The 56511-nt window shown below is 74.1% G+C and carries 49 protein-coding genes (2 of these 49 only partly in view); 31 read left to right on the top strand and 18 right to left on the bottom strand.

Going from position 1 to position 56511, the window contains the following annotated elements; genetic code table 11:
• Positions 1–198, top strand: partial view of a hypothetical protein gene (locus ACGF1Z_RS17085; protein WP_393004662.1) — the 3' portion only. It extends 156 nt beyond the left edge of the window; the window shows 198 of its 354 coding nt (coding positions 157–354); the start codon falls outside the window, past its left edge; it ends in the stop codon at positions 196–198.
• Positions 199–257: 59 nt separating this feature from the next.
• Here the strand turns inward: ACGF1Z_RS17085 and ACGF1Z_RS17080 are convergent, their stop codons facing one another.
• On the bottom strand, positions 258–1394 hold the full coding sequence (locus tag ACGF1Z_RS17080) for an NlpC/P60 family protein (RefSeq protein ID WP_393004660.1): 1137 nt from the start codon (positions 1392–1394) through the stop codon (positions 258–260).
• A gap of 312 nt (positions 1395–1706) precedes the next feature.
• On the opposite strand from ACGF1Z_RS17080, the gene pcrA reads away from it, so the two are divergent.
• A complete protein-coding gene (gene pcrA, locus ACGF1Z_RS17075) occupies positions 1707–4154 on the top strand; it encodes a DNA helicase PcrA (RefSeq protein ID WP_393004658.1) in 2448 nt (815 codons plus the stop codon).
• Between the two features lie 70 nt (positions 4155–4224).
• Here pcrA and ACGF1Z_RS17070 read toward each other — a convergent pair whose 3' ends face one another.
• Positions 4225–5766 carry a M23 family metallopeptidase gene (locus tag ACGF1Z_RS17070; RefSeq protein ID WP_393004656.1) on the bottom strand — a complete coding sequence of 514 codons (1542 nt, stop codon included), beginning with the start codon at positions 5764–5766 and terminating at the stop codon, positions 4225–4227.
• A 197-nt stretch (positions 5767–5963) separates the two neighbouring features.
• Positions 5964–6779 carry an esterase/lipase family protein gene (locus tag ACGF1Z_RS17065; protein ID WP_393004654.1) on the bottom strand — a complete coding sequence of 272 codons (816 nt, stop codon included), beginning with the start codon at positions 6777–6779 and terminating at the stop codon, positions 5964–5966.
• 221 nt (positions 6780–7000) lie between these two features.
• Between ACGF1Z_RS17065 and ACGF1Z_RS17060 the strand changes: the two genes are divergently transcribed.
• Positions 7001–7408, top strand: a complete 408-nt coding sequence (locus ACGF1Z_RS17060; RefSeq protein WP_376635540.1) for a cobalamin B12-binding domain-containing protein — start codon at positions 7001–7003, stop codon at positions 7406–7408.
• 228 nt (positions 7409–7636) lie between these two features.
• Here the strand turns inward: ACGF1Z_RS17060 and ACGF1Z_RS17055 are convergent, their stop codons facing one another.
• Complete coding sequence (locus ACGF1Z_RS17055; protein WP_393004651.1) at positions 7637–9232, bottom strand: DUF5691 domain-containing protein; 1596 nt, start codon at positions 9230–9232, stop codon at positions 7637–7639.
• Positions 9233–9273: 41 nt separating this feature from the next.
• Positions 9274–10668: an SWIM zinc finger family protein gene (locus ACGF1Z_RS17050; protein ID WP_393004649.1), complete on the bottom strand. Its 1395-nt coding sequence runs from the start codon at positions 10666–10668 to the stop codon at positions 9274–9276.
• Positions 10669–10806: 138 nt separating this feature from the next.
• On the opposite strand from ACGF1Z_RS17050, the gene ACGF1Z_RS17045 reads away from it, so the two are divergent.
• From ACGF1Z_RS17045 to sucD, 5 genes are all read left to right on the top strand, one after another.
• A complete protein-coding gene (locus ACGF1Z_RS17045) occupies positions 10807–11970 on the top strand; it encodes an AAA family ATPase (protein ID WP_393004647.1) in 1164 nt (387 codons plus the stop codon).
• The gene (locus ACGF1Z_RS17040; RefSeq protein WP_393004645.1) at positions 11967–14372 is read left to right on the top strand and encodes a DUF5682 family protein; all 2406 of its coding nucleotides are present in this window, start codon (positions 11967–11969) and stop codon (positions 14370–14372) included. Before ACGF1Z_RS17045 ends, ACGF1Z_RS17040 begins: the two co-directional genes overlap by 4 nt.
• 11 nt (positions 14373–14383) lie before the next feature.
• The gene (locus tag ACGF1Z_RS17035; RefSeq protein ID WP_393004643.1) at positions 14384–15544 is read left to right on the top strand and encodes a VWA domain-containing protein; all 1161 of its coding nucleotides are present in this window, start codon (positions 14384–14386) and stop codon (positions 15542–15544) included.
• 395 nt (positions 15545–15939) lie between these two features.
• The gene (gene sucC / locus ACGF1Z_RS17030) at positions 15940–17118 is read left to right on the top strand and encodes an ADP-forming succinate--CoA ligase subunit beta (RefSeq protein ID WP_393004641.1); all 1179 of its coding nucleotides are present in this window, start codon (positions 15940–15942) and stop codon (positions 17116–17118) included.
• Between the two features lie 21 nt (positions 17119–17139).
• Positions 17140–18024, top strand: a complete 885-nt coding sequence (gene sucD / locus ACGF1Z_RS17025) for a succinate--CoA ligase subunit alpha (RefSeq protein ID WP_365754731.1) — start codon at positions 17140–17142, stop codon at positions 18022–18024.
• Positions 18025–18145: 121 nt separating this feature from the next.
• Here sucD and ACGF1Z_RS17020 read toward each other — a convergent pair whose 3' ends face one another.
• Positions 18146–19807 carry a helix-turn-helix domain-containing protein gene (locus tag ACGF1Z_RS17020; RefSeq protein WP_393004639.1) on the bottom strand — a complete coding sequence of 554 codons (1662 nt, stop codon included), beginning with the start codon at positions 19805–19807 and terminating at the stop codon, positions 18146–18148.
• Between the two features lie 120 nt (positions 19808–19927).
• Between ACGF1Z_RS17020 and ACGF1Z_RS17015 the strand changes: the two genes are divergently transcribed.
• On the top strand, positions 19928–21496 hold the full coding sequence (locus ACGF1Z_RS17015; RefSeq protein ID WP_393004637.1) for a DUF6350 family protein: 1569 nt from the start codon (positions 19928–19930) through the stop codon (positions 21494–21496).
• Positions 21497–21499: 3 nt separating this feature from the next.
• Here ACGF1Z_RS17015 and ACGF1Z_RS17010 read toward each other — a convergent pair whose 3' ends face one another.
• Positions 21500–22204, bottom strand: a complete 705-nt coding sequence (locus tag ACGF1Z_RS17010; RefSeq protein WP_393004635.1) for a hypothetical protein — start codon at positions 22202–22204, stop codon at positions 21500–21502.
• Between the two features lie 229 nt (positions 22205–22433).
• On the opposite strand from ACGF1Z_RS17010, the gene purN reads away from it, so the two are divergent.
• The 3 genes from purN to ACGF1Z_RS16995 all read left to right on the top strand — a co-directional run bounded on the left by purN (position 22434) and on the right by ACGF1Z_RS16995 (position 26235).
• Positions 22434–23063 (top strand): phosphoribosylglycinamide formyltransferase, encoded by a 630-nt coding sequence (purN, locus tag ACGF1Z_RS17005; RefSeq protein WP_393004633.1) that lies wholly within the window; start codon positions 22434–22436, stop codon positions 23061–23063.
• Positions 23038–24603 carry a bifunctional phosphoribosylaminoimidazolecarboxamide formyltransferase/IMP cyclohydrolase gene (gene purH, locus ACGF1Z_RS17000; RefSeq protein WP_393004631.1) on the top strand — a complete coding sequence of 522 codons (1566 nt, stop codon included), beginning with the start codon at positions 23038–23040 and terminating at the stop codon, positions 24601–24603. Before purN ends, purH begins: the two co-directional genes overlap by 26 nt.
• Before the next feature lie 168 nt (positions 24604–24771).
• Entirely contained in the window at positions 24772–26235 is a 1464-nt protein-coding gene (locus ACGF1Z_RS16995) for a DUF2079 domain-containing protein (protein WP_393004629.1), read from the top strand.
• 84 nt (positions 26236–26319) lie between these two features.
• Here the strand turns inward: ACGF1Z_RS16995 and ACGF1Z_RS16990 are convergent, their stop codons facing one another.
• Positions 26320–26922 carry a hypothetical protein gene (locus ACGF1Z_RS16990; protein WP_393004627.1) on the bottom strand — a complete coding sequence of 201 codons (603 nt, stop codon included), beginning with the start codon at positions 26920–26922 and terminating at the stop codon, positions 26320–26322.
• Between the two features lie 235 nt (positions 26923–27157).
• Here ACGF1Z_RS16990 and ACGF1Z_RS16985 point away from each other — a divergent pair, with 235 nt between their 5' ends.
• From ACGF1Z_RS16985 to ACGF1Z_RS16960, 6 genes are all read left to right on the top strand, one after another.
• The gene (locus ACGF1Z_RS16985; RefSeq protein ID WP_393004625.1) at positions 27158–28018 is read left to right on the top strand and encodes a bifunctional methylenetetrahydrofolate dehydrogenase/methenyltetrahydrofolate cyclohydrolase; all 861 of its coding nucleotides are present in this window, start codon (positions 27158–27160) and stop codon (positions 28016–28018) included.
• On the top strand, positions 28015–28575 hold the full coding sequence (locus tag ACGF1Z_RS16980; RefSeq protein WP_393005634.1) for a DUF3017 domain-containing protein: 561 nt from the start codon (positions 28015–28017) through the stop codon (positions 28573–28575). Before ACGF1Z_RS16985 ends, ACGF1Z_RS16980 begins: the two co-directional genes overlap by 4 nt.
• Before the next feature lie 338 nt (positions 28576–28913).
• Positions 28914–29903, top strand: a complete 990-nt coding sequence (locus ACGF1Z_RS16975) for a malate dehydrogenase (protein WP_393004623.1) — start codon at positions 28914–28916, stop codon at positions 29901–29903.
• Between the two features lie 167 nt (positions 29904–30070).
• On the top strand, positions 30071–31849 hold the full coding sequence (locus tag ACGF1Z_RS16970; protein WP_393004621.1) for a hypothetical protein: 1779 nt from the start codon (positions 30071–30073) through the stop codon (positions 31847–31849).
• Entirely contained in the window at positions 31842–32228 is a 387-nt protein-coding gene (locus tag ACGF1Z_RS16965; RefSeq protein ID WP_393004619.1) for a hypothetical protein, read from the top strand. The genes ACGF1Z_RS16970 and ACGF1Z_RS16965 overlap by 8 nt, the downstream gene beginning before the upstream one ends.
• A gap of 379 nt (positions 32229–32607) precedes the next feature.
• Positions 32608–33237: a hypothetical protein gene (locus tag ACGF1Z_RS16960; RefSeq protein ID WP_393004617.1), complete on the top strand. Its 630-nt coding sequence runs from the start codon at positions 32608–32610 to the stop codon at positions 33235–33237.
• 171 nt (positions 33238–33408) lie between these two features.
• On the opposite strand, the gene ACGF1Z_RS16955 is transcribed toward ACGF1Z_RS16960, so the two are convergent.
• Together ACGF1Z_RS16955 and ACGF1Z_RS16950 are read right to left on the bottom strand one after the other, a co-directional pair.
• Positions 33409–34143, bottom strand: a complete 735-nt coding sequence (locus ACGF1Z_RS16955; RefSeq protein WP_393004615.1) for an isocitrate lyase/phosphoenolpyruvate mutase family protein — start codon at positions 34141–34143, stop codon at positions 33409–33411.
• Positions 34140–34655, bottom strand: a complete 516-nt coding sequence (locus tag ACGF1Z_RS16950) for a carboxymuconolactone decarboxylase family protein (protein ID WP_393004613.1) — start codon at positions 34653–34655, stop codon at positions 34140–34142. Before ACGF1Z_RS16950 ends, ACGF1Z_RS16955 begins: the two co-directional genes overlap by 4 nt.
• Positions 34656–34702: 47 nt before the next feature.
• On the opposite strand from ACGF1Z_RS16950, the gene ACGF1Z_RS16945 reads away from it, so the two are divergent.
• Positions 34703–36112 (top strand): PLP-dependent aminotransferase family protein, encoded by a 1410-nt coding sequence (locus ACGF1Z_RS16945; protein WP_393004611.1) that lies wholly within the window; start codon positions 34703–34705, stop codon positions 36110–36112.
• 286 nt (positions 36113–36398) lie between these two features.
• On the opposite strand, the gene ACGF1Z_RS16940 is transcribed toward ACGF1Z_RS16945, so the two are convergent.
• Positions 36399–37229: a hypothetical protein gene (locus ACGF1Z_RS16940; RefSeq protein ID WP_393005632.1), complete on the bottom strand. Its 831-nt coding sequence runs from the start codon at positions 37227–37229 to the stop codon at positions 36399–36401.
• Between the two features lie 123 nt (positions 37230–37352).
• Here ACGF1Z_RS16940 and ACGF1Z_RS16935 point away from each other — a divergent pair, with 123 nt between their 5' ends.
• Together ACGF1Z_RS16935 and ACGF1Z_RS16930 are read left to right on the top strand one after the other, a co-directional pair.
• A complete protein-coding gene (locus ACGF1Z_RS16935) occupies positions 37353–37646 on the top strand; it encodes a hypothetical protein (protein WP_393004609.1) in 294 nt (97 codons plus the stop codon).
• Positions 37647–37651: 5 nt separating this feature from the next.
• Positions 37652–38845 (top strand): glutathionylspermidine synthase family protein, encoded by a 1194-nt coding sequence (locus ACGF1Z_RS16930; RefSeq protein ID WP_393004607.1) that lies wholly within the window; start codon positions 37652–37654, stop codon positions 38843–38845.
• Between the two features lie 144 nt (positions 38846–38989).
• On the opposite strand, the gene rocD is transcribed toward ACGF1Z_RS16930, so the two are convergent.
• Positions 38990–40195, bottom strand: coding sequence for an ornithine--oxo-acid transaminase (gene rocD / locus ACGF1Z_RS16925; protein ID WP_393004605.1), 1206 nt, complete (start codon positions 40193–40195; stop codon positions 38990–38992).
• A 710-nt stretch (positions 40196–40905) separates the two neighbouring features.
• Between rocD and trpS the strand changes: the two genes are divergently transcribed.
• Positions 40906–41919 (top strand): tryptophan--tRNA ligase, encoded by a 1014-nt coding sequence (trpS, locus tag ACGF1Z_RS16920; protein WP_393004603.1) that lies wholly within the window; start codon positions 40906–40908, stop codon positions 41917–41919.
• A gap of 103 nt (positions 41920–42022) precedes the next feature.
• Positions 42023–42619 (top strand): 2'-5' RNA ligase family protein, encoded by a 597-nt coding sequence (locus ACGF1Z_RS16915; protein WP_393004601.1) that lies wholly within the window; start codon positions 42023–42025, stop codon positions 42617–42619.
• Positions 42620–42664: 45 nt separating this feature from the next.
• Here ACGF1Z_RS16915 and ACGF1Z_RS16910 read toward each other — a convergent pair whose 3' ends face one another.
• Together ACGF1Z_RS16910 and ACGF1Z_RS16905 are read right to left on the bottom strand one after the other, a co-directional pair.
• Positions 42665–43420 carry a decaprenylphospho-beta-D-erythro-pentofuranosid-2-ulose 2-reductase gene (locus ACGF1Z_RS16910; protein WP_393005630.1) on the bottom strand — a complete coding sequence of 252 codons (756 nt, stop codon included), beginning with the start codon at positions 43418–43420 and terminating at the stop codon, positions 42665–42667.
• 77 nt (positions 43421–43497) lie between these two features.
• The gene (locus tag ACGF1Z_RS16905; RefSeq protein ID WP_393004599.1) at positions 43498–45099 is read right to left on the bottom strand and encodes an FAD-binding protein; all 1602 of its coding nucleotides are present in this window, start codon (positions 45097–45099) and stop codon (positions 43498–43500) included.
• Between the two features lie 168 nt (positions 45100–45267).
• On the opposite strand from ACGF1Z_RS16905, the gene ACGF1Z_RS16900 reads away from it, so the two are divergent.
• The 4 genes from ACGF1Z_RS16900 to ACGF1Z_RS16885 all read left to right on the top strand — a co-directional run bounded on the left by ACGF1Z_RS16900 (position 45268) and on the right by ACGF1Z_RS16885 (position 48239).
• A complete protein-coding gene (locus tag ACGF1Z_RS16900) occupies positions 45268–45798 on the top strand; it encodes a phosphatase PAP2 family protein (protein WP_393004597.1) in 531 nt (176 codons plus the stop codon).
• On the top strand, positions 45791–46759 hold the full coding sequence (locus tag ACGF1Z_RS16895; protein ID WP_393004595.1) for a decaprenyl-phosphate phosphoribosyltransferase: 969 nt from the start codon (positions 45791–45793) through the stop codon (positions 46757–46759). The genes ACGF1Z_RS16900 and ACGF1Z_RS16895 overlap by 8 nt, the downstream gene beginning before the upstream one ends.
• Positions 46760–46872: 113 nt before the next feature.
• Positions 46873–47340: a GtrA family protein gene (locus tag ACGF1Z_RS16890; RefSeq protein WP_393005628.1), complete on the top strand. Its 468-nt coding sequence runs from the start codon at positions 46873–46875 to the stop codon at positions 47338–47340.
• Positions 47328–48239: a YihY/virulence factor BrkB family protein gene (locus ACGF1Z_RS16885; protein ID WP_393004593.1), complete on the top strand. Its 912-nt coding sequence runs from the start codon at positions 47328–47330 to the stop codon at positions 48237–48239. The genes ACGF1Z_RS16890 and ACGF1Z_RS16885 overlap by 13 nt, the downstream gene beginning before the upstream one ends.
• Here the strand turns inward: ACGF1Z_RS16885 and ACGF1Z_RS16880 are convergent.
• Complete coding sequence (locus ACGF1Z_RS16880; RefSeq protein ID WP_393005626.1) at positions 48172–49581, bottom strand: D-alanyl-D-alanine carboxypeptidase family protein; 1410 nt, start codon at positions 49579–49581, stop codon at positions 48172–48174. The genes ACGF1Z_RS16885 and ACGF1Z_RS16880 overlap by 68 nt on opposite strands.
• A 124-nt stretch (positions 49582–49705) precedes the next feature.
• On the opposite strand from ACGF1Z_RS16880, the gene ACGF1Z_RS16875 reads away from it, so the two are divergent.
• The 3 genes from ACGF1Z_RS16875 (at position 49706) to ACGF1Z_RS16865 (ending at position 53108) form a co-directional block, all read left to right on the top strand.
• Positions 49706–49951: an SCO4848 family membrane protein gene (locus ACGF1Z_RS16875; protein WP_393004591.1), complete on the top strand. Its 246-nt coding sequence runs from the start codon at positions 49706–49708 to the stop codon at positions 49949–49951.
• A 13-nt stretch (positions 49952–49964) separates the two neighbouring features.
• Complete coding sequence (locus ACGF1Z_RS16870) at positions 49965–51299, top strand: metallophosphoesterase (protein ID WP_393004589.1); 1335 nt, start codon at positions 49965–49967, stop codon at positions 51297–51299.
• 249 nt (positions 51300–51548) lie between these two features.
• The gene (locus tag ACGF1Z_RS16865; protein ID WP_393004587.1) at positions 51549–53108 is read left to right on the top strand and encodes an ABC transporter substrate-binding protein; all 1560 of its coding nucleotides are present in this window, start codon (positions 51549–51551) and stop codon (positions 53106–53108) included.
• An 86-nt stretch (positions 53109–53194) separates the two neighbouring features.
• On the opposite strand, the gene ACGF1Z_RS16860 is transcribed toward ACGF1Z_RS16865, so the two are convergent.
• Together ACGF1Z_RS16860 and ACGF1Z_RS16855 are read right to left on the bottom strand one after the other, a co-directional pair.
• Complete coding sequence (locus tag ACGF1Z_RS16860; RefSeq protein WP_393004585.1) at positions 53195–53965, bottom strand: TetR/AcrR family transcriptional regulator; 771 nt, start codon at positions 53963–53965, stop codon at positions 53195–53197.
• Between the two features lie 205 nt (positions 53966–54170).
• Positions 54171–54623, bottom strand: a complete 453-nt coding sequence (locus tag ACGF1Z_RS16855; RefSeq protein ID WP_393004583.1) for a hypothetical protein — start codon at positions 54621–54623, stop codon at positions 54171–54173.
• A 136-nt stretch (positions 54624–54759) separates the two neighbouring features.
• Here ACGF1Z_RS16855 and ACGF1Z_RS16850 point away from each other — a divergent pair, with 136 nt between their 5' ends.
• Complete coding sequence (locus ACGF1Z_RS16850; RefSeq protein ID WP_393004581.1) at positions 54760–55521, top strand: alpha/beta fold hydrolase; 762 nt, start codon at positions 54760–54762, stop codon at positions 55519–55521.
• Here the strand turns inward: ACGF1Z_RS16850 and ACGF1Z_RS16845 are convergent.
• Positions 55508–56511 carry the 3' portion of an MFS transporter gene (locus ACGF1Z_RS16845; RefSeq protein ID WP_393004579.1) on the bottom strand. The gene runs 208 nt beyond the window's last position, so the window shows 1004 of its 1212 coding nt (coding positions 209–1212); its start codon lies beyond the right edge, outside the window; it ends in the stop codon at positions 55508–55510. The genes ACGF1Z_RS16850 and ACGF1Z_RS16845 overlap by 14 nt on opposite strands.

Here is a 56511-nt window from a genome sequence, read left to right as displayed (position 1 = left end):
GTCGCCCTCGTCGGCCTCAACCAGGCCGACGACCAGACCGTGAACAACATCAAGATCGGCGTGAAGCTCGCCGTCCTCGTCGTGATCCTCGGCCTCGTCTACGTCAAGCGCGACGAGGAGCGGATCGACAAGGGGCTGTTCGGTGCGGTCGGCGGCCTGACCACGGCGAACATCTTCATCGCCACGCTCTGGGTCTGACCACCGCCCGACGGGGCAGCGGTGGCCGGGACCCGTCCCGGCCCCGAGCCGGCGCGACGTCAGACCGGGCGCACGCTCCCGTAGATCGGCATGTAGTAGATCGACTCCTCGCGCACGTAAGCCCCCGGCTTCGGGGCGTGGATCATCTTGCCGTCGCCGATGTAGATGCCGACGTGGCTGATGTCGTCGTAGAAGAAGACCAGGTCGCCCGGGAGCAGGTCGCCGGTGGCGATCCGGTCGCCGACCTCGACCTGGTCCCAGGTGGTCCGCGGCAGGTCGACACCGGCCGCGCGCCAGGCGGCCTGGGTGAGCCCGGAGCAGTCGTACGAGCTGGGGCCGGTGGCCCCCCACACGTACGGCTTGCCGATCTGGGCGCGCGCGAAGGCCAGCGCCTCGGCCGCCTTCGCCGCGTACGAGGAGCCCGAACCGGACGGCGGCGGCGTGCCCGGATCCGGCGTGGGCCGGGTCTGCTCCTGCCGCTTGCGCTCGGCCTCGGCCGCCGCCTCCGCCTTGGCCCGGGCCTCCGCCTTCCGGCGCGCCTCGGCCTGCCGCTCGCGCTCCAGCTCCGCGAGCCGCGCCTTCTCCTCCGCCGTCAGCCTCGCGAGCAGCGTGCGCGCCTCGGCGAGCTTGGCCTGCACGGTCTCCTTGCTGCCGCGCAGCCTCTTCTGCGCGGCGGTCAGCTCCGTCAGGCTCCGGGCGGCCCCCGCCCGCTGCTTCGCCGCAGCCGCGCGCTTCGACTCGTAGTCGGCGACCGCGGTGCGCTGCTTCTCCGAGAGGCGGTCCATGAGGTGCGTCTGGTCGAAGTAGTCCTGCGGGCTGTCGGCGAAGATCAGGGTGGCGGTCGGTCCGACCGCGCCGGCCCGGTACTGCGCCGCCGCGTAGGCGCCGAGGGCCCGGCGCGACTCGTTGATCTCCTCCGTGCGGCGGGCCGCCTCGTCGAGCATCCGGGCGACGGTGCGCCGCTGCCGGTCGGTGGCCTCCTTGGCGCGGTCGTACTCCTGCGTCGCGACGCCGGCCTCCCGGTACAGCCGGTCGACCTTCTTCTGCACCTCCTCGACCGAGGGCTTCGCCGGCTGCGCGGGAACGGCGTGGGCGCTCTGTCCGGACAGCAGCGTCACGGAGGCGAGGGCGGCCGTCGTGACACCGACGGCGGGGGCGTGGGGGCGGGTCGTGCGCGGCTTGCGATGGGACGCCAAGGCCGGCAGCTCCTTCCTGGACACCGAGGGGCACCGGACCGCGCGGGGGTCGGCCGTGGGGGAGGCGGGCCTGGTTCGGCGTGGGCTTCCCGCTCGGCGCGGTTCGCCGACGGTGGGGAGGGGTAGGGGACGGGCCGCTTGGGCGAGCACGCTAGCGAGCCGTGGGACGGGTGGGAAGGCCGGTGCGCCTTATGTCCGATACATTTTCGTGACCTGATGCGGATCGGCACCCTCCGCGTCGCGGCGTATCCCTTCGGTCACTTTCGGACGCGGCAACCGACTGTCGGTCCGGCCGCCTAGACTCGGGAGGCGATGAGCAGCCTCTTTGACGACAGCTTCCTGGCGAGCCTCCAGAACCACTCCCCGGAGCCTCCGCCCCTGCCCGAGGACCACGAGCACGGCGCCCCGGCCGCGGAGGAGGTCCCGCACGACCTCTTCGGGGAGCACTTCGACGTGCCCCCGGCCGACCGGGACTCCTACTACCGCGACGGCGCCCACCGCCCCGTCGTGGACCCGGCCGCGCTCCTGGACGGGCTGAACGAGCAGCAGCGCGCCGCCGTCGTCCACACCGGCTCCCCGCTGCTCATCGTCGCGGGCGCCGGCTCCGGCAAGACCCGGGTGCTCACCCACCGCATCGCGCACCTCCTGGGCACCCGGCACGTCCACCCCGGCCAGATACTGGCGATCACCTTCACCAACAAGGCCGCCGGCGAGATGAAGGAGCGCGTCGAGCAGCTCGTCGGCCCGCGCGCGAACGCCATGTGGGTCATGACCTTCCACAGCGCGTGCGTGCGCATCCTGCGCCGCGAGTCGAAGCGCCTCGGCTTCACGTCCTCGTTCTCGATCTACGACGCCGCCGACTCCAAGCGCCTGATGTCCCTGGTCTGCCGCGACCTGGACCTCGACCCCAAGCGCTTCCCGCCGAAGTCCTTCAGCGCCAAGATCTCCAACCTCAAGAACGAGCTCGTCGACGAGGAGACCTTCGCCGACCAGGCCGTCGACGGTTTCGAGAAGACCCTCGCCGAGGCCTACCGGATGTACCAGGCGCGGCTGCGCGAGGCCAACGCGCTGGACTTCGACGACATCATCATGACGACGGTCCATCTGCTCCAGGCCTTCCCGGACGTCGCCGAGCACTACCGCCGCCGCTTCCGGCACGTCCTCGTCGACGAGTACCAGGACACCAACCACGCCCAGTACACGCTCGTACGGGAGCTGGTCGGCACCGGATACGAGGACCTCGGCCCGGCCGAGCTGTGCGTCGTCGGCGACGCCGACCAGTCGATCTACGCCTTCCGCGGCGCGACCATCCGCAACATCCTCCAGTTCGAGGAGGACTACCCGGACGCCACGACGATCCTGCTGGAGCAGAACTACCGCTCCACGCAGACGATCCTGTCCGCCGCCAACGCCGTCATCGAGCGCAACGAGTCCCGCCGCCCCAAGAACCTGTGGACCAACGCGGGCGCCGGCGCGCAGATCACCGGCTACGTCGCCGACACCGAGCACGACGAGGCCCAGTTCGTCGCCGACGAGATCGACCGCCTCACCGACGCGGGCGACGCCAAGGCCGGCGACGTCGCCGTCTTCTACCGCACCAACGCCCAGTCCCGCGTCTTCGAAGAGATCTTCATCCGCGTCGGCCTCCCGTACAAGGTCGTCGGCGGCGTGCGCTTCTACGAGCGCAAGGAGGTCCGGGACGTCCTCGCCTACCTGCGGGTCCTCGCCAACCCCGAGGACAACGTGCCGCTGCGCCGCATCCTCAACGTCCCCAAGCGGGGCATCGGCGAGCGCGCCGAGGCGATGATCGACGCCCTCGCGCTGCGCGAGAAGATCACCTTCCCGCAGGCGCTCAAGCGCGTCGACGAGGCGTACGGCATGGCGGCCCGCTCCTCCAACGCCGTCAAGCGCTTCAACACGCTCATGGAGGAACTACGCACCGTCGTCGACTCGGGCGCCGGACCGGCCGTGGTCCTGGAGGCCGTGCTCGAACGCACCGGTTATCTGGCCGAGTTGCAGGCCTCCACCGACCCGCAGGACGAGACGCGCATCGAGAACCTTCAGGAACTCGCCGCCGTGGCGCTGGAGTTCGAGCAGGAGCGCGGCGAGGAGGGCGGTTCGCTCTCCGAGTTCCTGGAGCAGGTCGCGCTCGTCGCCGACTCCGACCAGATCCCCGACGAGGACGAGGAGGGCTCCGGCGTCATCACCCTGATGACCCTCCACACCGCCAAGGGCCTGGAGTTCCCGGTCGTCTTCCTCACCGGCATGGAGGACGGCGTCTTCCCGCACATGCGCGCGCTGGGCCAGACCAAGGAGCTGGAGGAGGAGCGCCGCCTCGCGTACGTGGGCATCACCCGCGCCCGCGAGCGCCTCTACCTGACCCGCTCCGCGATGCGCAGCGCCTGGGGGCAGCCCTCGTACAACCCGGCCTCCCGCTTCCTGGAGGAGATCCCGGCCGCGTATCTGGAGTGGAAGCGGACCGGCCCGATGGCCAAGCCCGCCGGGCCGACCTCCGGCATCACGTCCTCGCTGTCCTCCTCGCGCTCCCGCTCCGGCCCCTCGGGCTTCGCCACGCGCCGTACGAGCGACAAGCCGGTGATCTCGCTCCAGGTCGGCGACCGCGTCACGCACGACCAGTTCGGCCTCGGCACGGTCATGGGCGTGCAGGGCGCGGGCGCGGACGCCCAGGCGACGATCGACTTCGGAGGCGAGAAGCCGAAGCGGCTGCTGCTGCGGTACGCACCGGTCGAGAAGCTGTAGACGCCCGGCCGATACGAGGAAGGGCCCCGGCCGGATGCGGCGGGGCCCTTCCTCGTCGGCGGGTGCGGGGTCAGCTCAGCGGGTTGAGACCGTGGCTGAGCAGCCAGGGCAGCGGGTCGATGGCCGCGCCGCCGTTCGGCCGGACCTCGAAGTGGAGGTGCGGGCCGGTGGAGTTGCCGGAGTTGCCGGAGTACGCGATGACCTCGCCGGCCTTGACCTTGCCGGAGCGGATCTTGGTGCTGCTGAGGTGGCAGTACCAGGTCTCCGTGCCGTCCGGGGCGGTCACGATCGCCATGTTGCCGTAGGCGCTGTTCCACTGGGTGCGGACGGTGCCGTCGGTCGCGGACATGACCTTGGTGCCGTACTGCACGGGGAAGTCGATACCGGTGTGCGTCGACATCCAGTTGACGCCGGCCTGGCCGAAGCGGGCGCTGAGCTGGTGCAGCTTCACCGGGAGCATGAACTTGGGGCGGAGGGCCTCCTTGCGGGCGGCCTCCTCCTCGCGCTTCTTCCGCTCCGCGTCCTGGCGGATCTTCAGGTCGATGCGCTCCTGGGTGCGGCTGGCGCGCTCGCCGAAGTCGCGGGCGTCGGCGCTGAGCGCGGCGAGCTGGGTGTCCAGCTTGCTGTTCGCGGCGACCTGCTTGACCGAGGCCGGGTCGGTGGCGGCCATGGTCGTGGTGTCGTCCTTGGCGTCGGCGCTGTCGGTGAGACCGCTGACGGAGGCGGCGGCGATGCCGGCGACCCCCATGACGCACGCGGAGGGAACGGCGACCGTCAGGAGCGCGGAGCGCTTGGCGGGCGTACGGCGCCGGCCGCGGCTGCCGCCACCGGAGCGGCGCACGGGCCGCGCGGGGAGGCCGGCGTCCGGGACCGCTCCGCCCAGGTCCGGGACGAGACCGGGGTCGATCTCCAGAGCGATCATGGTCTCGGCGTCGTGGAAGGCGTCGGGCTCCTGGTCGAGGTCCTCGGCGTACTCGGCGAGCTCCGGCTCGAAAGCCGCCGGCTGCTCGTCGTAGCCGGCCGTCTCGTAGGAGGCCGTGTCGTACGGAGCCGTCTCGTACGCGGACGTGTCGTACGCGGACGGCTCGTAGGTCTCGTACGTCGCGGTCTCGGGGGCCGCGTACGCGTCGTACGACCCGTAGGAAGCGCCGTTCTCGGAGGAGAAGTCGTACGAGGGCTCTGCGCTGTGCCCGGCCGGGTACTCCGCGGAGTGCTCCGGGGTGTACTGGTGCGGGACGACCGCCTCGGGGGCCGCCTGGTTCCAGGCGGTGGCGTCGTACGAGCCGGTCTCGAAGCCGGGCGTCGTCCACTGGGCCGTGGCGTCGTAGGCGGCGAAGGCGGCGGCCTCGTACGGGCCCGTCTGCTGCGCCTCGGTCCAGGCGGTGGCGTCCCACTGGCCGGTGGCGGTGTAGGAGCCGTGGGAGCCGGTGTCCCACTGGCCGCTCTGATCGGCGTAACCGCTGTAGGCGCTCTGGTCGGCGTACCCGGTGTGGCTGGTCTGACCTGCGTCGTAGCCCGTGTCGTAGGTGCCGAACAGAGGGTCGACGGCGTAGCTGCCCGTGGTCTGGGTGGCGTCCGTGACGTACCCGGCGTGGGGGTGCTGGTCGTTCACCAACTTCTCTCTCGCCTCGGCAGCAGGGGGTCAAGCAGTGGCGTGACTGTACCCGGCGGTACGCGCGCCCGACAATCTTCGTGGGGTTTCGAGCCGTTAGGAAACGGGCAATCGGCCGTCTTTCGGCGGCTTGTGGAGAGAGCTTTGGCTCTGTGTTCGAAGGATGTTCGACGGGGTGGCGGCGTTCCGGCGGCCCGTCAGGCCACCGAGGCGGCCCCCGCCGACCCGTCACGCGCCCCGGCGGCCGGCGCGCCGTCGCCGAGCGCCTCGAGGATGCCCGCCGCGACCGTCGGATGCACCGGCAGTGCCAGGTGCCCGACGCCGCTGACCCGCACGTTGTGGACGACGAGGTCCGGGTGGTCGAGCCGGGCCGTCTCGACCGGGACCATCACCTGGTCCAGATCGCTCCAGAAGCTCACGAAGCGGGTGCGGCAGCGTGCCGTGGGCCCCGCGAGTTCGAGCAGCACCTCCGAGCCGGGCCGCATCTGGCGCACCAGGGGATGGGCGTCGGCCAGCGGCACGAAGGTCGTGCCCGAGTGCGGGGTGCCCAGCATGATCAGGGTGCGCACCCGGGCGTCACCGCCCAGGCGCTGTACGTAATAACGGGCGATGAGCCCGCCCAGGCTGTGCCCGACCAGGTCGACCTCGCGGTGCCCGGTCCGTGCGAGCACCTCCTCCACATGGCGTCCGAGCAGCTCGGCGGCGGTCCGCAGGTCGCAGGTGAGCGGGGAGTAGTTGAGCGACTCGACGCGGTCTCGGCCGTGCCGGGCGAGCGCGCGGCGCAGCAGGACGAACACGGAGCGGTTGTCGACGAAGCCGTGCAGCAGCACCACCGGGCGCGGCCCGCTCCCGGCGGCTTCGGACGGAGTCGTCCGGCGACGTTCGGTGATCAGACCGGAGGGGTAGAGGACCAGATGGCCGGCGAGGACCGCCAGCTCCAGGACGCCGGCCTTCATCCGGTCGGCCATCCGGGCGGCGATCCGGTCGGTGAGAGCGGTGGGGGTGAGATCCATCGCCGGCCTCCGTCCCGTAACGGCGGTCCGCCGCACCTTCGTGCCGGCGGGCGGCACGGAGGTGCGGCGACCCCGTGGCGGCTCCTTCGCGGAGCGAACAATGTCCCACGTGTGATTTCCCCCTCGCCGTCCACCGCGAAACGGCCCGGTGCGGGATGCTGGCGATAACGTTCGTTCACCTCCCCGGCAATGAGGCTCGGGGGTCGCATGTGGAGGCAGTGATGGGTGTGACCGGTCCGATCCGCGTGGTGGTCGCCAAGCCGGGTCTCGACGGCCACGATCGCGGGGCCAAGGTGATCGCACGGGCCCTCCGCGACGCGGGCATGGAGGTGATCTACACGGGGCTGCACCAGACCCCGGAGCAGATCGTCGACACCGCGATCCAGGAGGACGCCGACGCGATCGGCCTCTCGATCCTCTCGGGCGCCCACAACACGCTGTTCGTGAAGGTGCTGGAGCTCCTGAAGGAGCGCGACGCGGAGGACATCAAGGTCTTCGGCGGCGGCATCATCCCGGAGGCGGACATCCCGCCGCTGAAGGAGAAGGGCGTGGCGGAGATCTTCACGCCGGGGGCGACGACGACCTCGATCGTGGACTGGGTGAACGCGAACGTCCGCGTGGCGGCCTGAGCCGCCGACCGCACGCACGAGGCGATCGAACGGGGCGACCCCGGGCCCACGGCCCGGGGTCGCCCCGTTCTCCCGCAGACGGGGCCTCGCCCTGCGGGCCCGCCGCCGGCCCCCTCCGCCCGCCCGGCCCGACCACGGCGCGGCCCCCGCCCGCCCACGGCCCGGCCCCCGCCCGGCCCCGCGCGTCTCGCGCCGCCCGCGCGTCTCGCGGGCCACCGGAGCGCCCTCTCAGTCCGTCTCCGCCAGTTCCGCGTGCATCGCCGCCCGCAGTTCCAGGGTGGAGACGAGGCGCTGGAAGGCCTCGGACCAGTAGGCGGCGGCGCCGGGGGAGGCGTCCTCCGGCTCGGCGGGGAGGGCGGTCAGCGCGGTGAGCTGGGGCGCGGCCGCCGGTGACAGACAGCGTTCGGCGAGCCCCATCACGCCGCTGAAGCTCCACGGGTAGCTGCCCGCGTCCCGGGCGATGTCCAGGGCGTCGACGACCGCCCGGCCCAGCGGGTCCGACCAGGGCACCGCGCAGACGCCGAGCAGCTGGAACGCCTCCGACAGGCCGTGCGCCGCGATGAAGGAGGCCACCCAGGCGGCCCGCTCCTCCTCCGGGAGCGTGGCGAGCAGCTGGGCGCGCTCGGCCAGTGAGGACGCGCCGGGGCCGGTGGCCTGCGGCGCCGACGGGGAGCCGAGCAGGGCGCGCGACCAGTCCGCGTTCCGCTGGCGCACGGCCGCCCGGCACCAGGCGGCGTGGAGCTCGACGCGCCAGTCGTCCGTGACCGGCAGGGCGACGATCGCCTCGGGCGTCCGCCCGCCGAACCGCCCGGCCCAGCAGTCCAGCGGCGCCGCCTCCACGAGCTGGCCGAGCCACCAGGAGCGCTCGCCGCGCCCCGTCGGCGGAGTGGGCGTCACCCCGTCGTGCCGCATGCCCGCGTCGCACTCGTGCGGCGCCTCGACGACGATCGTCTCCGCGCCCTCCGTACGGTCCAGGGACACGCACGACGCGGCCCGCTCCGCCATGCGCGCGGCCAGCGCGGAAGCCGGCAGCGCGGACAGCAGCTCGGCGGCCGTGGCGCGCACGTTGCGGCTGCGGTCGGACAGGGCGGCCTCCAGGAACTCCTCGTCCGCCGGCCCGAGCCCCGCCCGCAGCGAGTCCAGGAACATCAGCCGGTCCTCGGCCCGCTCCGAGCCCCACGTCGAGGCGAGCAGCCCGCGGCCCCGGGCCGGATCGGCGGCCCGTACGGCGGAGAGCAGGGCCACCCGCTCCGCGAAGAGTCCTTCCTCCCACAGCGTCGGCACCGCGTCCGGATCCGCGGGGTCGGGCAGTGCGCCACTCGCTGCCGCACCCCGCAGCGCGAACTTCCACTCCGGATTGAGCCGGGCCAGCCACAGCCCGCGCGGCCCGGCGAAGGCCAGGGCCTGGGGCCGCAGATCGGTCCGGGCGCGGGCCGCGTCGAGCAGCGCGGGCAGCGCCGCGGCCGGGGCGCCGTACCCGTGCTCGGCGGCCGCGGCCAGCCACTGGGGCAGCAGCTCCGCCAGGTCGGGGGCCGCCCCGCGCCGCCCCCCGGACGGCGCGGGCGCGGCCCGGCCCGCGAGGAGCTGACCGAGCCGGCGCCGGGCCCGCTCCGGCAACGGCCTGCGCCCGTCCTCCGGGGCGACCTCCAGCGGCGCCGCGGCGGGTCCGGGCCGCAGCCCCGCCCTGCGCCGTACGGTGTGCACCGCGGCGGCGTCCAGCAGCGCGACCGGCGCCGCGTCCCCGCCGCTCACCGCGCTTCCCGCGAGCGGCTTCCGGTCGGTGCCCAGCAGCGCCGACGTGACGAGCTCTTCCCAGGCGTCCATGGACTCCTCCAGAGGTGTGGTCGAGGGCGGTCGGCGTGCGGTCAGACGAGCGGCACCGTCTCGCCGGGCGCGTCGGCGGACCAGCCGGCCAGCGGCGTGAAGCCCTGGTGCCCGACCTCCCCGAACACGGTCACCGGGCCGCCCCCCGACAGGGCGATCAGCCGCCACAGGGCGGGGTGGGCCTGCGCGGCGCGGGTCAGCGGCACCGCCTCGCGGGCCGGGTCGGAGGCCACGCCGCCGGAGCCCTCCCGGGCGCCCCCGGCGGGCCACGGCGCGTCCGCGAGCTGCCAGCCGTGGTCCGTGCGGGCCGGGACGACGTCGGTGAGGGTGACCGGCCAGGCGTCGAGCCACGGATCCTCCCGGAGCGCCTTGCCGTAGGCGTCGAGGGCGGCGCCGACCGGGCCGCCGGCGGGCGCCGCGCCCGCCGCCGCGGGCGGGCCGAACTGCTCGACGAGCTCCGCGCGGAGACCGCCGCCCGAGGCGTGCGGACGCAGCTCGGCGTCCAGCACGACGCCGACGGGGAAGGCCGGCTGCGGCGCCCGCCCCGCCGCCCCGAAGGACAGGAGCAGGGCGGTGCGGCCGCTCTCCCGGCCGTGCAGCCAGATGCGGCGCGTCGTCAGGCGGCTGTCCGCCGTGTCGTACTGCGCGAGGACCAGCCAGTGGTCCCGCAGCGTGGGGCCGTCCGGAGGGGCCGACAGGCCGACCCTGCTCCGTACCGTCGCCGCCAGCGGACCGGGCAGCCGGTCCGCGGACAGCCAGGCCCGGTCGAGGAGATGGGTCAGCGCGCACTCCTCCAGGAGGCGGACCGGCCAACCGGGCCCGGAACCCGCTATCGTCCCCAACTCCCGGACCCGTCCCGCGAGTCCCGGCGCCTGGGCGTCGACCATGCGGGCCGCCGTCTCCTCCCACAGGCCGTGGCCCGCCTGCCCGGCCGCGGCGAGCCCGCCGCGCACCAGGTCGGCGAGCCGCCGCTCCAACTCCTCGGCGCCCGCGGTGATCCGGGCCGCCCGCCGCTCGGCCCGGCGCCGCGCCGCCTCCGGATCGGCGGGCCCCGCGGCCGCCCCCGTCGTCGCCCGCGCCGCGCTCGCGGTCCGGGCCCGCCGGCCCGCGAGCCACGTCTCCGCCCAGTCCGGGACCTCGCCGGCGGCGTCGACGTCCCCGCCGGACCACAGCAGCAGAAGTCCCAGCGCGTGCTTGCACGGGAACTTCCGGCTCGGGCAACTGCACGTGTACGCGGGGCCCGTGGTGTCCACGACCGTGCGGTACGGCGTCCGTCCGCTGCCCTTGCACAGACCCCACACCGCCCCCTGGTCGCCGGTGCCCGTGCCCGACCACGCGCCGGCCGTGCCCAGCCTGCCCCCCGCCCTGCGTGACGGGTCGTCAGGAGCCAGTGCCAGCACCTGCTCCGCCGTCCAGCGCTCCCCCTGCTCAGTCATGCGAACGACCGTACGGGCCGCCACTGACAACGCCCCCCGCACGCCTCCCACCTGCGCTTCTCTCCGTCCCCGACCGATTGTCAGTGGGATGGTGCACCGTGGATCACACAGCAGGTCGAACGATCTGGAGGGGGACTCATGACCCTGCCCGAAACCACCACGACCACCGCCGCGGACGCCGTCGCGACCACCTCCGCGACCACCGCGGCGGACGGCTCCCGCCCGGAGGCCCTGCGGCCCCACGCCGAGGACGCCTTCGCCCCTGAACTCGCGGCGCTCGCCGCCGTGGACGACCGGCCCCGGCCCGCCCGCTGGCGGCTCTCGCCCTGGGCCGTGGCGACCTACCTCCTCGGCGGCACGCTTCCCGGCGGCACGGTGATCACGCCGAAGTACGTCGGCCCGCGCCGCATCGTCGAGGTCGCCGTCACGACGCTCGCCACCGACCGCGCCCTGCTCCTGCTCGGAGTGCCCGGCACCGCCAAGACCTGGGTCTCCGAGCACCTCGCCGCCGCGGTCAGCGGCGACTCCACCCTCCTCGTCCAGGGCACCGCCGGCACGCCCGAGGAGGCCATCCGCTACGGCTGGAACTACGCGCAGCTGCTCGCCCACGGCCCCAGCCGCGACGCCCTCGTGCCCAGCCCCGTCATGCGGGCCATGGCGCACGGCATGACGGCCCGGGTCGAGGAGCTGACCCGCATCCCCGCCGACGTGCAGGACACCCTCATCACGATCCTGTCCGAGAAGACCCTCCCGATCCCGGAGCTCGGCGAGGAGGTGCAGGCGGTCGGCGGCTTCAACCTCATCGCCACGGCCAACGACCGCGACCGCGGCGTCAACGACCTCTCCAGCGCGCTGCGCCGCCGCTTCAACACGGTCGTCCTGCCGCTGCCCGCCACCCCGGAGGCCGAGGTCGACATCGTGGCCCGGCGCGTCGACCAGCTCGGCCGCTCGCTGGACCTGCCGGCCGTGCCCGAGGGCGTGGAGGAGATCCGCCGGGTCGTCACCGTCTTCCGCGAGCTCCGCGACGGGATGACCACCGACGGGCGCACCAAGCTCAAGTCCCCCTCGGGGACGCTGTCGACGGCCGAGGCGATCTCCGTCGTCACCGGCGGCCTCGCCCTCGCGGCCCACTTCGGCGACGGCGTCCTGCGCTCCGCCGACGTCGCCGCCGGCCTCCTCGGCGCCGTGGTCCGCGACCCCGCCGCCGACCGGGTGATCTGGCAGGAGTACCTGGAGACGGTGGTGCGCGAGAGAGACGGCTGGAAGGACTTCTACCGCGCCTGCCGCGAGGTGAGCGCGTGACGAGGACCGCCGGCGCATGCCTGACCGCGGCCCCCGCCGCGCACCCTGACGCCCGCCCGCCCGCGGCCCCGGCCGTGACCGGGTCCGGCGGTCCCCCCGTCCGGTCCCTGCCCGGCCCCCTGGTGCTGGGGGTGCGGCATCACGGACCCGGGTCCGCCCGGGCCGTGCGCGCCGCGCTCGACGCCCGGCGGCCCAGGGCCGTGCTCGTCGAGGGTCCGCCCGAGGCGGACGCGCTGGTGGCGCTCGCCGCCGACGAGGAGATGCGGCCCCCGGTCGCACTGCTCGCCCACGCCGTCGACGACCCGGGCCGCGCCGCGTTCTGGCCCATGGCGGAGTTCTCGCCCGAGTGGGTCGCCATCCGGTGGGCCCTCGCGCACGGCGCCGAGGTCCGCTTCATCGACCTGCCCGCCGCCCACACCCTCGCCGCCACCGACCCCACCTGGGGCGACGAGGACGAGGCCGCCGGCCGGGGGCTGCGCGTCGACCCGGTCGCCGAACTCGCCGAGGCCGCCGGCTACGACGACGCCGAGCGCTGGTGGGAGGACGTCGTCGAACTGCGCGGCAGCACCGACCCGTTCGCCCCCTTCGAGGCCCTCGCCGAGGCGATGGGCGCCCTGCGCGAGGCGTACGGGGACGGCGGCCATCCCCGCGACCTGGTGCGCGAGGCGTACATGCGGACCCGGCTCCGGGCCGCGCAGAAGGAGTTCGGCGACGACCTCGCCGTCGTCTGCGGCGCCTGGCACGTCCCCGCCCTGCGCCGCCGGACGCCGCTCACCGCCGACCGCGCCCGGCTCAGGGGACTGCCCAAGGTCAGGACCGAGCTGACCTGGGTGCCCTGGACCCACCGCAGGCTCGCCCGCCGGTCCGGCTACGGCGCGGGCATCGAGGCGCCCGGCTGGTACGCGCACCTGTTCACCGCCTCCGACCGGCCCGTCGAGCGCTGGATGACCAGGGTCGCCCGGCTCCTCAGGGACGAGGACCTGGCGGTCTCCTCCGCCCATGTCATCGAGGCGGTCCGGCTCGCCGACACCCTCGCGGTCCTGCGGGGCCGGCCGCTGCCCGGGCTCGGCGAGACGACCGACGCCGTCCGCGCCGTCATGTGCGACGGCTCCGACGTGCCGCTCGACCTGATCCGCGACCGCCTCGTCGTCGGCGACGTCCTCGGCACCGTCCCGGCGGGCGCCCCGGCCGTACCGCTCCAGCGCGACCTCGAACGCCTCCAGCGCGCACTGCGCCTCAGGCCCGAGGCGCACGAGCGCGAGCTCGACCTCGACCTGCGCAAGGACACCGACGCAGCCCGGAGCCGGCTGCTCCACCGGCTCCGGCTGCTCGGCGTCCGCTGGGGCGCCCCCGTCGCGGGCCGCGGCTCCACCGGCACCTTCCGGGAGAGCTGGCGGCTGTGCTGGGAGCCGGAGCTGCACGTCCAGGTCGCCGAGGCGGGCGTGTGGGGCACCACCGTCGAGGGCGCCGCCACCGCCAGGGCCGAGTCGCAGGCCGTGGCGGCCGACGACCTCGCCGACGTCACGGCGCTCGCCGAGCAGTGCCTGCTCGCCGGGCTCACCGGGGCCCTGCCCGCCGTGCTGCACGCGCTCGCCGACCGCGCCGCGCTCGACACCGACGTCGCCCACCTCGCCCAGGCGCTGCCCGCCCTCGCCCGCTCCCTGCGCTACGGCGACGTGCGCGCCACCGACACCGCAGCGCTCGGCGAGGTCGCCTCCGGCCTGGCCGAACGGATCTGCGTCGGCCTGCCGCCCGCCTGCACCGGGCTCGACACCGACGCCGCCGCGGAGATGCGCGAACGCGTCGACGGCGTCCACACGGCGCTCGCGCTGCTCGCCGCCCGGACCGGCACCGCCGACGGGTCCGGGGAGCCCGCCGCCCCCGACGACGGGGGACTCGCCGACCGCTGGGCCGGGGTGCTGCGGCGGCTCGCCGTCAGGGAGCGGGTGCCCGGGCTGCTGCGGGGGCGGGCCGCCCGGCTGCTGCTGGACGAGGGACGGCTCGCGGAGGACGAGGCCGCCCGGCTGATGGGGCTCGCCCTGTCGCCCGGCACCCCACCCGCAGACGCCGCCGCCTGGATCGAGGGCTTCGTCGGCGGTGCCTCGGGAGGCGGGCTGCTCCTCGTGCACGACGAGCGGCTGCTCGGTCTGGTCGACGACTGGCTGAGCGGCGTGCCGGCCGAGGGCTTCACCGACGTGCTGCCGCTGCTGCGCCGCACCTTCGCCGGCTACGAGTCCGGCGTCCGGCGAACGCTCGGCGAGCTCGTCGCCCGCGGCCCCGCGACCGCCGGCCCCGCCGGTCCCTCCCTCACCACGCCCGGCTTCGCCGGCACCCCCGACCAGGGGCGCGCCGACGGCGTCATGCCCCTGCTCCACCTCATCCTCGGCACCCCAGGACAGTGAGGACCACCGTCATGAGCAGCGTCACCACCTCCTCCGACGACGAGCGCCTGCGCCGCTGGCGGCTGGTGCTCGGCGGCGAGGCCGACGGCACCGGCCGCGCCCTCAGCGGCACCGACGCCGCCATGGACGGCGCCCTGGCCGCCCTCTACGGCGGCCGCGGCGGCGACCGGAGGAGCGGCGGGGACCGCTCGGCCGGCCTGGGCGGCTCCGCCCCCTCCGTGGCCCGCTGGCTGGGCGACATCCGGACGTACTTCCCCAGCTCCGTCGTCCAGGTCATGCAGCGCGACGCGATCGAGCGGCTCGGCCTGTCCACGCTGCTGCTGGAACCCGAGATGCTGGAGGCCGTCGAGCCGGACGTGCATCTCGTCGGCACCCTGCTCTCCCTCAACAAGGCGATGCCGGAGACCACCAAGGAGACCGCGCGCGCGGTGGTCCGCAAGGTCGTCGACGACCTGGAGAAGCGGCTCGCCACCCGCACCCGCTCCACCCTGACCGGCGCCCTCGACCGCTCGGCGCGGATCTCCCGCCCCCGGCACCGGGACATCGACTGGGACCGCACCGTCCGCGCCAACCTGGCGCACTACCTCCCGGAGTACGGCACGGTCGTCCCCGAGCGCCTGATCGGCTACGGCCGGGCGGCCCGGTCGGTGCGCAAGGAGGTCGTCCTCTGCGTCGACCAGTCCGGCTCGATGGCCGCCTCCGTCGTCTACGCCTCCGTCTTCGGCGCCGTCCTCGCGTCCATGCGGGCGATCGCCACCCGGCTCGTCGTCTTCGACACCGCCGTCGTCGACCTCACCGACCAGCTCGACGACCCCGTCGACGTCCTCTTCGGCACCCAGCTCGGCGGCGGGACGGACATCAACCGGGCGCTGGCCTACTGCCAGTCCCGGATCTCCCGGCCCGCCGACACCGTCGTCGTCCTCGTCAGCGACCTCTACGAGGGCGGCATCCGCGACGAGATGCTGAAGCGGGTCGCCGCGATGAAGGCCTCCGGCGTGCAGTTCGTCTGTCTGCTCGCCCTCTCCGACGAAGGCGCCCCCGCCTACGACCGGGAGCACGCCGCCGCCCTCGCCGCGCTCGGCGCCCCCGCCTTCGCCTGCACCCCGGACCTGTTCCCCGAGGTGATGGCCGCCGCCCTGGAGAAGCGCCCGCTGCCGATACCCGCGGCCTGACCGCGGGTGCGGAATCCGTCGTCCCGCGGACACCCGGACGGATGCCGACGGTGTCACTGAGGTCCATATCACAATCCCGCCGGCGCGGTCCTCACCCGGCCGCACGGCGCGCCGTGAGGTGCGCAACGGCCCCTGTCCGCCTGCCCCGAGGGCCCGGCCGCCCCCTGCTCCCACCCCGGCGGAACGCCCCGCCGGGCCTACGGTCTGTGACCCGTATCACCGCCCTGTAGTGATCTGCGATTTAGGGTCCCACGGCCCTCGGGGATAACCTGCGAGACGGACATGCCGCGTCCACGGACACCGTGTACGCCTCCCTAGTGACAGCGCAGTCACGTTGCCCTTCGCGGCACGCCCACGCAGACAACGAACCGCGATCATCTAGAAAAGGGACGCGCGTGGACCTGTTCGAGTACCAGGCGAGGGACCTCTTCGCCAAGCACGGTGTACCGGTGCTGGCCGGTGAAGTCATCGACACGCCTGAGGCGGCGCGCGAGGCCACCGAGCGGCTTGGCGGCAAGTCGGTCGTCAAGGCGCAGGTGAAGGTCGGCGGCCGCGGCAAGGCCGGCGGCGTCAAGCTGGCCACCACCCCGGACGAGGCCGTCGCCCGCGCGACGGACATCCTGGGCATGGACATCAAGGGCCACACGGTCCACAAGGTGATGATCGCGGAGACCGCTCCGGAGATCCTCGAGGAGTACTACGTCTCGTACCTCCTCGACCGCACCAACCGCACCTTCCTCGCCATGGCCTCCGTCGCCGGCGGCATGGACATCGAGGAGGTCGCCGCCACGACCCCCGAGAAGCTCGCGAAGGTCCCGGTCGACGCCAACAACGGCGTCGACATCGAGAAGGCCCGTGAGATCGTCGCCCTGGCCCAGTTCCCGGCCGAGGTCGCCGAGCAGGTCGCCGAGGTCCTCGTGACCCTGTGGAAGACCTTCGTCGCCGAGGACGCCCTCCTCGTCGAGGTCAACCCGCTGGCCAAGGTCGCCTCCGGCGAGGTCATCGCCCTCGACGGCAAGGTCTCCCTGGACGCCAACGCCGACTTCCGCCAGCCGGAGCACGAGGCGCTCGAGGACAAGGACGCAGCCAACCCGCTCGAGGCTGCCGCCAAGGCCAAGGGCCTCAACTACGTCAAGCTCGACGGCGAGGTCGGCATCATCGGCAACGGCGCCGGCCTGGTCATGTCGACCCTGGACGTCGTCGCGTACGCCGGTGAGAACCACGGTGGCGTGAAGCCCGCCAACTTCCTCGACATCGGTGGCGGCGCCTCCGCCGAGGTCATGGCGAACGGCCTGGAGATCATCCTCGGCGACCCGGACGTCAAGTCCGTGTTCGTCAACGTCTTCGGTGGCATCACCGCCTGTGACGAGGTCGCCAACGGCATCGTCCAGGCCCTCGAGCTCCTCGCCTCCCGGGGCGACGAGGTCACCAAGCCGCTGGTCGTGCGCCTCGACGGCAACAACGCGGAGCTGGGTCGCAAGATCCTGTCGGACGCCAACCACCCGCTCGTGCAGCGTGTGGACACCATGGACGGCGCGGCCGACAAGGCCGCCGAGCTCGCGGCTGCGAAGTAAAGGAAGAGGGACAGAACAGCCATGGCTATCTTCCTCAACAAGGACAGCAAGGTCATCGTCCAGGGCATGACCGGTGCCACGGGCATGAAGCACACCAAGCTCATGCTGGGTGACGGCACCAACATCGTCGGTGGCGTGAACCCGCGCAAGGCCGGCACGAAGGTCGACTTCGACGGCACCGAGATCCCGGTCTTCGGCACCGTCGCCGAGGCGATGAAGGAGACCGGCGCCAACGTCTCGGTCCTCTTCGTCCCGCCGGCCTTCGCCAAGGCCGCCGTGGTCGAGGCGATCGACGCCGAGATCCCGCTCGCCGTGGTCATCACCGAGGGCATCGCCGTCCACGACTCCGCCGCGTTCTACGCGTACGCCGTGGAGAAGGGCAACAAGACCCGCCTCATCGGCCCGAACTGCCCCGGTCTCATCACCCCGGGCCAGTCCAACGCCGGCATCATCCCGGGCGACATCACGAAGCCGGGCCGCATCGGCCTGGTCTCGAAGTCCGGCACGCTGACGTACCAGATGATGTACGAGCTCCGTGACATCGGCTTCTCCTCCGCCGTCGGCATCGGTGGCGACCCGGTCATCGGCACCACGCACATCGACGCCCTGGCGGCCTTCGAGGCCGACCCGGACACCGACCTGATCGTCATGATCGGTGAGATCGGCGGCGACGCCGAGGAGCGTGCGGCCGACTTCATCAAGGCGAACGTGACCAAGCCGGTCGTCGGCTACGTCGCGGGCTTCACCGCCCCCGAGGGCAAGACCATGGGCCACGCCGGCGCCATCGTCTCCGGCTCCTCCGGCACCGCCCAGGCGAAGAAGGAGGCCCTCGAGGCCGCCGGTGTCAAGGTCGGCAAGACCCCGACCGAGACCGCCAAGCTGGCGCGCGCGATCCTCGCGGGCTGACCCGGGCCGCGTCGCACAGCAGCCTGACGGCCCGACGGGCCGCGAGCGAAGGGGCCCCGCCCCTCCGGGAGACCGGAGGGGCGGGGCCCCTGTGCGTGTCCGAGGTGCAGAAGCGTTTTTGCTAATCGGGCCTCGGCACCAGCCGCTCCGGGCCCGGGTTCGGCGCGGTGCGCAGCATCTCGCGGAGCTCCTTGTCCTCCGGGCGCAGCTTCTGCGGGCCGCCGCGGACCGGGACACCCTCGACGACCGCGCCGGGCGCGTTCACCGGGATGTAGCGGGTCGGCGCGGTCGCCACGGTGAAGGCCGTGAGGCCGATCAGCGCCGCCGTCACCCCGAAGACCGCCTGGGTGAGCAGCCGGATCCGCCGCTCGCTGCCCGACCGCACGCTGCGCGCCGCGGGGAGGGTAGTCGTCGGCGCCTCCGCGACGAGCGTGCTCAGCCGGAGGTGCAGCTCCTCGGGGTCGGCGAGTTCGGGCAGGCGCCGGGCGATGGCCGTGCGGGCGTGGAGCAGCCGGTTTCCCGCGGCGGGGGTGCTCGCCTCGGTCTCGGCCGCGGTCTCCGGCAGGTCGAGGCCGAGCCCGTCGTAGAGCAGGACGGTACGGCGGTACGCGGGCGGCAGGTCGAGCAGCGCCCCGAGCAGGGCCCGCCGCGAGGCCTCGGTCGGCGGGGTGTCGGGGTGCCGGTGGCGACGCCGGAAGCGGTGCCAGGGCGACAGCGCGTACTCGTAGGCCGCCGCACGCACCCAGCCCACCGGGTCGCGGTCGACCGCGACCTCGGGCCAGTGCTGCCAGGCGTGGTGGAAGGCCTGCTCGACGGACTCGCGCGAGAGCATGCGGCGCCCGGTGAGCAGGTACGTCTGGTGCACGAGCGAGGGTGCGGCGTACGCGTACAGCGCGTCGAAGGCCTCCTCGGGAGTGAGGCCGGCCGGGCCCCCGGCCGCGCCGGCGGCTCCGGCGATCCGCTCGGCGGCCTCGGCGCGGGCCTGCGCCCTGGTGGCCGTGCGGTGCGCCGTGGCGGCCCCGCCGCTCCCGGCCGCGCGTGCGGCGGCGGGCCCGCGGGCCGGGCCCGCCGGCCGGGCACCGGTGCCGCCCGGTCCGGTCCCGGTGACGCCCGCCGTGTCGCCCGGTCCGGCCGCTGTGCCGCCCGCCGTGTCGCCCGCTCCGGCCGCTGCGACGCCCACTCCGGTCCCGGTGTCGTCCGCTCCGGCCGCCGTGGTCCCGGTGGTGGTCCCGTCGCCCGTCGGAGTGACGCCCGCGCGTGTTCCGGCGGTCGCGCCGTCCCCCGCGTCCGGCAGGGGGCGGTCCGCGGCCCCCGCCGGTGCCGGGCCGTGCGCGGGGGTTCTCCTGCGCTCTGGCGCGTCCGCGCCGGTCTCCGGGACGCCGGACCCGTGCGGCGCCGGTTTCAGGCGCTCCTCCGGCTGTCGCGGGTCGTCCGTGGTCCACGGCGCCGGCCCCGTCGCGGACGCGCCGGGCGGTGCCACGGGGGTCTTCGGCGGGCGGGCGACGCCCTTGGTGGCCGGGCGCGGGCGGGTCGGGTCCGGAGCGGGCCGGGCCGGCTTCTCCGGCTGGGCCGGCGCCGGCTCCTCGTGGACGCCGAGGAGCTTCGCGTACGCCTCGCGCTTACGCCCCCGGGGGGCACTGCGGCCGGTCTCCCAGGAGCGGACGGTGGCCCGGGTGACGCCCAAGGCCTCCGCGACGTGCTCCTCGCTCAGGGAGAGGGCCTCCCGCAGTCGGCGCCGCTCCTTGGGGGACGGGAGCGAGAAGGACGGACTCGTCGGACTCATCGGCGTCGACCTCCCGCAGCGCTTCTCTGGGCCGAAAAGTACATAAACGTATATTGAGCGACACAACGGCCATTCGCCTGTTACGGGGGCGAACCGCGTGTCGCTGGCAGCATGGGCCCCGTGACGCATCTGACCGGGCAGCGCCCGCCGCTGGTGCCCGACGCCCGGGTCCAGGGCGGCCGTCCGGCCGCCCTCGCCACCGCCTTCGTGCGCGGCGCAGTGGCGGCCGGGCTCGGCCTCGGCGCCTTCACCGTGCTCGTGATCGGCGCCTGGGTGGCCTCGCCCTACCCCGACAGCGGCCCCGGGGGCGCCCTGCACACCGCCGCCGGCATCTGGCTGCTCGCGCACGGCGCCGACCTCGTCCGGCTCGACACCGCCACCGGCGTCCCGGCCCCCCTCGGCGTCTCCCCGCTGCTGCTGACCGCCCTGCCGCTGTGGCTGGCGCACCGGGCGGCCCGTGACACCGCCGACGCGGACGACGCCCGCGCCGGCTCCCCGCCCGTCGCCGGCGCCGCCGCCGTCGCCTCGGGATACCTGCTGGTCGCTGCCGCGGTCGTGGCCTACAGCGAGACCGGCGCGTTCCCCGCGGACCTGCTCAGCGCCGGCTGCTGGATTCCGCTCGGCGTCCTCGCCGCCACGGGCGCGGGCGCCTGGACGGCGCACGGCCGGCCGCTGCCGGGCCGGGAGCAGAGTGCGACCGCCCTGCGCGCGGGCGGGCTCGCCCTGCTGATGCTGCTCGGTGGTGGGGCGGTGCTCGCGGGGCTGTCCCTGCTGTGGCACGTGGGGGACGCCCAGGCGTCGCTCGACGGCCTCGCGGGGGAGTGGTCGGGCCGGGCGTCCGTCGCGTTCCTCGTGCTCGCGCTCCTGCCGAACGCCGTCGTCTGGGGCACCGCCTACGCTCTCGGCCCCGGCTTCTCCCTCGGCACGGGCGCCCTGGTCACCCCGCTCGGTTTCGGCGACGCCCCCGCCCCGCCCGACTTCCCGCTGCTCGCCGCGCTGCCCGGTCACGGCCCCGGCGGCTGGCCGCACGCGGCAACCGCCGCGGTCCCCGCCCTGGCCGCCCTGGCCCTCGGGCGGCGGGTCGGGCGGGCGGCCCGCTCCTGGACCGGTCAGGAGACGGCGCTGAGCGCGCTGGCCGGTGCCTGGGTCTGCGGCGCGGCCGTCGCCCTCCTCGCGGCCGCCGCCGGCGGACCGCTCGGTTCCGGGCGGCTCACGGTCTTCGGGCCCGTGTGGTGGCAGGCGGGCGCGGCGGCCGTGCTGTGGGCCATGGGCGTCGGTCTGCCGACCGCCCTCGCCGTACGGGCCTGGGGCCGCCGCGGCCTGCGGAAGGCGGCGGAACGTGCCACGGCGCCGGAACCGGTGGTGCCGCCGGCCGGGCCGGCGTCCGCGCGCACGTTCCGGTCCCTCACCGTGGCCCTGTCCGGCCTCCTGCGCCCGTCCGTGCCGGCGCCCGCCGCGGGGGGCCCGGAGCCGGCGGCCGGGGAGGCCTCGTGGGCGCCGGGCGCGGACTCCTCCCCGCCGGTCGGGGCGGGCACCGCCGGTGCGCTCGCCGAGCTGGACGCCCTCGACGCCCTCGACCCGCTCGGCGACGACCCCGGCGACGAGTCCTACGGCTTCCTGCCCGCCGCATGGGAACCTCCCGCCGGGCCGCCCGCGGAGCCCCCGGTCACCCCCTCCGATCCGGTCTGACGCCTACTCCCGCACCCCGAACGTGTCCTGAAGCGGCTTCGGCAGCAGGTCGTTGCAGGCCAGCTGGCTCTGCTTGGTCAGGGCGTCCGCCCGGCACTCGTAGAAGTCGCGGTACGCGAGGTGCATCGCGAAGCCGCTCGCGACGATCATCAGCGCCACCGCGGACGCGACCAGGCCGCTGATCGCGGCGGTCCGCTTCGACCGGGCCGCCGCCTGGCCCGCCTGCCCCGCCTGCCCCGCCTGGGCCGGGGCCTGCGGGCCGCCGCCCTCCCCGGCGCCCGGGGCCTTCACCTTGGCGCGCAGGGCACTGACCGCCCAGTACACGCCGAGGGCGCCGAGCAGCAGCGCGGCCTCCGGGATGTCGAAGATGGCGAAGAAGAAGGCCCACATGCCCGAGAGCACCGCGTACCGCGCCCGCCGCTGCGCCGGGTCGGTCGGGTCCCAGCGCAGGCCGGGGCCCTGGCCGCCCTGGCCGCCGTCGGGGCCGCCCTGGCCGCCCGACGGGCGCTCGGGGCGGCGGCCGAAGCCGTCGGAGGAACGTCCCGGCTGACTGCTGCTCCAGCCGGGGCCGCCCGAGGAACCGCCGTCCTCCGGCTCCTCCTGCCCCTCCGGGCCCTCCGGACGCCGCGGCTGCCACGGCTGGTCCGGCTGTCCCTCCGGCGGCGGTGCGAACGGGTTGTTGTCGTTCGTGGACTGGCGATCCGGCATGTGCTGGATGTCTTCCCTCTGTCGGTGTGCCCGGGTGTGAAGTGGCGCGCGGCCCTGGTGTGGCGGGTCGTCGGACCCTGACGCTACCGCCCGGTCCCGCCCCCGTCCCGTGGGGGCCGTCCGGAGTGCCGGTATCGTTGCTGACGGTCGGGCCCTTCGTAGGGTTCCCCGTATCCAGGGACGCGATTCGTTCGTACGACCGCACAAACACCACGGAAAGAGTGACCCAGTGGCTGCCGCCCGCCTCGTCGTCCTGGTCTCCGGTTCCGGCACGAACCTCCAGGCGCTGCTCGACGCCATCGCCGCCGACCCCGAGGGTTACGGCGCCGAGGTCGTCGCCGTCGGCGCCGACCGGGAGGGCATCGCCGGACTCGACCGGGCCGAGAGCGCCGGGCTGCCCACCTTCGTCTGCCGCGTGAAGGACCACGCGAGCCGCGAGGAGTGGGACCGCGCCCTGACCGAGGCCACCGCCGCCCACGAGCCCGATCTCGTCGTCTCGGCCGGCTTCATGAAGATCGTCGGCAAGGAGTTCCTCGCCCGCTTCGGCGGCCGGGTCGTGAACACCCACCCGGCGCTCCTCCCCAGTTTTCCCGGTGCCCACGGCGTCCGCGACGCCCTCGCCTACGGCGCGAAGGTCACCGGATGCACCGTCCACTTCGTCGACGACGGTGTCGACACCGGCCCGATCATCGCCCAGGGCGTGGTCGAGGTGCGGGACGAGGACGATGAGGCCGCGCTCCACGAGCGCATCAAGGAAGTCGAGCGCTCGCTGCTCGTCGAGGTCGTGGGGCGCCTCGCCCGCAACGGCTACAGCATTGAGGGACGAAAGGTTCATGTCGGTGAACACGGACACCGTTAAGCCCATCCGCCGGGCGCTGGTCAGCGTCTACGACAAGACGGGGCTCGAAGAGCTGGCCCGTGGACTGCACGAGGCCGGCGTCGAGCTGGTCTCCACCGGCTCCACCGCGTCGAGGATCGCCGCGGCCGGCGTCCCGGTCACCAAGGTCGAGGAGCTGACCGGCTTCCCCGAGTGCCTGGACGGCCGCGTCAAGACGCTGCACCCGCGCGTCCACGCCGGCATCCTCGCCGACCTGCGCCTGGAGTCGCACCGCGCCCAGCTCGCCGAGCTGGGCGTCGAGCCCTTCGACCTGGTCGTCGTGAACCTGTACCCGTTCCGCGAGACCGTCGCCTCCGGCGCCACTCCGGACGAGTGCGTCGAGCAGATCGACATCGGCGGCCCGTCCATGGTCCGCGCCGCGGCCAAGAACCACCCGTCCGTGGCCATCGTCACCGACCCGGGCGCCTACGCCGCGGTCCTCCAGGCGGTCCGGGAGGGCGGCTTCACGCTGGCGCAGCGCAAGCGGTTCGCCGCCCAGGCCTTCCGGCACACCGCCGCGTACGACGTGGCCGTCGCGTCCTGGTTCGCCGACGACTACGCCGCCGCCGACGACTCCGGCTTCCCCGACTTCCTGGGCGCCACCTACGAGCGCCAGAACGTGCTGCGCTACGGCGAGAACCCGCACCAGGGCGCCGCGCTCTACGTCGACGGCACGGGCGGCCTGGCCGAGGCCGAGCAGCTGCACGGCAAGGAGATGTCGTACAACAACTACACGGACACCGACGCCGCGCGCCGGGCCGCGTACGACCACGCCGAGCCGTGCGTCGCGATCATCAAGCACGCCAACCCGTGCGGCATCGCGGTCGGCGCGGACGTCGCCGAGGCCCACCGCAAGGCGCACGCCTGCGACCCGCTGTCCGCCTTCGGCGGCGTCATCGCCGTCAACCGCCCGGTGTCCGTCGCGATGGCCGAGCAGGTCGCCGAGATCTTCACCGAGGTCATCGTGGCCCCCGGCTACGAGGACGGCGCCGTCGAGATCCTGGCCAAGAAGAAGAACATCCGCGTGCTGCGCGCCGAGGGCGCCCCGGCCAACCCGGTCGAGGTCAAGCCGATCGACGGCGGTGCCCTGCTCCAGGTCACCGACCGTCTCCAGGCCGACGGCGACGACCCCGCCCACTGGACCCTCGCCACCGGCGAGGCCCTGTCGGAGGCCGAGCTCGCCGAGCTGTCCTTCGCCTGGAAGGCCTGCCGCGCGGTCAAGTCCAACGCGATCCTGCTCGCCAAGGACGGCGCCTCGGTCGGCGTCGGCATGGGCCAGGTCAACCGCGTCGACTCCGCGAAGCTGGCCGTCGAGCGGGCCGGCGAGGAGCGTGCGGCCGGCTCGTACGCCGCCTCGGACGCCTTCTTCCCCTTCCCCGACGGTCTGGAGATCCTCACCGCCGCCGGCGTGAAGGCGGTCGTGCAGCCGGGCGGCTCGGTCCGCGACGAGCTGGTCGTCGAGGCCGCGAAGAAGGCGGGCGTGACCATGTACTTCACCGGTACGCGTCACTTCTTCCACTGACGGTGCCGGGGCCGTCACGGCCCCGGCACCGCCCGGGCGGGCTCCGGCCCGCCCGGGGGTCCGATCCGGAAGACAGGCCCCAGGCGTCGATTCCGCCGGTCGAGTGGACTCTGCTCTAATGGGTTGCTCTTTTGTCGGCGGCTGGTCCCTGGGGGCGCGGTGTTGGATGTGCAGAGCGGTTCCGCGGCGGAGCACTCCGCCCGCGAGGCCACCGAGGCCACCGAGGCCCACGGCGGTCAGCCGGACGGCCGCGCTCTCGCGCCGGCGCCCGCGCTGCCGTACGCGGCCGTGGCGAGCGTCCTGGGCGCCCTGTACTTCCTCTACTCGTGGGTCCAGTACGACCGCTTCCGGACGCCGTCCTGGGACCTCGGCATCTTCGAGCAGTCCGTCCGCGCCTACGCCGAGCTGCGTGCCCCGATCGTGGACATCAAGGGTCCGGGCTTCCTCATACTCGGGGACCACTTCAGCCCGGTGACCGCGCTCCTCGCGCCGCTCTACTGGGTGTGGTCCTCCCCGCTCGCCCTGCTCCTCGCCCAGGCCGTGCTCTTCGCCGCCTCCGCCGTCGTCGTCGGCCGCACCGCCCAGCAGGTGCTCGGCAGCCGCGCCGCCGGGATCGGCCTCACCGTGGCCTACGGGCTGTCCTGGGGCCTTCAGGAAGCGGTCAAGTCCGACTTCCACGAGATCGCCTTCGCCGTCCCGCTGCTCGCGCTGACCTGCCGGGCCCTGCTGCTGGGCCGCTGGACCGCGGCCGTCGCCTGGTCCGCGCCGCTCGTCCTCGTCAAGGAGGACATGGGCCTGACCGTCGCCATGGTCGGCGCGGTGCTCCTCGTCAAGGGACAGAAGCGCCTCGGCGCCGCCCTCGCCGCCTTCGGCACCGTCTTCTTCGCGCTGACCGTGCTCGTCCTCATCCCGGCCGCGAGCCGGGTCGGCCAGTACGACTACTGGGCCAAGATCGAGAAGTCCGGCGACGGGGCGGACGTCTCCTTCCTCGACTCGGTCGTCGGCGCCTTCCAGCACGGCGAGAAGTGGGAGATGGTCCTCTTCCTCGTCGGCGTCACCGGCTTCCTCTGCCTGCGTTCCCCGCTGACCCTGCTCGTCCTGCCGACGCTGGCCTGGCGCTTCCTCTCTCACGACCCCAACCACTGGGGCATGTTCTGGCACTACAACGCGATCCTGATGCCGGTGGTCTTCCTGGCCCTGGTCGACGCGGTCCGTGCCGTCCGCACCTCGCCGCGGCCCTGGCTCGTGGCGTACGGGAAGGTCGTCGTCCCCGTCGTCACGGCGATCGCGATCGTCCACGCCATGGACATGCCGCTGCGCGAGCTGCTGCGGGCCGAGACCTACCGCACGGACGCCCGCACCCTGGACGCGCGGCGGGCGGTGGCCGCGGTGCCGGAGGGCACCAGCGTGGAGACCAACGTGACGCTCATGGCCCACCTGACGGGGGACCACACCGTCTACTGGGTCGGCGGCGCGCAGGGCGTGAGCCCCGACTACCTCGCCCTCGACCTCGCCTCCGGCTGGTCCCAGCCGGTCACCGACCCGGTGGGCCTGGCCTCCCAGCTGCATCCGGAGGCCCGGTACGCGGTGTCGGCGCAGGCCGGGCAGTTCGTGGTGCTCAGGCGGCAGTGACGCGTCGCCGCGGCGGGACGCCGTGCAAACGCGAAGGGGCCCGGTTCCGTCCTGGAACCGGGCCCCTTCGCGTGCGTGCCGTGATCAGTAACGCGGGCGCTTGAACCAGGCCGCGCCGTCCGCCTTCGCGAAGAAGACGATGATCAGGATGCCCATCACGAGGCTGATCAGCGCGAAGACGTTGGCGCCGAGCAGGTTGACGAGGCTGCCGAGGGTGACCAGGGAGCCGTAGACGATGCCGCCGACGCGGACGCCGTTGCCGCCGGTCCTGACCTTCACGGCCGTCATGATCGCCCACACGCCGAAGGCGACGCCGATGATGCCGAAGACCACCATGGTGCCGGTCAGGACGGTGCTCACGTCCTGGCCCTGGGTGTCGAGCTCACCGGTGCCCTCGATCTGGTCGGCGACCCAGCCGCTGGCCGCGGCCATGACGATGCCCATGAGAGCCTGCAGGACGCCGAGGATCCACAGCATCACGCGGGCCGCCTTCACACCGCCCGGCATGTCCGCCGGCACGCCCGGGTAGCCGCCGGGGCCGCCGGGGTAGGGGGCGACCGGCGGGGCGGCCGGGTAGCCGTAGCCCTGCTGGGGCGGCACGCCCTGCGGGGTCTGCTGCGGGTAGCCGTAGCCGGGCTGCTGCCCCTGCGGCTGGCCGTAGGGGTTGTTCGGTTCGCCGAAGCTCATCGGGAGGTTCCTCCGTTGGTTCTGTGCGGGGACGACGCGGCCCGCGCGAGGAAGAGTCACCACCTGATGCACCACTTGTGAGCGGTTCTGCCCCCCGGCACTGCCCGCGGCACTGCGCAGATCATCGTGGTCAGAACGGCCACCCCTTGTCCAGTCGATACGCAGCGCGGTTGTGCAAGTGCAATCTCCGCCTCCGAATTGGAATCAGGCGGGGGTCATCCGGGAGGATGGCCGCATGAGCGCCCAGATTCTCGATGGCAAGGCCACCGCAGCCGCGATCAAGTCCGATCTGACCGTCCGCGTGGCGGCCCTCAAGGAGCGGGGCGTCACGCCCGGTCTCGGCACCGTCCTGGTCGGCGACGACCCGGGCAGCCAGAAGTACGTCGCCGGCAAGCACCGCGACTGCGCCCAGGTCGGCATCGCCTCCATCCAGCGCGAGCTGCCCGCCACCGCCACGCAGGAGGAGATCGAGGCGGTCGTGCGGGAGCTGAACGAGGACCCGTCCTGCACCGGCTACATCGTGCAGCTGCCGCTGCCCAAGGGCATCGACGAGAACCGCATCCTGGAGCTGATGGACCCGGCCAAGGACGCCGACGGTCTGCACCCGATGAACCTCGGCCGGCTGGTCCTCAACGAGCCCGCCCCGCTGCCCTGCACGCCGAACGGCGTCATCACCCTGCTGCGCCGGCACGGCGTCGAGATCAAGGGTGCCGAGGTCGTGGTCGTCGGCCGTGGCGTCACCATCGGGCGCCCGATGCCGCTGCTGCTGACCCGCCGCTCCGAGAACGCCACCGTGACCCAGTGCCACACCGGCACCAAGGACCTCGCGTCCCACCTGCGGCGCGCGGACATCATCGTCGCGGCGGCCGGTGTCGGTCACCTGATCAAGCCGGAGGACGTCAAGCCGGGCGCGGCCGTCCTCGACGTCGGCGTCTCCCGCGACGCCGACGGCAAGATCGTCGGCGACGTGCACCCGGGCGTGGCCGAGGTCGCCGGCTGGATCTCCCCGAACCCCGGCGGTGTCGGCCCCATGACCCGCGCCCAGCTCCTGGTCAACGTCGTCGAGGCCGCCGAGCGCGCGGCCGGGGTCCGCTGACCGTGTCCTCGTCCGGGACGCCTTCCGGCGCTGCGGCCGACCGCCCTTCCGACGGGCTCGCCGACCGGCCCTCCGACGGGCTCGCCGACCGGGACCGGGCCTCCGCCGCTCCGCCGGCCGGATGGGCCGACGGGCCGGAGGAGCCGGGCGGCGCCGCGTCGCGCCGCCACCCGCGGGCGAAGCTCACCACCACGACCGCGCGGCCCGAGGGCGGCGGCCGGGCGGCGCCGGGCGACGCGCCGGCGCCCGCGCGCCAGTGGCCGCTGCTGACCGTGCTCGGGCTGACCGCGCTCGGGCTCCTGATCGTCGGTACGGACCTGTTCCCGCAGGCCTTCCGGGTCGGCACCCTGCTGGTCGGCGCGGCGCTGCTGACGGGCGCGGTGCTGCGGCGCATGCTGCCGTCGGTCGGGATGCTGGCGGTCCGTTCGCGGTTCACCGACATGGTCACGTACGGGCTGATGGGCGGCCTGATCGTGCTGCTCGCGCTGATGGTCCAGCCGCAGCCGTGGCTGCGGATCCCGTTCCTGGAGGACGTCCTCCACCTCACGGTGACGTGACCGCGGGGCACGGCCTGCCGCGTGCCCCGTGAGACGGCGGGCGCCCGTCCTCTCCCCCGTGGGAGGACGGGCGCCGCCGCGATCAAGGGTCATGTACGTGCCAAGGCCCCTTCAAGGTCCGCCGGGCCCTTGTGGCACGGAGGTGACCATTCCGGTACGTGCCGTGCGGAAGCCGGGTGGCAGTGAGCCGTCCCACAAAGGGGTGGGGATTCGGTGCGGCCCGAGTCGGATAGCCTGACCGCTGGATATCTCTTCACGTCGAGACACCGATCGATCAAGAGGGGTATCCCACACCAGGGGCAGGGACCCCCACCGCCAGCTGTCTTACGGAGATCGCCATGACCCGCACTCCCGTGAATGTCACCGTGACCGGCGCGGCCGGCCAGATCGGCTACGCGCTGCTCTTCCGCATCGCCTCCGGCCACCTGCTCGGCGCGGACGTGCCGGTCAAGCTCCGCCTCCTGGAGATCCCGCAGGGCGTCAAGGCCGCCGAGGGCACCGCCATGGAGCTCGACGACTGCGCCTTCCCGCTGCTCAAGGGCATCGACATCTTCGACAACCCGAACCAGGGCTTCGAGGGCGCCAACATCGGTCTGCTCGTCGGCGCCCGCCCGCGCGGCCCGGGCATGGAGCGCGGCGACCTGCTCGCCGCCAACGGCGGCATCTTCAAGCCGCAGGGCGAGGCCATCGCCGCGCACGCCGCCGACGACATCAAGATCCTCGTCGTCGGCAACCCGGCCAACACCAACGCCCTGATCGCCCAGTCGGCCGCCAAGGGCGTCCCGGCCGAGCGCTTCACCGCGATGACCCGCCTGGACCACAACCGCGCCCTGACGCAGCTGGCCCAGAAGACCGGCGCCTCCGTCGAGGACATCACGCGCCTCACCATCTGGGGCAACCACTCCGCCACGCAGTACCCGGACATCTTCCACGCGGACATCGCCGGCAAGAACGCCGCCGAGGCCGTGAACGACGAGGCGTGGCTGGCCGACACCTTCATCCCGACCGTCGCCAAGCGCGGCGCCGCGATCATCGACGCCCGTGGCGCGTCCTCGGCCGCCTCCGCCGCCAACGCCGCCATCGACCACGTCCACACCTGGGTCAACGGCACCGCCGAGGGCGACTGGACCTCCATGGGCGTCCCGTCGGACGGCTCCTACGGCGTCCCCGAGGGCCTCATCTCCTCCTTCCCGGTCACCTGCAAGGACGGCAAGTACGAGATCGTCCAGGGCCTGGAGATCAACGAGTTCTCCCGCACCCGCATCGACGCCTCCGTCAAGGAGCTCGTCGAGGAGCGCGACGCGGTCCGCGAGCTCGGCCTCATCTGAGTCCCACGGCTCACGCGGCTTCCGTGACACGGGAGTTCGCGTGGCGTCCGCAGGACGCCCCCGGCGCCCCCGGCCCTTAGGCCGGGGGCGCCGCGCGTTCTATGCTGTGCCCTCGGTTCCGCCGACTCGGCGGAGGACACGTGCAGTTCGGGAGCCCAGGGGACCAGTTGACGCAGCCGTCCTTACCTCACCAGCCCGGCCCACCCACCGGCCCGCCCACCGGTCCGCCGCCCCCCGGCGCACCGCCCACCGCCGAACGCGGCAACCCCGCCACCAGCGAGGCCACCCGGCTGCTCTGCGCCGGCACCTATCTCGACGACGCCTTCCGCGACGCCGTCATCGACCAGCTCTACGTCCACGAGGAGCGGGTCGCCGCCCAGTCCCTCGGCATCGACGCCGCCCGCGTCCTCGCCCACGCCCTGCGCGCCCGCCGGGTCGAACTCGGCTGGTCGGCCGCGATCCTGGGCCTGTGGGTGGTGTCCTTCGCGCTCACCAAGGGCCTGGTCCTGTTCCTCGCCGTGCCCTTCCTCCTGCTCGGCGTCGCCCGCTGGATCCGCGGCAGGGCGGCCGCCGCGCCGCTCTACCGCGCGGTCCCCGCCTTCGTCGTGCGCTGGTACGCCCGTCTGACCCTCCTCCAGGCCGCCGTGATCCTGCTCTTCCTCGCCTTCGCCGGCGAGGAGACCCGCTGGGAGGTCCTGGGCGACGTCGTGGGCTCCGGCGACTCGGGGGCACTCGTCGGCCTCGCCGTCGCCGGTGGCACCGAGCAGCTGTGGGGCATCGGCCTCCCGGAGGTCTGGATCACCATCGCGGTGCCGTTCCTCATCGCCGCCGCCGTGGCCGCGCAGCGCGGCCAGTTCGCCCGCGCACTCACCGGCGAGCTGTCCCGGGCCGGTTTCGCCGACCTGCACGGCGACCCGGCCGAGCAGGCCCAGGGCGCCCGCTTCCGCCGGCTGCGCGACCGGATCCGGGTCGAACAGCACGCCCGGCTGGTGATGTACCGCTACGAAAACCCGTTCTGCGGCGCCGGTCAGCCCTACGAGCCCTGGTCCCTCTCCGTCGAGCTGCGCCCCCGCAAGGACCTGGACGGACCTACGCCCGAACCGCTCGACAACAGCGCGATCCTGCGGCACGTCGTCCCGCTCGTGGAAGCGCTGCGGACGCCGTCGCCGCACGGTTCGCCGCAGGCCCAGGCCGCCGTACGGGACCGGCTGCGCGAGCTGGAGATCGACGAGGTCGTCTTCCTGCCGGTCGACGGCCTGCCGAGCCGCGCGGCCGCCCCGTACACCCCCGAGGGCTTCGAGCGGCACCGCTCCGCCGCGATCGAGGAGGGCGGCGAGCCCCGCCGTCACTTCCTGCGGATCAGGGTCGGCGGCTGGGGCGAGGAGATCGTCACCACCGTCTTCGTCCGGGTCCACACCCAGGGCGGCATGCTCATGCTGGAGGTGGCCCCGCACGTGCTGCGGCCGGTCGCCGAGCTCTACCGGTACGCCGACCGGATCGCCCACCGCTACCGCCACAACCACCACTTCGGCAAGGCGGTCTGGGCCCTCGGCAGGACCCCGCGCTCCGCCGGGCAGGCCCTGGTCACCCTCTGGCGCGGCCTCGGCCACGTCTGGCGGCTCGCCACCGGCGGGCACGCGGCCGCCCTGCCCGAGGGACCGCTCCGTTCCGTGCGCGAGCTCGGCTCGGACGACGAGGCCTCCCTCTTCCAGGAGATGGACGTCAGCCGTTACCTGAAGAGCATCCAGGACCGGGTCGCCGACGGGGTGACGGTGGCCCTGCGTCAGGCCGGCTACGAGACCGCCGAGTTCGAGCAGAAGATCGTGCACGTCGCCGAGGGCGGGACGTTCATCGAGGGCACCAAGGGGAACGTCACCATCGGCGCGCACAACACCGTCACCAGCAAGACCTTCACCACGACGAACACCGGAGGCGACCGTGGCTGAGAACCCGACCCCCGCCGACCGCGCGGCCGGCGGCATCCACGTCAGCAACGCCGGCGGCAACGTCACCATCGGCGACAACAACCAGGTGGCGTACACGGTGCAGGGCTCCGAGCCCTCCCGCGACCCCCGGCAGGAAGAGCTCCTCCAGGCCGTCCGCGCGCTCCGGGGCGACCTGACGCGTGTCGTCGCCTCGGAGCAGACGACCGCGCTCGACGCCGAACTGTCCGACGTGGAGGACGAGATCGAGGGCACGGGCGCGGCCGCCCCCGGCCGGCTCGCCCGCCTCCGCCAGGCGCTGGCCGACGCGGGCGCCGTCACCGGACTCTTCGCCTCGGCCGCGGCCGTCGGCCAGGCCGTCGGCGCGCTGCTCGGAGGATGAGATGAGCCGTGACGGGGGCGGCGGCGCGTGGTGGAACGACGAGTCGCAGAGCTGGGAGACGGGGCCGGACGCGTCCGGCGCGCGCCAGGGCGGGGGAGCGGGCGCGGGTGACGGGGCGGGACCCGGGGCCGTGCCGGCTCCCGGATCGGCCCCCTGGCCGGTGCAGGGTCCGGGTCCGGCACCGGCCGGAGGGTCCGGGCCGGTCGTGCCCGCGCCCGTCCCCGCCTCCGGAGGGGGCCACGGCGTCGTGCCCTTCCCCGGCGACGGGTACGGACCGGGGCCGGTCGTGCCCATGCCGCACCTGCCGCCGGTGCCGCCCGTGCCTCCGCCTGCGCCGCCCGGGGAGTCCGCGGGTGCGCGGCCGGGCGCGCGGAACGCCGTGATCGCCGGGGTCGTCGTGGGCGTCCTGGCCGCCGGGTCCGTCGGCGGCTGGCTCCTGTGGGGGCGGGGCGGGAGCGACGACGGCAAGGGGAGCGGTGCGACGGCCGCTCCCAGCGCGCCCGCGACGTCGGGCCCCGCCTCCGGCGCCGACGGAGGGCCTTCCGGGACGGCGTCGGACTCCCCGTCGCCCTCGGACGGTGTCCCTCCCGCCGGCTTCCGGCTCGTCCGGGAGAGCGGCTTCGCCCTCGCCGTACCCGAGGGCTGGAACCGCACGTCCTCCGGTTCCAGCGTCTTCTACAACGCGCCCGACGGCCTCGGCCTGGTGCAGGTCTACAGCCTCGACGAGCCGGGGATCACCCCGTACGAGGCGCTGCGCCAGACCTCGCGGGACCTCGCCGCCAAGAACCCGGGCTACCGGGAGATCAGTCTCACCCGGACCGGGGCGGGCGAGGACGCCGCCGAGCTGGTCTACTCGTACGACCGGACCGAGGGGCGCCGCAAGGTCGTCGACCGGGCCTTCGTCGGCGGGGACGGGCGGCAGTACGCGGTGCTCGCCGCCGGGCCCGAGAGCGCCTGGCCCGAGCAGCGGAGGACGCTGGACACGGCCCTGGAGTTCTTCACGCCGTGACGGGCGGTTCCGTGAGCGGCGTCTCGGGGAGGGCGGCGGCTCCGGGACCGGTGGCTTCGTGAGCGGCGGTGCGGTGACGGGTGGCTCCCCGGCCGGCCGTTCCGTGACCGGCAGGCCGGGTGGCGGGGGTCCGTGACCCGCGGTTCCGCGGGGAGGCCGGTCCGCTGCCCGCTACGCCGTGCGCAGCTGACGGGCCAGTTCGCCGACCGCCTGCAGCGCGCGGGCGTGCAGTCCGTGCCCGAAGGTGATGCGGGTCGCGCCGAGCCGGCCGAGCTCGGCGTGCGAGGGATCACCCGGCCGGGCCAGGAAGTTGAGCGGGCCCTCGACGCCCGCCGCGCGCAGCCGCGGGAGCTCCCCGGCGGGCGCGAGGACCGGGAAGACGCAGTCCGCGCCCGCCGCCACGTACAACCGGGCGCGTTCGGCGGCCTCCTCGGCCGTCCCGCCGTGGAGGTAGGTGTCCACGCGCGCGTTGACGAACAGCGCGGACCCCGCCTCCTCCCGTACCGCCGCGATGCGTTCGGCGTGCTCGATCGGGTCGCGCAGGCGGCGGGTGCCGCGTACGGAGTCCTCCAGATTGAGGCCGGCCGCGCCGGTCTCCAGGACCCGCGCGACCAGCTCCTTCGCCGGCAGCCCGTAGCCGTCCTCCAGATCGGCGGTGACCGGTACGGAGACGGCGCGGACGATCCGGGCGACCGCCGCGAACATCTCGTCCGCCGGAGTGTGCCCGTCCGGGTGGCCGAGGGCGGCGGCGATGCCCGCGCTGGGCGTGGCGAGCGCCGGGAAGCCGGCCTCCTCGAAGACGCGCGCGGTGGCGGCGTCCCACGGGCCGGGCAGGACGAGGGGGTGGGCGCCGGGCGGCGTGTCGTGCAGGGCGCGCAGCCGCTCGGCCGTGCTCGGGCCGCTCACCGCTTGTGCGTCCCCGGGGTGTAGTGGCCCGGGGTGAACCGGCAGGTGACCCCGATCCGGTTCCAGGCGTTGATGACCGTGATCGCTCCGATGACGTGCGCGAGCTCCGTCTCGTCGAAGTGCGCGGCGGCCTCCGCGTACACCTCGTCGGGCACGAACCCGTCGGTGAGGACGGTGACGGCCTCGGTGAGCCCCAGGGCGGCCAGCTCGCGCTCGGTGTAGAAGTGGCGCGACTCGCGCCAGGCCGACAGCTGGACGATCCGCTGCACGGTCTCGCCGGCCGCGAGCGCGTCCTTGGTGTGCATGTCGAGGCAGAAGCCGCAGTTGTTGATCTGCGAGGCGCGGATCTTGATCAGCTCGTAGAGGGTGGGCTCGACGTGCTTCGCCGCCGCGATCTCCAGCCCGATCATGGCCTTGTAGAACTCCGGGTGCTTCTCGGCGAAGGCGAGCCGGGGCGCGTGCTCCTCGGCGTAGGCGGCAGGGGCGGCGGAGGCGGTGTCGGTGATCGTCATGTCGGCCACCGTACGGGCCGGATGGTGCCCGGGTATGGTCCATTCCCATGGCGAACGAGTGGGCCACTTTCGGGGCCGACCTGCATCTGGAGCTCTCCGGGAAAGGTCTGCGCAACGGGCTGATGAACGCGCTGCGGGAGGCCGTCCGCAGCGGACGGCTCGCGGCGGGGACCCGGCTGCCGTCGTCCCGTGCGCTCGCCGCCGACCTGGGCGTGGCCCGCAACACGGTCGCCGACGCCTACGCGGAGCTGGTCGCCGAGGGGTGGCTGACCGCGCGACAGGGCTCGGGGACGCGGGTGGCCCCCCGGTCGGCGCCGCGCCGCCCCGCGCCGCCGAGCCGTCCGGCCGGCCCCCGGGCCGGGGCCGGGAGGCCGACGTACAACCTGCGACCCGGCACCCCCGACCTCGCCTCCTTCCCGCGCGCCGACTGGCTCAAGGCGGCCCGCAAGGCGCTGACGGCCGCACCGCACGAGGCCTTCGGATACGGCGACCCCCGCGGGCGGATCGAACTGCGCACCGCCCTCGCCGAGTACCTGGCGCGGGCCCGCGGGGTGTACGCGCGGCCCGAACGCGTCATGGTCTGCTCGGGTTTCGTGCACGGCCTGATGCTGATGGGCCAGGTGCTGCGGGCCCGCGGGGTGCGCGAGGTGGCCGTGGACTCCTACGGCCTCGACATCCACCGGGAGCTGCTCGAACGGGCGGGCCTGCGGCTCCCGCCCCTGCCCTTCGACGAACGGGGCACGCGGACGGAGGAGTTGGGGGCCATGGGGAGCCGGGTCGGGGCCGTCCTGATGACGCCCGCCCACCAGTTCCCCATGGGCGGGGCGCTGCGGCCCGACCGGCGGGCGGCGGCCGTCGACTGGGCGCGGGCCGCCGGGGGACTGATCCTGGAGGACGACTACGACGGGGAGTTCCGCTACGACCGGCAGCCGGTCGGCGCGCTCCAGGGCCTCGACCCGGAGCGGGTCGTCTACCTCGGCACCGCCAGCAAGTCCCTCGCGCCGGGGCTGCGGCTGGCGTGGATGGTGCTCCCGGAGCACCTGGTGGACGAGGTGGCGGCGGCGCAGGGGGCGGCGGACCGGGCGTCGAGCGTGACGGACCAGCTGACCTTCGCGGAGTTCCTCCGCTCCGGCGCGTACGACCGGCACGTGCGCGCCATGCGCCTGCGCTACCGGCGCCGCCGCGACCAGCTGGTGGCGGCCGTCGCCGCGCGCTCCCCGGAGACGCGGGTCAGCGGCATCGCGGCCGGGTTGCACGCGGTGCTCGAACTCCCGGCGGGCACCGAGGCCGCGGTCGTGCGCTCCGCCGCCTTCCAGGGCCTGGCCCTGACCGGCCTCGACGACTTCCGGCACCCCGCCACCCCGCCGACGGGGGACGCCCTGGTCGTCGGCTACGCGACCCCGCCGGACAGCGCCTGGTCCGGCGTCCTGGAGGCGCTGTGCCGGGTCCTTCCCTAGGCCCTGCCTTTCGGATCATGCCGGGCTCGCGGCGTCCGGCACGCGGACGCCGCTCCCTGATCCGGCCTGATCCGAAAGACAGACCCTGGGCCCTGTCGTCACACTCCCGCCTCCGGGCGACGACGGGAGGTGGGCGACAAGACCCGGGAGGCCGTCGGCCCCCGCCCGACGGCGCTGCCGCCTGGGCGCCTCCGCCCCGTGCGTCCGGGCGACGGCGCCGGCCCGCCGGATCACGCGCCCGCGCTTGGCGCTCCCGCTTTCCGGTGCGTGTCCGGGTCCGCGGCCGTCACTCGGCGGGGGCCACGTCCGTGGTGGACGGCGCCTCGCCGAACCGCGCGAGCGTCAACGAGCCCGCGACGGCGATCGCGAAGCCCAGGAAGGCCAGCCAGGAGAGGCCCTCGCGGGTCCGGTCGCCGAGCCAGGCGACGCCGACGATCGCCGGGCCGATCGTCTCGCCGAGCACCAGTCCCGCCGTCGCCGTGGTGACCGCACCGCTGTGCAGGGCCGAGGTGTAGAGGAGGAACGCGGCGCCGCCGCCGACCAGGAGGGCGTAGAGCGCGGGGTTCGCGAAGTCCACCGAGTCGATCAGCCGGACCGCGACCTCCACCACCCCGAAGCCCACACCGCCCGCCAGACCGAGAGCCAGCGCCCGGGGCCGTTCCGGCAGGCGCCCCGCCGCCGCGCCGACCAGCAGCACGGCGAACGCCGCCACGAGCAGCCCCCACCCGAGGCCCTCCCCGACGTCCTCGTGGCCCTCCTTGCCGGAGGCGAGCGCCAGCATGGCGAGCCCGAGGCAGACCAGGCCGACGGCCGTCCACTCGACGTGGCGCAGCCGCACGTCGAGGACCCGCGAGGCGATCACCGCCGTCACGGCGAGACTCGCCGCGAGCGCCGCCCCGACCGCGTAGATCGGCAGCGTCCGCAGCGCGACGATCTGCAGCACGAAACCGAACCCGTCCAGGCCGAGGCCGGCCACGTACCGCCACTGCCGCAGCGCCCGCCACATCAGCGTGACGTCGACCCCGCCGCCGGTGCCGGGCTCGGCAGCCCGGGCCCCCATGGCCTGGAGCACCGACGCGGCGCCGAAGCAGAACGCGGAACCCAGCGCGCACAACATCCCAAGTAGCACGAAAGGGACTCTAGTGCGACGGGGATCGGCCAGGTGGCCAGGCCGGGCCTACACTGTGCGATCGCAACCAGGCGCGGGCAGACGCCGGTGCGGGACAGGGGAGGAAGAGCGATGCGCAGACTGAGGTCCGGCACGGTGATACTCGGCGGCGTGAGCGTGCTCGCGGCGACCCTGACCGCGTGCGGCTCCGAGCCCGACCGCCGGTGCATCGACCCGGTGACGTACAAGGAACTCCCGGACTACCAGTGCTCCGACGGTGACGGCGACGGCAGCAGCAGCTCCCACGGCGGCCGCTATTACTACGGCGGCTCCTCCCGCAGCGGCACGGTCAGCGGCGGCAGCTTCGACAAGTCGGCCGTCGACAGCGGTGGCTTCGGCGGCCACCACTCCTCCTCCGGCGGCTGACCCCCGTGGAGCGCCACACCATCGAACCCCGCCCCGGCTGGCAGCAGACGGTCGAGGAGCAGGGGCTGATCTACCCGCTGACCCGCTACCCGGACGGCTCGCTGCGCCCCTACTGGGACGAGAGCGCGTACTACTCCTTCACCCTTCCCGAGGTCGAGGCCCTGGAGGAGGTCGTCGAGGAGCTGCACGCCATGTGCCTCGCGGCCGCCGCGCACATCGTGGAGAAGGACCGGTTCGCGGAGCTCGGGATCACCGACCCCCGGGTCCGGTCGCGGGTCGCGGAGGCGTGGCGCCGCCGGGACGAACTGCCCACCCTCTACGGGCGGTTCGACCTCCGGTACGACGGTACGGGCCCGGCCAAGATGCTGGAGTACAACGCCGACACGCCCACCTCCCTGGTGGAGGCGGCCGGCCCGCAGTGGTTCTGGATGGAGGAGCGCTTCCCCGGCGCCGACCAGTGGAACTCCCTCCACGAGCGGCTCGTCGACGCCTGGAAGCGCCAGGCGCACCTGCTGCCGCCCGGCAGCCCGGTCCACTTCGTCCACTCCGACGGCGACGAGCTCGGCGAGGACCTGATGACCGTCGCGTACCTGCGCGAGACCGCCCAGCAGGCCGGTCTCGCCACGGAGGCGCTGTCGGTGGAGCGGATCGGCTGGGACCGGATCGCCGGACGCTTCGTCGACGACCGGCTCCGCTTCATCCGCGCCTGCTTCAAGCTCTACCCGTGGGAATGGCTCACCACGGACCGCTTCGGGCCGCACGTCCTCGACACCCTCGACAACGGCGGCGGCACCGGGACCACCTGCTGGATCGAGCCGGCCTGGAAGATGCTGCTCTCCAACAAGGCGCTCCTCGCGATCCTCTGGGAGCTGTACCCCGGGCACCCGAACCTGCTGCCCGCCTACCTCGACGGCCCGCGCGAACTGGCCGCCTCCGACGGTCCCGGCTACGTCTCCAAGCCGCTGCTCGGGCGCGAGGGCGCGGGCGTCACGCTCCACGAACCGGGCGCCGCGCCGGTGCCGCGCGAGGACGAACCCTGCTGCTACCAGGAGTCGGCCCCGCTGCCCGACTTCGACGGCAACCGGGTCGTGCTCGGTGCGTGGACCGTCGGCGACGAGGCGGCGGGGCTCGGCATCCGGGAGTCGGCGGGCCCGATCACGGACGAGTACGCCCGCTTCATCCCGCACGTCATCCTCTGAGGGCGCCGACGGGCGGAGCCGGGGCGAGGTGCGCGGCGCGCGCCGGCCCGGCCCGCCCTCCGGAGCCGTGTCGACCCAGGAGGGACGGGCCGGAGCCTGCGCGCCGGAGCGCCGCCGCGCCCCCGCCGTGCTCCCCCGGCGGTCCTACTCCGAGAGCACCGCCCTCAGCTGCTCAAGGCCCCAGTCCAGGTCCTCCTTGCCGATGACCAGCGGAGGGGCGATCCGGATCGTCGAGCCGTGGGTGTCCTTCACCAGGACGCCGCGTTCCATCAGCTTCTCCGAGATCTGCCGTCCCGTGCCCTTCGCCGGGACGATGTCCACGCCCGCCCACAGGCCGCGCCCGCGGACCGCCTCCACCGCGCCGCCGCCCACGAGCAGGCCCAGTTCCGCGTGCAGGTGCTCGCCGAGCTCGGCCGCCCGCTGCTGGTACTCGCCGGTCCGCAGCATCGCCACGACCTCCAGCGCGACCGCGCAGGCCAGCGGGTTGCCGCCGAAGGTCGAGCCGTGCTCGCCCGGGCGGAAGACGCCGAGCACGTCACGGTCCGCGACGACCGCCGACACCGGCACCACGCCGCCGCCGAGCGCCTTGCCCAGGATGTAGACGTCCGGCACCACGCCCTCGTGCTCGCACGCGAAGGTCCGGCCCGTACGCCCCAGGCCGGACTGGATCTCGTCCGCCATGAACAGGACGTTCCGCCGGGCCGTCAGCTCCCTCACCCCGCGCAGGTATCCGGGCGGCGGGACCAGCACCCCGGCCTCGCCCTGGATGGGTTCGAGGAGCACCGCCACCGTGTTCTCGGTGACCGCCGCCTCCAGCGCGGTCAGATCGCCGTACGGCACGATCTCGAAGCCCGGCGTGTAGGGGCCGTAGTGGTCGCGGGCCTCGTGGTCCGTGGAGAAGCTGACGATCGTCGTGGTGCGGCCGTGGAAGTTGTTGGCCGCGACGACGATCTTCGCGTGCCCGTCCGGCACGCCCTTCACCTCGTATCCCCACTTCCGCGCGGTCTTCACCGCCGTCTCCACCGCCTCCGCGCCGGTGTTCATCGGCAGCACCGCCTCCTTGCCGCACAGCTCGGCCAGGCGCGCGCAGAACTCCCCGAAGCGGTCGTGGTGGAAGGCGCGCGACGTGAGCGTCACCCGCTCCAGCTGAGCCCGGGCGGCATCGAGCAGACGCCTGTTGCCGTGGCCGAAATTGAGCGCCGAGTAGCCGGCGAGCATGTCGAGGAAGCGACGCCCCTCGACATCGGTCATCCACGCCCCCTCGGCAGAGGCGACGACCACGGGAAGGGGGTGGTAGTTGTGGGCGCTGTGCGCGTCCGCGGAAGCGATCTCGTCTTGCGTTCTCGACACGGGATCTCCGTTCGTCCTGCGGCCTGGGGCGGGTGTGGCTCCCTGTTCTTATCGTCGCTCGTCTGCCGGACGGGGAAACCTGCGTGTCGGCGCGCCCGCCAGTCCGGAAACACGCGCGGCGACCGGCGAACGGGGAACGCACCCCGGGGGAGCCGTGCGCGGCGGACCGCACGAGGTGCCGCGCTCACCGTGGTCCGCGCCGAGGTCGCCGACCTCATGACCGCCTTCCCGGCCCCCGGCCTCCCGGCCCCCGGCCTCCCGGCCCCCGGCCTCCCGGCCTGACCTGCAGCGGGGCCTTCGGCAGGGCCTCCGGCCGGCCCCGGACCCCGGAGGCCCCGCCGCCCCCCCCGGGCGGGTCCCAGGCGGATCCCTCCGCCGCGCGCCGTGTGGGCCTCGTCTCATCGGCCGTGTCGCCCAGCGGCCACGACCGGGCGGCGCCCCCGTCCTCGGAGCGCCCGGCGAGCGGGTGCGCCGTGCGGAAGGTCTGCTGCACCGCGTTTCCGACGTCCCTCCCGCCCCACGGACCTCCGCCGTCCGCCGCGCCACCGCCGCAGGAGCGCGGACCAGCTCCGCGTACGCCTTCCGCCACCCCGGCGCGGACGCGGGCGATCACCGTGGCCTCGTCCTCGCCCGGGACGCCTCGGGCGTCCTCGCGGCTCTGATACACCGGCAGTCGGGGATCGCTTCCCACACCTGAGAGAATGATGAGCATGGCTTCTGACCGACCGCGCGTGCTCTCCGGAATCCAGCCCACCGCAGGCTCGTTCCACCTCGGCAACTACCTCGGCGCCGTGCGCCAGTGGGTGGCCCTCCAGGACTCCCACGACGCCTTCTACATGGTCGTGGACCTGCACGCGATCACGGTCCCGCAGGACCCGGCCGAGCTGCGCGCCAACACCCGGCTCGCCGCCGCCCAGCTGCTCGCCGCGGGCCTCGACCCCGAGCGCTGCACCCTCTTCGTCCAGAGCCACGTCCCCGAGCACGCCCAGCTCGGCTGGGTCATGAACTGCCTCACCGGCTTCGGCGAGGCCTCCCGCATGACGCAGTTCAAGGACAAGTCCGCGAAGCAGGGCGCCGACCGCGCGACCGTCGGCCTTTTCACGTACCCGATCCTCCAGGTCGCCGACATCCTGCTCTACCAGGCCCACCAGGTCCCGGTCGGTGAGGACCAGCGCCAGCACATCGAGCTCACCCGCGACCTCGCGGAGCGCTTCAACGGGCGCTTCGGCGAGACGTTCACGATCCCGGCGCCGTACATCCTCAAGGAGACGGCGAAGATCTACGACCTGCAGGACCCTGCGATCAAGATGAGCAAGTCGGCGTCCACCCCCAAGGGTCTGATCAACCTGCTCGACGACCCGAAGACGACGGCGAAGAAGGTCAAGAGCGCGGTCACCGACACCGACACGGTCATCCGCTTCGACCCGGCGAACAAGGCCGGCGTCTCCAACCTGCTCACCATCATGTCCGTGCTCACCGACACCTCGGTCGCCGACCTGGAGAAGAGCTACGAGGGCAAGATGTACGGCGCCCTGAAGACCGACCTCGCCGAGGTCATGGTGGACTTCGTCACTCCCTTCCGGACCCGCACCCAGGAGTACCTGGACGACCCGGAGACGCTGGACTCGGTCCTGGCCAAGGGCGCGGAGAAGGCCCGCGCGGTCGCCGCGGAGACCCTGGCGCAGACCTACGAGCGGATCGGTTTCCTGCCTGCCAAGCACTGAGCCGGGCCAGGGGTCCGAGGACCCTGGCCGAAAGGGTGCCGCAGGCCGCACACTGGCGGCTGTAGCACCACACACGTTTCGACGGACGACGGAGGAGAACGACGTGGGGACCGTAACGATCGGCGTCTCGATCGCGGTCCCGGAGCCTCACGGCAGCCTGCTCCAGGAGCGGCGCGCGGGCTTCGGGGACCCCGCCGCGCACGGCATTCCGACCCACGTCACCCTCCTCCCGCCGACCGAGGTCGGCGAGGAGCGTCTGCCCGCGATCGGGGCGCACCTCGCCGCCATCGCCGCGCTCAGCGACCCCTTCACGATGCGGCTCGACGGCACCGGCACCTTCCGGCCGCTCTCCCCGGTCGTCTTCGTGAAGCTCGTCGAGGGCGCCGACGGCTGCGACGTGCTCCAGCAGCGCATCCGGGACGCCGCCGGCCCGGTCCCGCGCGAGCTCCAGTTCCCGTACCACCCGCACGTCACCGTCGCCCACGGCATCCCGGAGGCGGCGATGGACCGCGCCTTCGAGGAGCTCGCCGGTTACGGCGCGGAGTGGACCTGCAGCTCCTTCGCGCTGTACGAGCAGGGCGCCGACGAGGTGTGGCGCAAGCTGTACGAATACGAGTTCGGCAGCGGCCGTACGGTCACCGTCCCCGCCGTGCCGGCGCAGGGCGGCAGCCCGGTCGACGAGCCGACCGCCACCCGCTAGCCGCCCCGGGCGGTCTCCGTCCGCCCCCGGCCCGTCCGGTCGCGATCACATCGGCAGGCGCCGGAACACCGCCCTCGGCACGTGCCGCAGCGCCGACATCACCACGCGCAGCGCTCCCGGCACCCAGACCGTCTCCGAGCGGCGCCGCAGCCCCAGCTCGATCGCCGTCGCGACCGCCTCCGGAGTGGTCGCCAGCGGGGCCTCCTCGCGGCCCAGCGTCATCTTCGAGCGCACGAAGCCGGGCCGGACCACCATGACGTGCACTCCGGTGCCGTGCAGCGCGTCCCCGAGGCCCTGCGCGAAGGCGTCGAGACCGGCCTTCGACGAGCCGTAGATGAAGTTCGCCCGCCGGGCCCGCTCGCCGGCCACGGACGAGAGCACCACGAGTGAGCCGTGCCCCTGCGCCTGGAGCGCCTGGGCGCAGACCAGGCCCGCGGAGACGGCTCCGGTGTAGTTGGTCTGGGCGACCCGGACGGCCGCGAGCGGGTCGGACTCGTCGCGGGCCTGGTCGCCGAGGACGCCGAAGGCGAGCAGCACCATGTCGATGTCCCCCTCGGTGAAGAGCTTGCCGAGCCGCTCCTCGTGGGACTCGGTGTCGAGCGCGTCGAAGGGGACGGTGTGCACGTCCGCGCCGAGCGCCCGCAGCGAGTCCGCGGCGGCGGCCAGGGCGGGGGAGGGCCGCCCGGCGAGCCACACCGTGCGGGTGCGGCGGGCGATCAGGCGGCGGGCGGTGGCCAGCCCGATCTCGGAGGTGCCGCCGAGAACGAGCAGGGACTGGGGCGCGCCGAAGGCGTCCTTCATGGCGTTCACGCTCCTCAAGAGATGTCGTGGGTCGAAGTGCTGAGGCGGGGGGCAGGGGCAGGGGACAGGGGCTGGGGTCAGAGGCCCAGGCGGCGGGACAGGTCGGAGACGAAGACCGACCGCGGGTCGAGGGTGGCGCGCAGCTCGCGGAAGTCGGCGAGCCTCGGGTACATCGCGGCCAGCAGCTCGGGCCGCAGCCGCGAGTCCTTGGCGAGGTAGACCCGGCCCCCCGCGTTCACGACCTCCTCGTCGAGCTCGTCGAGGAACGCGCCGAGGCCGCTGAGCGAGGCCGGGATGTCGAGCGCGAGGGTCCAGCCCGGCACCGGGAAGGACAGCCAGCCGGGGTCCGCCTCGCCGAAGCGCTTCAGCACGGCGAGGAAGGACGGGCAGCCGCGGCTCGCGATCCGGCGCACGACCCGGCGCAGGGTCTCCTCCTGTCCGTGGCCGACGACGAACTGGTACTGCACGAAGCCGCTCCGCCCGTAGACCCGGTTCCAGTGCGGGACGCCGTCGAGGGGGTGGAAGAACGCGGAGAGCCGCTGCAGCCGGCCGGTGGAGCGGCGGGGGGCCTTGCGGTACCAGAGCTCGTTGAACAGCCCCACGCCCGTGCGGCCGAGCAGGCCCTCGGGGACGTACGCGGGTGCGGCGGGCAGCCGGCCGGGCCGGAAGCCGAGCGGTGCGCGGCGGGCACGGCGTGGCAGCGCCTCGTACGGCGCGTGGTCGCCGCGGGTGAGGACGGCACGGCCGGTCGCGGCGCCGCGGGCGAGCAGGTCGATCCAGGCGACGGAGTAGCGGTGGCGGTGGTCGGTGGCGGTCAGCCGGGCCATCAGGTCGTCGAGGTCGGTGGCGCGTTCGGTGACGACGTACATCAGCGAGGTCTCGACGGGCAGCAGCCGGAGGGTCACGGAGAGGATCACGCCGGTCAGGCCCATGCCGCCCGCGGTGGCGTCGAAGAGCGGCGTGCCGGGGGTGAGCGTGTGCACCTGTCCGTCGGCGGTGAGCAGGTCGAGGGAGACGACGTGCCGGGCGAAGGAGCCGGAGACGTGGTGGTTCTTGCCGTGGATGTCGGCGCCGACGGCCCCGCCGACGGTGACGTAGCGGGTGCCCGGGGTGACGGGCACGAACCAGCCGAGCGGCAGCAGCACCTCCATCAGGCGGTGCAGGCTGACGCCGGCGTCGCAGACGACGAGCCCGGTGTCCGCGTCGATCGCGCGGATCCGGGACAGGGCCGTCATGTCGAGCACGGAGCCGCCGGCGTTCTGGGCGGCGTCGCCGTAGGCGCGGCCGAGGCCGCGGGCGATCGAACCGCGGGCGCCGCAGGCCAGCACGGCGGCGGCGGCCTCCTCGTAGGTGCGGGGGCGGATCACCCGGGCGAGGGTGGGGGCGGTGCGGCCCCAGCCGGTGAGCGTGTGGAAGCCGTCGTAGGCGTCGTCGTACCCGTCGTACCCGTCGTACGTCTCCTGCGAGGCGTACGGGCCGGGCTCCGCAGGGGCCGCGTCGGGCGCCTGAAGGGTCTCCGCCCCCGCGCCCCCTTCCGCCCGGGCGCCCCCCGCCGGGTCCCCCGCGGATGTGCCCGCGCCCGCGGGGGACCCGGCGGGGCCGTCGGCCCCGGCCGCGGCGGAGTCGGTGGCGGGGTGCGCGGGCGCGACACCCGTCTCGATGTCGGTCTCGGCTGCCATGGAGGCGACGGTATCGCCGGGACTGTCGCTTATGCCGGGATTGGCGGGCGGTTCGTCGAAATGGGTGATTAAACGAGTGTCAGGAAAGAGTGCCGCCGCCAACGGACCCTCCGCCCGTCAGAGTCGCCCCTGGTGGACGGCGACGCGCGGAGGCGAGGGAGACGACGCATGCGATACGGGGACTGGACCGCGGCCGACCACCGGGTCCTCGCCGCGCTGCGCGCCCGGGGACGGCGCCCCGCGGTGGCCGCCGCCGCCCGGGCGCTCTCCCGCGGAGGCGAACACGCCGCCCTGTGGCTCGCCGCCGGACTCGCCGCCGCCGCGGTCGACCCTCCGCGCCGGGCCGGCTGGCTGCGGGGCACCGCCGTGATCGGCGCCGCACACCTCGCCGGCATGGGCGTCAAACGGCTCGTACGGCGCCCCCGGCCGCACCCCGGGGAGTACGCGCCCCTGGTCCGCACCGCCGGCCGGCACTCCTTCCCCAGCTGCCACGCCAGCTCCGCCGCCGCCGCGGCCGTCGCCTTCGCCGCCCTGCACCCGCCCGCCGCGCACGTCGCCGTCCCGGCCGCCGCCGCGATGTGCCTCTCCCGGCTCGTCGTCGGCGTCCACTATCCGACCGACGTCGCCGCCGGCGCTCTCCTGGGCGCGGCCACCGCGACGGCCGGCCGCCGCTGGGTCACCGGAGGCCCCCGTGACTGAGCACGCGACGGGCCGCACCGGCACCGCCCTGCTGGACCCGCCCGCCACGCCCCCGCTGCGCCGTCCCCGGCCCGGCACCCTCTCGGTGGCCCGCGGGCTCGTCCGGACCGCACGGCCCCGCCAGTGGGTCAAGAACGCCCTCGTCGTCGCCGCGCCCGTCGCCGCCGGACAGCTCGGCTCCTGGCACCACGCGGCCCGACTCGCCCTGGTCTTCGCCCTGTTCACGGCCGCAGCCTCGGCCGTCTACCTGGTCAACGACGCGCGCGACGCCGCGGCCGACCGCGCCCACCCCGTCAAACGGCGCCGCCCCGTCGCCGCCGGCGTCGTCCCCGTACCCCTCGCGTACGCCACCGGCGCCGCGCTCGCGCTCGGGGCCGCGGTCGCCGCCGCCCTGTTCTGCAACGCCATGACGGCGCTGCTGATCACCGCCTACCTCGGCATGCAACTCGCCTACTGCCTGCGCCTCAAGCACGTCCTCGTCGTCGACCTCACCGTCGTCGCCACCGGCTTCCTCATGCGGGCGATGATCGGCGGGATCGCCCTCGGCATCCCGCTCTCCCGCTGGTTCCTCATCACCACCGGCTTCGGCGCGCTCTTCATGGTCGCCGCCAAGCGCTACTCCGAGGCCGTGCAGATGGAGTCCGCCCAGGGCGCGACCCGGGCGCTGCTCACCCAGTACACGACCGGATACCTGCGCTTCGTCTGGCAGTTGGCCGCGGGCGTCGCCGTCCTCGGCTACTGCCTGTGGGCCCTGGAGAGCGGCGACGCCGCCACCGGCACGCTGCTGCCGTGGCGCCAGCTCTCCGTCGTCGCCTTCGTCCTGGCGGTGCTCCGCTACGCCGTCTTCGCCGACCGCGGCACGGCCGGCGCGCCGGAGGACGTCGTCCTGCGGGACCGGCCGCTCGCCGTCATCGGACTGGCCTGGGCCGCCGTGTACGGGATGGCGGTCGTGGGGCTGTGAGCGCGGAGCTGCGGCAGGGCGGTCCTCGGACCGTGCGCGCCGAACCGGGGCGGGGCGGCCACCGGCCGCCGGACGCCGCGGGCGCCGGGTGGCCGAGCCGCCCGTGGTCGGGCCTGGCCCCGGCGTGGCCGAGCCGCCCGCGGTCCGGCGGGGGAGCGCGTCGCGAGGTGCTCGGCTTCGCCGCCGCCGGGCTCGCCGCGTACGCCGCCGACCTCGCCCTCTTCGTGTGGCTGCGCGGGCCGCTCGGCGTCGGCCCGATCGCCGCCAAGACGCTGTCCTTCCTGGCCGGCTGCACGGTCGCCTACCTCGGCAACGCGCTCGGCACCTATCGCCGGCGGGCCGTCTCCCTGCGCGAGTACGGCGTCTTCTTCGCCGTGAACGCGGCGGGCGCCGCCGTCCAGTTGCTCTGCCTCGCCGTCTCCCACCACGGCCTCGGTCTCACCTCGGCGAGCGCCGACACGGTGTCCGGACTCGGGGTGGGGATGGTCCTGGCTACCTGTCTGCGATTCTGGGGTACCAGGACCCTGGTGTTCCGGACCCCGTCCCCCCAGGAAGAGGCGCACACGCCATGGACTGGCTGACCAAGCTCCCCGTCGTCGGCCCGTGGGTCGTCCGTCTCATGAAGACGCACGCCTGGCGCGCGTACGAACGGCTCGACGAGATCTACTGGGCCCGGCTCGCCGCCGCCATCACCTTCCTGAGCTTCCTCGCGCTCTTCCCGCTGATCACCGTGGCCGCCGCGATCGGCGCCGCACTGCTCTCCCCCGCACAGCTCGACCGGATCGAGACCAAACTCGCCGACCAGGTCCCCGGCATCTCCGACCAGCTCGACATCGGCGGCCTCGTCGACAACGCCGGCACCATCGGCCTCGTCGCCGGTGTGGTGCTGCTCTTCATGGGCATCGGCTGGGTCGGTTCGATGCGCGAGTGCCTGCGCTCGGTGTGGGGCCTCGACGGCGTCGACCAGGGCAACCCGTTGCTGCGCAAGGGCAAGGACACGATCGTGCTGCTCGGACTCGGCGGTGTGATGCTGGGCTCGCTCGCCGCGTCCTGGCTCGGCTCGACCGCCGTCGGCTGGAGCGCCGAACGGATCGGCGTCTCGCACTCCGGCGCCGGCGGCTTCTTCCTGGAAGCCGCCGCGATCCTGGTCGCGGTCGCCGCCGACTTCCTGATCCTGTCCTTCGTCCTGACCCTGCTGCCCGGAGTCGAGCCGCGGCGCCACGACCTGGTGATCGCGGCGCTGATGGGCGCGATCGGCTTCGAACTCCTGAAGCTGCTGCTGGGCGGCTACATGAAGGGCGTCGCGGCGAAGTCGATGTACGGGGCGTTCGGCGTACCGGTCGCCCTGCTCCTGTGGATCAACTTCACCGCGAAGCTCCTGCTGTTCTGCTCGGCCTGGACGGCGACGGGGGTCAGGGGTTCACCGGAGCCCCGTCGACCGGAGCCGCCGGAGCTGGAGGAGCCGACGGTGACGCCGTAGCCGCCGCGGAGCCGGAGGTCTCCCCGGCCCCGTCCGCTGACCCGGCCCCGGCCTCCGGGCCGTCCTCGGCCCCGGCCCCGGCGGCGTCGGAGCCCGGGGTCTCCCCGGGCTTGCGGCGGCGGGCCGAAGCGGCCAGCGGCCAGCGGCGGTTCACCAGGAAGACGGCGGCGGCGAGCAGGACGAGCACGCCGCCCGCCACGGCCAGCGCGATCCCCGCGCCGCCGGACCTCTCCTGCGCGACGGCCGCGTGCCCGACACCCGTCGGGGCGTTCTTGCCGGGCGCGGGGGCGGTGCCGTCCGAGGGGCCCGCGCCGGTCCCCGGGTTCGTACGGACCGACTTCGGCGCCACCAGCTCGCCGACCGGAGTCACCTTGCCGGTGGCCGCGAAACCCCAGTCGAGCAGGCGGGCCGTCTCCTTGTAGACGGCGTGCTGCTCCTTCGAGGAAGGGTTCATCACGGTGACGAGCAGGACGTGTCCGTTGCGCTCCGCGACGCCGGTGAAGGTCGCGCCGGCGTGCGTGGTGTTGCCGTTCTTGACGCCGGCGATGCCCTGGTAGGCGGGAACGCCGATGTCGCCGGTGAGCAGCCGGTTGGTGTTCTGGATCTCGAAGGTCTCGCGCGTCTTGCCGGGCTTCTGCTCGCCGGGGAACTTCGCCCGGGCGGTCGACGAGTACTCCCGGAAGTCCGGGTTCTGCATGCCGTGCCGGGCGATGAGGGTGAGGTCGTACGCGGAGGAGACCTGGCCCGGGGCGTCGTAGCCGTCCGGGGAGACCACGTGGGTGTCGAGGGCCTGGAGGTCGTCGGCCTGCGCCTGCATGTCGGCGACGGTCTGCTCGACGCCGTCGTTCATGGCCGACAGGACGTGGACGGCGTCGTTGCCGGAGCGCAGGAAGACGCCGAGCCACAGGTCGTGGACGCTGTAGGTCTGCTTCTCCTTGATGCCGACCAGACTGGACCCGACGCCCATGCCGGCCAGGTCCTGGGCCAGCACGGTGTGGTTCTCCGTCTTGGGGAACTTCGGCAGCAGGGTGTCCGCGAACAGCATCTTGAGCGTGGAGGCGGGCGCGAGCTTCCAGTGCGCGTTGTGCGCGGCGAGCACCTGGCCGCTCTCGGCGTCCGCCACGATCCACGAGCGTGCGCTGAGCTCCTTGGGCAGCACCGGGGCGCCGGGGCCGAGCTGCACCTGCGTGCCGGGCTGGGCCAGGCGCGTCCCGCCGACGCTGGACATGAGGGCGGGCGGCTTGGGCTGCTGCTCCTTGTCGTCCGCCTGCGCGGGGGCGGCGGTGAGGAAGGGGAGCAGGGTGGCGGCGGCGGTCGCCGAGAGGGCGACTTTCGCGGTCATCTTCGAAGCAGACACGATCGAGAACGTACATGCCCGGAAGCCGGTTCCGAACCCCGCGGGGCGGTTCGTCCCCGCTCGTCCACCCGTCCGCAGGGCCCGTGGGGCGGCCGGTGATACTGGGACCATGAAGCTCAGCCGTCCCGTCTCCTGGTTCCTGCTCGCGTTCGGAGTGTGGAGCTGGCTCATCTGGGTCACTTTCGTCAAAAACCTCTGGCACGACGCGAGCGGTCTCGCCTTCGACGACGCGGGCGATCCGACGGCCTACTTCTGGGTGCACCTGCTGCTGGCCGTCACGTCCTTTGTTCTGGGGACGGTCGTCGGGGCGATCGGGTTGCGCGGCGTGCGCGCCCTTCGGCGCGAGCGCGGATAGGGGACTCCCGGGCGTGGTCGTCTTCCTGCTGGTCCTGGTGGCGGTCCTCGCCCTCCTGGTCCTGGTCCACCGGTACGTGTGGCGGCGCCTCGTGCGCGATCTGACGGAGCCCGGCACGGCCGTCCGCCGGCTCGGCACGGCCGCGGCGTTCCTGCTGCCGCTGCTGTCGCTGGCCGCGCTCGTCTCGGGGCGGGCCGGCGCCCCCTTCGTCCTCCAGCAGATCGTGGCCTGGCCGGGCTTCCTCTGGCTGGCGCTGCTGCTGTACGTGACGCTCGCCCTCGTGGTGACGGAGCCGCTGCGGCCGCTGCTGCGGCGGTGGCCGGCCCGCCGGACGCCGGCGGGCGACGCCGTGCCGGCCGCGGCGGAGTCCGCTCCCGCGGACGCGCCTTCGGACGCATCCGCCGGGGCGCGTACGGAGGCGCCCGCCGAGGCACCCGCCGAGCCGGCCGCCGAGGCACCCGCCGTGTCGGCCGGGGACGAGGCCGTGAAGCCCGCCGGGTCCGGCGCGGCCGCGCCCGGGGTTTCCCGCCGGCTCTTCGTCAACCGGCTCGTCTCCGGCACCGCGGCCGCCGTCGCCGTCGGGACCGTCGGGTACGGGACGTACGGGGTGCTGCGCGGGCCGCGGGTGAAGCGGGTGACCGTGCCGCTCGCCAAGCTGCCGCGCGGGGCGCACGGGTACCGGATCGCGGTGGTGTCGGACATCCACCTGGGGCCCGTCCTCGGGCGCGCCCACACCCGGCGCATCGTCGACACGATCAACGCCACGCAGCCCGATCTCGTCGCCGTCGTCGGCGACCTGGTCGACGGCACCGTCGAGGACCTCGGCCCCGCCGCCGAGCCGCTCGCCCGGCTGCGGGCCCGCGACGGCGCGTTCTTCGTGACCGGCAACCACGAGTACTTCTCCGGCGCGGACGCCTGGGTCGACCACGTCCGCGAGCTCGGAATGCACCCGCTGCGCAACGCCCGCGTCGAGATCGGCGCCGGCTTCGACCTCGCCGGCGTGGACGACGTGGCGGGCGAGAGCGAGGGGCAGGGCCCGGACTTCGCGAAGGCGCTCGGGGACCGGGACCGGGCCCGCACCGCGGTGCTGCTCGCGCACCAGCCGGTCGTCATCGACGACGCCGTACGCCACGGGGTCGACCTCCAGCTGTCCGGCCACACCCACGGCGGCCAGCTCTGGCCCGGGAACTACCTGGCCGAGCTGGCGAACCCGACGGTCGCGGGCCTGGAGCGCTACGGCGACACCCAGCTCTACGTCTCGCGCGGGGCGGGCGCCTGGGGACCGCCCGTGCGGGTCGGCGCGCCCTCCGACATCACCGTGGTGGAGCTGGCCTCGAAGCAGGCGTGACGAAGCGGGAGGAAAACGGGCCTTCCGCGGGTGCCCACAGGCGCCTCACCGGGTGCGTCCCGGGGGGAGCCGTGCCGGATACGTACTGCCGAGTACCGCCGAGTCCCCTGAAATCCCTAATCCCTGGACATATACCTGCAGTGTGAAGGTTTACCCTTCCACTAGTGAAGACCGTGTGATTGGCTGGCGCCATCGCGGCCGGCCGATTTCCGCCGCGACAGGGGTGGGAACGAAAAGGAAGCACGACTCATGCGGTCTACGGTCCGTCTGCGCATTTTGATCACTTGTGGGGTATTGGTGGTCGCGGGGATCGGAGGCTGGCAGCTGCTGCCCTCTGATGACGTGCGATCCGATCCGATCACGGTCGGGACGACGGACGAGGTGACCTCGCTCGACCCGGCCGGTGCCTACGACGCCGGCTCCTGGGCGATGTACAGCAACGTCTACCAGTCGCTGATGACCTTCAAGCCGGGCTTCACCACCCCGGTCCCGGACGCCGCGAAGAACTGCCGGTTCGTCGGCTCGGCGTTGACGACGTACGCGTGCACGCTCCGCGACGACCTCACCTTCTCCAACGGGCACAAGATCACCGGTGACGACGTCCGCTACTCCTTCGAGCGGATGATGTCGATCAAGACGGACGTCGGTCCGGCGCCGCTCTTCCCGACCCTGCGGAAGGTCGTGGCCGACGGCCAGAAGGTCACCTTCCAGCTCAGCGGACGGGACGCCACCTTCCCGCTGAAGCTCGCGACGGGTGCCGGCTCGATCGTCGACCACACCGCGTACTCGGCCAAGGGGCTGCGCAGGGACAACGTGGTCGACGGGTCGGGACCTTACGTCCTCAAGGAGTACCAGCCGGGCGTCAGCGCCCGCCTGGAGCCCAACCCCCGCTACCGGGGCGCCATCACCAGGACCGGCCGCCCGGTGATCGTGAAGTACTTCAAGGAGTCCGAGCAGCTCGCCGAGGCCTGGAGGGGCAAGCAGGTCGACGTGACGCACCGGCAGATGCCGCCGGCCTTCCTCGACAGGCTGAACGAGTCGGCGCCGACCGACACCAAGATCACCGAGGCCGCGAGCGCCGAGATCCGCAATCTCAACTTCAACGTGCGCCCCGACTCGGCCATGGCGAAGAAGGCGGTCCGGCAGGCCGTGGCCGCGGTCGTCGACCGCCCGGCCATCACCACCGGCCCGTACCGGAGCACGGTCGAGCCGCTGTACTCGCTCATCCCGCAGGGCTTCGTCGGGCACAGCACCGCCTTCTACGACGCCTACCCGGCGCCCAGCACCTCCCGGGCCAGGAAGCTCCTCACGTCCGCGGACGTCGACATCCCGGTGAAGTTCACCCTCGGCCACCGCAAGGACGCCACCTACGCGGCCGAGGCCGCCGAGCTGAAGAAGCAGCTGGAGGAGACCGGCCTCTTCGAGGTCAAGGTCGTCCCCGTGGAGTGGACGGCGTTCCAGAAGGAGTACGCGCAGGGCAGGTTCGACGCGTACACGGTCGGCTGGCTCCCGGACTTCCCGGACTCCGACAGCTTCACCGCCCCGCTCGTCGGCACCGGCAACACCCTGCACAACACGTTCTCCAGCGCGGCGATCGACTCGCTGATCGCCGCCACGCAGCAGTACAGCGATCGCGCCCGGGCGACCGACGACTTCAAGGCCATCCAGGACGAGGTCGCCAAGGACGTGCCGCTGGTCCCGCTGTGGCAGAAGAAGGACTACGTGCTGTCGACCGAGGAGGTCGCCGGTTCGCAGTACCTGTCGGACGGCACCGGCATCTGGCGGCTCTGGGAGCTGAGCTGGATCTAGGGGCGCCCCAGGGCCGGAAGGGGCCCCGGACCACCCGCCGTGGTCCGGGGCCCCTTCCATGGGCGAGGTGTGCGGCCGGCCCGCTGTCAGGCCGGGCGGTCGCCCGCCCGCCCGGGCTTGCCCGAGGCCGCCATTCCGGCCGCCGTCGGCATGAAGTCGGCGAGCAGCGCGTGGGTCTCCTTCACCAGCGGACGCAGGATCCGGAAGCGGGAGAGCGAGATCGCGCGGGCGGTGACCGGGGAGAGGCGCTCGACCAGGCGCCGGCTGTTGGCGGCGCCCTCGGAGCGGTCGTAGACCCAGAATAGCACCAGGCCCATCTGCTGCAGCCACAGCAACTGCGGCAGGGGCTCGGCCAGTTCGGGGTCGACCTTCACCGACGCGCCGGCGATGACGCGCCGGTGCACCTCGATGGCCGCCTCGCGCGGGCCCTCCGACTCGGGGGAGAAGGGGCTGAGCGGGCTGTCCGGGTCGGCGGCGTTCTTGAAGAACTGCGAGGCGAACTCGTGGTACGGGGCGGCGATGTCGAGCCAGGCGAGGAGCACGCCCCGGATCCGGGCGGTCAGGTCCTTCTCCCCGCTCTCCAGGATGGGCGCGACGGCCCGCTGGTGCTCCTCGGCGATCCGGTCGTAGAAGCCCTGGACGAGGTGTTCCTTGGAGGAGAAGTAGTAGTACGCGTTGCCGACGGAGACGCCGGCCTCCTGCGCGATGGCCCGCATGGTCGTCTTGTCGTAGCCGCGCTCCCTGAACAGGCGGAGCGCGGTCTCCAGGATGAGCGCGCGGGTCTGCTCGCTCTTCGGCGCCTTGGCGGGCTTGTCCGTCGGCTGCCCGCCGGCGTCCGGGCCCTGCTTCTCTTCCATCGCGACCTCCACAGGCCCTGAGCCTAGCCGGACGGACCGGGTGCCTCGCACGGCCCGTCCGCGCAGGGGGTGCGGTCCGCCTTCAGGGCCTCGCGCCACCGGGCGGCGACGAGGGCCGTGGCCCCGGCGAAGTCCGGCGGTCCTTGCGGGCGGGCTTCGGCCGGGACGCGGGGGGTGGGGCGCCCGCGGGTGCCGTGTCGGGGGCTCAGGCGCCGGTGGTGGGGGTCGCCCAGGGGTTGGGGCCCTGAGGGCCGGCGCCCCTGGCGGGGCCGGTCCAGCCCTGCGGAGCGGCCGGCGGGACGTGGCCGCGCTCCAGGGCGCCCCGGCGGCGGATCCTGCTGAGGACGTAGACGTTGGCGAGGTGCAGCACGCCGAGCACGAGCAGGACGACGCCGAGCTTCACCGACAGGGCCTCGAAGAGCTCCCGGGCGTCGCGGACGGCGTCGTCCCGGCTCAGGTGGAGGGCGACGAAGCCGAGGTTGACGAGGTAGAAGCCGACGACGAGCAGGTGGTTGACGGCGTCCGCGAGCTTCTCGTTCCCGTGCAGCACGTCGGCGAGGAAGACCTTGCCGTTGCGGCTGAGGGTGCGGGCGACCCAGATGGTGAGTCCGACGCTGACGAGCAGGTAGACGACGTACGCGACGACAGTGAGGTCCATGCCCTCACGCTCCCTTGAACGCGTTCAAAGCTGACGTCCCTGACGGTGGACCTCTCCTTGAACATGTTCAAGTGTGGGTGCGGGCGGAGCGGGAAACCCCTGGCCGGGCGGTGGCCGCGGATCTAGGGTCGACCGCATGACACTTGCTCACGACGTGGCCGGCGACGGCCCCTCCACCGTCCTGCTGCTCCACTCCGGGGTCTGCGACCGGCGCATGTGGGACGCGCAGTTCGACGCCCTCGCCGCGGCCGGACACCGCGTGGTCCGCTGTGACCTCCGGGGCTTCGGCGACAGTCCCGTCGACCGCCCGCACGTGCACGCCGACGACGTGGCCGCCCTGCTCGACCGGCTCGGCGCCGAGCGGGCCGCCGTCGTCGGCTCCTCCTTCGGCGGCGAGGTCGCCCTGGAGTTCGCCGCGCGCCATCCGGGCCGCGCCGCCCGCCTCGCGCTGCTCTGCGCGGCTGCCCCGGGCCACGAGGCGGGCCCGGAGCTGCGCGCCTTCTTCGGGCGCGAGAACGCCCTGCTGGCGGCCGGCGACCTGCCGGGGGCCGTCGGCCTCAACGTGGACTTCTGGCTCGGCCCGGACGCGGGGGCCGAGGCCCGCGAACTGGTCCGGCGGATGCAGGCCCGGGCCTTCGAGCTCCAGCTCGCCGCCCCCGAGGAGTACGCGCCGCGCTCCGCGGACGTCACCGACGCCGACCTCGCCGCGATCGACGTCCCGGTCCTGGCCGTCACCGGCGCCCATGACGTCCCCGACTTCCGCGCCGTCGCGACCCGGCTCGCCGGCCTCCTGCCCGACGCCCGTCACGTCGAACTGGACTGGGCCGGGCACCTCCCCGCCCTGGAGCGCCCCGAGGAGACCGCCCGGCTGGTCGGGGACTTCCTCAGCCGGCCCTGAACCCGCGCACCCCGGGCACCAGGGCCGTCCCCAGGCAGCAGCACGCCACCGCGGCCGCCGCGATCACCAGGGGCGTGCCGGGTCCCCAGGCCGCGGCGGCCAGGGGGGCCAGGGCGTAGCCCAGGGGCATCGCCGCGAAGGAGAGCAGCCAGTCGTACGAGGTCACGCGGGCCAGCGCGTGCTCCGGTACGGCCCGCTGCACCGCGGTCTCCCACACCGGGGTGAGGAAGCCCAGGCCGGCCTGCGCGAGCCCGTACGCCGCGATCGTCAGCGCCGCGGGCGCGCCGGCCGCCAGGAGCAGCAGCGGCAGCGCGTACGTGGCGAGGCCGAGGTTCGCGGCGAGGATCGGGCGCCCGGGGCGGACCCGGTCGGCGGCCAGTGAGCCGAGCAGCAGTCCGACGGCCCCCACCTGGAGGAAGACCGCCCAGGCGAGGTCGCCGCCCAGCCGGTCCAGCGCGATCGCGGGGCCGAGCGTCATCAGGACCGCGGCGGCCCCGTTCCAGGCGCTGTGCCCGATGAGGCTCGTCCAGTACCAGTCGCGGGTGCGGACCTCGCGCCAGCCCTCCTTCAGGTCGGCCGGGAGCGAGCGCCGCGGCACCGTCACCCGCGCCACCCGCACGGCGCACAGCTGGGCGGCGCTGACGCCGAAGCTCGCCGCGTCCAGGACGAAGGCCCAGCCGGGCCCCACCGTGAGGATCAGCGTCCCGGCGAGGGCCGGACCGCCGACCCGGCTCACGCTGTAGGCCACCGCCATCGCCGCGTTGGCCCGCTGCAGCGCCTCCGCCGGGACCGTGCCCTTGACCAGCGGCGCCGAGGTGGGCGTCGCGAAGGCGCCGGCCGCGCCGCCGAGCACCCCGACGCCCGCGATGACCGCGAGCGACGGGGTGCCGCCCAACAGCTGGATGCCGACCACGAGTTGGGTGACGCACCGGACGAGGTCCATCGCCAGTGCCACCGTGCGGGCGTCGAAGCGGTCACCGACGACGCCGC

Source organism: Streptomyces sp. NPDC048018 (assembly GCF_043202995.1).
Lineage (GTDB): Bacteria > Actinomycetota > Actinomycetes > Streptomycetales > Streptomycetaceae > Streptomyces.
Note: the sequence above shows the minus strand (reverse complement) of the source record. Positions and strands in the feature narration are given on the sequence as shown.

Bases quoted from the DNA above. Each gene is read 5' to 3' on its own strand.
- pcrA (WP_393004658.1), top strand. From the start codon at position 1,707: ATGAGCAGCCTCTTTGACGACAGCTTCCTGGCGAGCCTCCAGAACCAC.
- ACGF1Z_RS17065 (WP_393004654.1), bottom strand. From the start codon at position 6,779: ATGGATCTCACCCCCACCGCTCTCACCGACCGGATCGCCGCCCGGATG.
- ACGF1Z_RS17060 (WP_376635540.1), top strand. From the start codon at position 7,001: ATGGGTGTGACCGGTCCGATCCGCGTGGTGGTCGCCAAGCCGGGTCTC.
- ACGF1Z_RS17055 (WP_393004651.1), bottom strand. From the start codon at position 9,232: ATGGACGCCTGGGAAGAGCTCGTCACGTCGGCGCTGCTGGGCACCGAC.
- ACGF1Z_RS17050 (WP_393004649.1), bottom strand. From the start codon at position 10,668: ATGACTGAGCAGGGGGAGCGCTGGACGGCGGAGCAGGTGCTGGCACTG.
- ACGF1Z_RS17045 (WP_393004647.1), top strand. From the start codon at position 10,807: ATGACCCTGCCCGAAACCACCACGACCACCGCCGCGGACGCCGTCGCG.
- ACGF1Z_RS17035 (WP_393004643.1), top strand. From the start codon at position 14,384: ATGAGCAGCGTCACCACCTCCTCCGACGACGAGCGCCTGCGCCGCTGG.
- sucD (WP_365754731.1), top strand. From the start codon at position 17,140: ATGGCTATCTTCCTCAACAAGGACAGCAAGGTCATCGTCCAGGGCATG.
- ACGF1Z_RS17020 (WP_393004639.1), bottom strand. From the start codon at position 19,807: ATGAGTCCGACGAGTCCGTCCTTCTCGCTCCCGTCCCCCAAGGAGCGG.
- ACGF1Z_RS17010 (WP_393004635.1), bottom strand. From the start codon at position 22,204: ATGCCGGATCGCCAGTCCACGAACGACAACAACCCGTTCGCACCGCCG.
- purH (WP_393004631.1), top strand. From the start codon at position 23,038: ATGTCGGTGAACACGGACACCGTTAAGCCCATCCGCCGGGCGCTGGTC.
- ACGF1Z_RS16990 (WP_393004627.1), bottom strand. From the start codon at position 26,922: ATGAGCTTCGGCGAACCGAACAACCCCTACGGCCAGCCGCAGGGGCAG.
- ACGF1Z_RS16985 (WP_393004625.1), top strand. From the start codon at position 27,158: ATGAGCGCCCAGATTCTCGATGGCAAGGCCACCGCAGCCGCGATCAAG.
- ACGF1Z_RS16975 (WP_393004623.1), top strand. From the start codon at position 28,914: ATGACCCGCACTCCCGTGAATGTCACCGTGACCGGCGCGGCCGGCCAG.
- ACGF1Z_RS16950 (WP_393004613.1), bottom strand. From the start codon at position 34,655: ATGACGATCACCGACACCGCCTCCGCCGCCCCTGCCGCCTACGCCGAG.
- ACGF1Z_RS16945 (WP_393004611.1), top strand. From the start codon at position 34,703: ATGGCGAACGAGTGGGCCACTTTCGGGGCCGACCTGCATCTGGAGCTC.
- ACGF1Z_RS16940 (WP_393005632.1), bottom strand. From the start codon at position 37,229: ATGTTGTGCGCGCTGGGTTCCGCGTTCTGCTTCGGCGCCGCGTCGGTG.
- ACGF1Z_RS16935 (WP_393004609.1), top strand. From the start codon at position 37,353: ATGCGCAGACTGAGGTCCGGCACGGTGATACTCGGCGGCGTGAGCGTG.
- trpS (WP_393004603.1), top strand. From the start codon at position 40,906: ATGGCTTCTGACCGACCGCGCGTGCTCTCCGGAATCCAGCCCACCGCA.
- ACGF1Z_RS16910 (WP_393005630.1), bottom strand. From the start codon at position 43,420: ATGAAGGACGCCTTCGGCGCGCCCCAGTCCCTGCTCGTTCTCGGCGGC.
- ACGF1Z_RS16905 (WP_393004599.1), bottom strand. From the start codon at position 45,099: ATGGCAGCCGAGACCGACATCGAGACGGGTGTCGCGCCCGCGCACCCC.
- ACGF1Z_RS16900 (WP_393004597.1), top strand. From the start codon at position 45,268: ATGCGATACGGGGACTGGACCGCGGCCGACCACCGGGTCCTCGCCGCG.
- ACGF1Z_RS16885 (WP_393004593.1), top strand. From the start codon at position 47,328: ATGGACTGGCTGACCAAGCTCCCCGTCGTCGGCCCGTGGGTCGTCCGT.
- ACGF1Z_RS16880 (WP_393005626.1), bottom strand. From the start codon at position 49,581: ATGACCGCGAAAGTCGCCCTCTCGGCGACCGCCGCCGCCACCCTGCTC.
- ACGF1Z_RS16875 (WP_393004591.1), top strand. From the start codon at position 49,706: ATGAAGCTCAGCCGTCCCGTCTCCTGGTTCCTGCTCGCGTTCGGAGTG.
- ACGF1Z_RS16865 (WP_393004587.1), top strand. From the start codon at position 51,549: ATGCGGTCTACGGTCCGTCTGCGCATTTTGATCACTTGTGGGGTATTG.
- ACGF1Z_RS16860 (WP_393004585.1), bottom strand. From the start codon at position 53,965: ATGGAAGAGAAGCAGGGCCCGGACGCCGGCGGGCAGCCGACGGACAAG.
- ACGF1Z_RS16855 (WP_393004583.1), bottom strand. From the start codon at position 54,623: ATGGACCTCACTGTCGTCGCGTACGTCGTCTACCTGCTCGTCAGCGTC.
- ACGF1Z_RS16850 (WP_393004581.1), top strand. From the start codon at position 54,760: ATGACACTTGCTCACGACGTGGCCGGCGACGGCCCCTCCACCGTCCTG.